General features: G+C 64.5%; 56 protein-coding genes and 2 pseudogenes (2 of these 58 running past the window's edge). 34 read left to right on the top strand and 24 right to left on the bottom strand.

Annotated elements, in window-relative coordinates; translation table 11 throughout:
* Both G6P88_RS13205 and thiE read left to right on the top strand, forming a co-directional pair.
* On the top strand, window positions 1–314 hold the 3' end of the coding sequence (locus tag G6P88_RS13205; protein ID WP_165323578.1) for a fructose bisphosphate aldolase. It extends 583 nt beyond the left edge of the window; only the last 314 of its 897 coding nucleotides appear in the window; its start codon lies beyond the left edge, outside the window; it ends in the stop codon at window positions 312–314.
* Window positions 315–474: 160 nt separating this feature from the next.
* Complete coding sequence (gene thiE, locus G6P88_RS13200) at window positions 475–1188, top strand: thiamine phosphate synthase (RefSeq protein ID WP_165323577.1); 714 nt, start codon at window positions 475–477, stop codon at window positions 1186–1188.
* Between the two features lie 21 nt (window positions 1189–1209).
* Here thiE and G6P88_RS13195 read toward each other — a convergent pair whose 3' ends face one another.
* Together G6P88_RS13195 and purD are read right to left on the bottom strand one after the other, a co-directional pair.
* Window positions 1210–1743: a hypothetical protein gene (locus G6P88_RS13195; protein ID WP_165323576.1), complete on the bottom strand. Its 534-nt coding sequence runs from the start codon at window positions 1741–1743 to the stop codon at window positions 1210–1212.
* A 49-nt stretch (window positions 1744–1792) separates the two neighbouring features.
* Window positions 1793–3073 (bottom strand): phosphoribosylamine--glycine ligase, encoded by a 1281-nt coding sequence (gene purD / locus G6P88_RS13190; RefSeq protein WP_165323575.1) that lies wholly within the window; start codon window positions 3071–3073, stop codon window positions 1793–1795.
* Between purD and xseA the strand changes: the two genes are divergently transcribed.
* From xseA to G6P88_RS13175, 3 genes are read left to right on the top strand one after another with little or no spacing between them, the layout of a single operon-like run.
* Window positions 3072–4550 (top strand): exodeoxyribonuclease VII large subunit, encoded by a 1479-nt coding sequence (xseA, locus tag G6P88_RS13185; protein ID WP_165323574.1) that lies wholly within the window; start codon window positions 3072–3074, stop codon window positions 4548–4550. The genes purD and xseA overlap by 2 nt on opposite strands.
* Window positions 4551–4593: 43 nt before the next feature.
* Window positions 4594–4791 carry a DUF2093 domain-containing protein gene (locus tag G6P88_RS13180; protein WP_165323573.1) on the top strand — a complete coding sequence of 66 codons (198 nt, stop codon included), beginning with the start codon at window positions 4594–4596 and terminating at the stop codon, window positions 4789–4791.
* The gene (locus G6P88_RS13175; protein ID WP_226946556.1) at window positions 4788–5672 is read left to right on the top strand and encodes a M23 family metallopeptidase; all 885 of its coding nucleotides are present in this window, start codon (window positions 4788–4790) and stop codon (window positions 5670–5672) included. The genes G6P88_RS13180 and G6P88_RS13175 overlap by 4 nt, the downstream gene beginning before the upstream one ends.
* Before the next feature lie 39 nt (window positions 5673–5711).
* Here the strand turns inward: G6P88_RS13175 and G6P88_RS13170 are convergent, their stop codons facing one another.
* Window positions 5712–6251 (bottom strand): hypothetical protein, encoded by a 540-nt coding sequence (locus G6P88_RS13170; protein ID WP_165323572.1) that lies wholly within the window; start codon window positions 6249–6251, stop codon window positions 5712–5714.
* 264 nt (window positions 6252–6515) lie between these two features.
* Here G6P88_RS13170 and G6P88_RS13165 point away from each other — a divergent pair, with 264 nt between their 5' ends.
* The 5 genes and pseudogenes from G6P88_RS13165 (at window position 6516) to G6P88_RS13150 (ending at window position 14237) form a co-directional block, all read left to right on the top strand.
* Complete coding sequence (locus G6P88_RS13165) at window positions 6516–9524, top strand: TonB-dependent receptor domain-containing protein (RefSeq protein WP_165323571.1); 3009 nt, start codon at window positions 6516–6518, stop codon at window positions 9522–9524.
* A 143-nt stretch (window positions 9525–9667) separates the two neighbouring features.
* Complete coding sequence (locus G6P88_RS13160; protein WP_226946859.1) at window positions 9668–10468, top strand: hypothetical protein; 801 nt, start codon at window positions 9668–9670, stop codon at window positions 10466–10468.
* Window positions 10399–10781: pseudogene (locus G6P88_RS20550) on the top strand (aspartyl/asparaginyl beta-hydroxylase domain-containing protein). The gene G6P88_RS13160 and the pseudogene G6P88_RS20550 overlap by 70 nt, the downstream one beginning before the upstream one ends.
* Before the next feature lie 52 nt (window positions 10782–10833).
* The gene (locus G6P88_RS13155) at window positions 10834–12351 is read left to right on the top strand and encodes a 2OG-Fe(II) oxygenase family protein (RefSeq protein WP_165323570.1); all 1518 of its coding nucleotides are present in this window, start codon (window positions 10834–10836) and stop codon (window positions 12349–12351) included.
* A gap of 8 nt (window positions 12352–12359) precedes the next feature.
* A complete protein-coding gene (locus G6P88_RS13150; RefSeq protein ID WP_165323569.1) occupies window positions 12360–14237 on the top strand; it encodes a tetratricopeptide repeat-containing sulfotransferase family protein in 1878 nt (625 codons plus the stop codon).
* Between the two features lie 36 nt (window positions 14238–14273).
* On the opposite strand, the gene G6P88_RS13145 is transcribed toward G6P88_RS13150, so the two are convergent.
* Together G6P88_RS13145 and clpB are read right to left on the bottom strand one after the other, a co-directional pair.
* Window positions 14274–14522 carry a hypothetical protein gene (locus G6P88_RS13145; protein WP_165323568.1) on the bottom strand — a complete coding sequence of 83 codons (249 nt, stop codon included), beginning with the start codon at window positions 14520–14522 and terminating at the stop codon, window positions 14274–14276.
* A gap of 138 nt (window positions 14523–14660) precedes the next feature.
* Window positions 14661–17240, bottom strand: coding sequence for an ATP-dependent chaperone ClpB (gene clpB / locus G6P88_RS13140; protein WP_165323567.1), 2580 nt, complete (start codon window positions 17238–17240; stop codon window positions 14661–14663).
* 195 nt (window positions 17241–17435) lie between these two features.
* Between clpB and G6P88_RS13135 the strand changes: the two genes are divergently transcribed.
* The 3 genes from G6P88_RS13135 to G6P88_RS13125 all read left to right on the top strand — a co-directional run bounded on the left by G6P88_RS13135 (window position 17436) and on the right by G6P88_RS13125 (window position 21220).
* On the top strand, window positions 17436–20327 hold the full coding sequence (locus tag G6P88_RS13135) for a M16 family metallopeptidase (protein WP_165323566.1): 2892 nt from the start codon (window positions 17436–17438) through the stop codon (window positions 20325–20327).
* Entirely contained in the window at window positions 20324–20620 is a 297-nt protein-coding gene (locus G6P88_RS13130) for a hypothetical protein (protein ID WP_165323565.1), read from the top strand. Before G6P88_RS13135 ends, G6P88_RS13130 begins: the two co-directional genes overlap by 4 nt.
* Window positions 20621–20728: 108 nt before the next feature.
* A complete protein-coding gene (locus G6P88_RS13125) occupies window positions 20729–21220 on the top strand; it encodes a diguanylate cyclase family protein (RefSeq protein ID WP_165323564.1) in 492 nt (163 codons plus the stop codon).
* A gap of 31 nt (window positions 21221–21251) precedes the next feature.
* On the opposite strand, the gene G6P88_RS13120 is transcribed toward G6P88_RS13125, so the two are convergent.
* The 3 genes from G6P88_RS13120 to gpmA all read right to left on the bottom strand — a co-directional run bounded on the left by G6P88_RS13120 (window position 21252) and on the right by gpmA (window position 23633).
* On the bottom strand, window positions 21252–22322 hold the full coding sequence (locus tag G6P88_RS13120; RefSeq protein ID WP_165323563.1) for a 5-(carboxyamino)imidazole ribonucleotide synthase: 1071 nt from the start codon (window positions 22320–22322) through the stop codon (window positions 21252–21254).
* Window positions 22319–22807, bottom strand: a complete 489-nt coding sequence (purE, locus tag G6P88_RS13115; RefSeq protein ID WP_165323562.1) for a 5-(carboxyamino)imidazole ribonucleotide mutase — start codon at window positions 22805–22807, stop codon at window positions 22319–22321. The genes G6P88_RS13120 and purE overlap by 4 nt, the downstream gene beginning before the upstream one ends.
* Window positions 22808–22946: 139 nt before the next feature.
* The gene (gene gpmA / locus G6P88_RS13110; RefSeq protein WP_165323561.1) at window positions 22947–23633 is read right to left on the bottom strand and encodes a 2,3-diphosphoglycerate-dependent phosphoglycerate mutase; all 687 of its coding nucleotides are present in this window, start codon (window positions 23631–23633) and stop codon (window positions 22947–22949) included.
* 170 nt (window positions 23634–23803) lie between these two features.
* Between gpmA and G6P88_RS13105 the strand changes: the two genes are divergently transcribed.
* The 3 genes from G6P88_RS13105 to G6P88_RS13095 all read left to right on the top strand — a co-directional run bounded on the left by G6P88_RS13105 (window position 23804) and on the right by G6P88_RS13095 (window position 27708).
* Window positions 23804–24517: a dienelactone hydrolase family protein gene (locus G6P88_RS13105; RefSeq protein WP_165323560.1), complete on the top strand. Its 714-nt coding sequence runs from the start codon at window positions 23804–23806 to the stop codon at window positions 24515–24517.
* Window positions 24518–24581: 64 nt separating this feature from the next.
* Complete coding sequence (ppc, locus tag G6P88_RS13100; protein WP_165323559.1) at window positions 24582–27263, top strand: phosphoenolpyruvate carboxylase; 2682 nt, start codon at window positions 24582–24584, stop codon at window positions 27261–27263.
* Between the two features lie 4 nt (window positions 27264–27267).
* Window positions 27268–27708, top strand: coding sequence for a hypothetical protein (locus G6P88_RS13095; RefSeq protein ID WP_206335764.1), 441 nt, complete (start codon window positions 27268–27270; stop codon window positions 27706–27708).
* Here the strand turns inward: G6P88_RS13095 and G6P88_RS13090 are convergent, their stop codons facing one another.
* On the bottom strand, window positions 27709–28491 hold the full coding sequence (locus G6P88_RS13090; RefSeq protein WP_165323557.1) for a methyltransferase: 783 nt from the start codon (window positions 28489–28491) through the stop codon (window positions 27709–27711). It abuts the gene before it with no gap.
* 126 nt (window positions 28492–28617) lie between these two features.
* On the opposite strand from G6P88_RS13090, the gene G6P88_RS13085 reads away from it, so the two are divergent.
* On the top strand, window positions 28618–28788 hold the full coding sequence (locus tag G6P88_RS13085) for a (2Fe-2S)-binding protein (RefSeq protein ID WP_165323556.1): 171 nt from the start codon (window positions 28618–28620) through the stop codon (window positions 28786–28788).
* A 201-nt stretch (window positions 28789–28989) separates the two neighbouring features.
* A complete protein-coding gene (bfr, locus tag G6P88_RS13080; protein ID WP_165323555.1) occupies window positions 28990–29469 on the top strand; it encodes a bacterioferritin in 480 nt (159 codons plus the stop codon).
* 40 nt (window positions 29470–29509) lie between these two features.
* On the opposite strand, the gene G6P88_RS13075 is transcribed toward bfr, so the two are convergent.
* From G6P88_RS13075 to G6P88_RS13045, 7 genes are all read right to left on the bottom strand, one after another.
* A complete protein-coding gene (locus G6P88_RS13075; RefSeq protein ID WP_165323554.1) occupies window positions 29510–29953 on the bottom strand; it encodes an Hpt domain-containing protein in 444 nt (147 codons plus the stop codon).
* Between the two features lie 128 nt (window positions 29954–30081).
* Window positions 30082–30297, bottom strand: coding sequence for a sulfurtransferase TusA family protein (locus tag G6P88_RS13070; RefSeq protein ID WP_165323553.1), 216 nt, complete (start codon window positions 30295–30297; stop codon window positions 30082–30084).
* The gene (der, locus tag G6P88_RS13065; RefSeq protein ID WP_165323552.1) at window positions 30294–31673 is read right to left on the bottom strand and encodes a ribosome biogenesis GTPase Der; all 1380 of its coding nucleotides are present in this window, start codon (window positions 31671–31673) and stop codon (window positions 30294–30296) included. The genes G6P88_RS13070 and der overlap by 4 nt, the downstream gene beginning before the upstream one ends.
* Window positions 31674–31758: 85 nt before the next feature.
* Entirely contained in the window at window positions 31759–33093 is a 1335-nt protein-coding gene (locus G6P88_RS13060) for an outer membrane protein assembly factor BamB family protein (protein ID WP_165323551.1), read from the bottom strand.
* Between the two features lie 5 nt (window positions 33094–33098).
* Window positions 33099–33818, bottom strand: a complete 720-nt coding sequence (locus G6P88_RS13055; RefSeq protein WP_165323550.1) for a tetratricopeptide repeat protein — start codon at window positions 33816–33818, stop codon at window positions 33099–33101.
* A gap of 97 nt (window positions 33819–33915) precedes the next feature.
* Complete coding sequence (gene panB, locus G6P88_RS13050) at window positions 33916–34773, bottom strand: 3-methyl-2-oxobutanoate hydroxymethyltransferase (RefSeq protein WP_425594453.1); 858 nt, start codon at window positions 34771–34773, stop codon at window positions 33916–33918.
* A 483-nt stretch (window positions 34774–35256) separates the two neighbouring features.
* Complete coding sequence (locus G6P88_RS13045; protein WP_165323549.1) at window positions 35257–35520, bottom strand: DUF2312 domain-containing protein; 264 nt, start codon at window positions 35518–35520, stop codon at window positions 35257–35259.
* 212 nt (window positions 35521–35732) lie between these two features.
* On the opposite strand from G6P88_RS13045, the pseudogene pyk reads away from it, so the two are divergent.
* From pyk to G6P88_RS13020, 5 genes and pseudogenes are all read left to right on the top strand, one after another.
* Window positions 35733–37189: pseudogene (gene pyk / locus G6P88_RS13040) on the top strand (pyruvate kinase).
* A gap of 169 nt (window positions 37190–37358) precedes the next feature.
* The gene (locus tag G6P88_RS20545; protein ID WP_165323548.1) at window positions 37359–37859 is read left to right on the top strand and encodes a Panacea domain-containing protein; all 501 of its coding nucleotides are present in this window, start codon (window positions 37359–37361) and stop codon (window positions 37857–37859) included.
* A gap of 204 nt (window positions 37860–38063) precedes the next feature.
* The gene (locus tag G6P88_RS13030; RefSeq protein ID WP_165323547.1) at window positions 38064–38615 is read left to right on the top strand and encodes a hypothetical protein; all 552 of its coding nucleotides are present in this window, start codon (window positions 38064–38066) and stop codon (window positions 38613–38615) included.
* Between the two features lie 33 nt (window positions 38616–38648).
* Complete coding sequence (locus G6P88_RS13025) at window positions 38649–39227, top strand: hypothetical protein (protein ID WP_165323546.1); 579 nt, start codon at window positions 38649–38651, stop codon at window positions 39225–39227.
* A gap of 9 nt (window positions 39228–39236) precedes the next feature.
* Window positions 39237–40157 carry a Kiwa anti-phage protein KwaB-like domain-containing protein gene (locus G6P88_RS13020; RefSeq protein WP_165323545.1) on the top strand — a complete coding sequence of 307 codons (921 nt, stop codon included), beginning with the start codon at window positions 39237–39239 and terminating at the stop codon, window positions 40155–40157.
* A 57-nt stretch (window positions 40158–40214) separates the two neighbouring features.
* Here the strand turns inward: G6P88_RS13020 and G6P88_RS13015 are convergent, their stop codons facing one another.
* Window positions 40215–40430 carry a helix-turn-helix domain-containing protein gene (locus G6P88_RS13015; protein ID WP_165323544.1) on the bottom strand — a complete coding sequence of 72 codons (216 nt, stop codon included), beginning with the start codon at window positions 40428–40430 and terminating at the stop codon, window positions 40215–40217.
* Window positions 40431–40583: 153 nt separating this feature from the next.
* Between G6P88_RS13015 and G6P88_RS13010 the strand changes: the two genes are divergently transcribed.
* The 6 genes from G6P88_RS13010 to G6P88_RS12985 all read left to right on the top strand — a co-directional run bounded on the left by G6P88_RS13010 (window position 40584) and on the right by G6P88_RS12985 (window position 45974).
* Window positions 40584–41141, top strand: coding sequence for a DUF805 domain-containing protein (locus tag G6P88_RS13010; RefSeq protein ID WP_165323543.1), 558 nt, complete (start codon window positions 40584–40586; stop codon window positions 41139–41141).
* Window positions 41142–41221: 80 nt separating this feature from the next.
* Window positions 41222–41599, top strand: a complete 378-nt coding sequence (locus G6P88_RS13005; RefSeq protein WP_165323542.1) for a hypothetical protein — start codon at window positions 41222–41224, stop codon at window positions 41597–41599.
* A gap of 123 nt (window positions 41600–41722) precedes the next feature.
* A complete protein-coding gene (locus tag G6P88_RS13000) occupies window positions 41723–42103 on the top strand; it encodes a hypothetical protein (protein ID WP_165323541.1) in 381 nt (126 codons plus the stop codon).
* Window positions 42100–42354 (top strand): hypothetical protein, encoded by a 255-nt coding sequence (locus G6P88_RS12995; protein ID WP_165323540.1) that lies wholly within the window; start codon window positions 42100–42102, stop codon window positions 42352–42354. The genes G6P88_RS13000 and G6P88_RS12995 overlap by 4 nt, the downstream gene beginning before the upstream one ends.
* A gap of 191 nt (window positions 42355–42545) precedes the next feature.
* Entirely contained in the window at window positions 42546–44606 is a 2061-nt protein-coding gene (locus G6P88_RS12990) for a hypothetical protein (RefSeq protein WP_206335762.1), read from the top strand.
* A gap of 195 nt (window positions 44607–44801) precedes the next feature.
* Complete coding sequence (locus G6P88_RS12985; RefSeq protein WP_165323538.1) at window positions 44802–45974, top strand: tyrosine-type recombinase/integrase; 1173 nt, start codon at window positions 44802–44804, stop codon at window positions 45972–45974.
* A 197-nt stretch (window positions 45975–46171) separates the two neighbouring features.
* Here G6P88_RS12985 and G6P88_RS12980 read toward each other — a convergent pair whose 3' ends face one another.
* On the bottom strand, window positions 46172–46354 hold the full coding sequence (locus tag G6P88_RS12980; RefSeq protein WP_165323537.1) for a hypothetical protein: 183 nt from the start codon (window positions 46352–46354) through the stop codon (window positions 46172–46174).
* Between the two features lie 531 nt (window positions 46355–46885).
* Here G6P88_RS12980 and G6P88_RS12975 point away from each other — a divergent pair.
* A complete protein-coding gene (locus tag G6P88_RS12975; protein WP_165323536.1) occupies window positions 46886–47476 on the top strand; it encodes a hypothetical protein in 591 nt (196 codons plus the stop codon).
* 205 nt (window positions 47477–47681) lie between these two features.
* Window positions 47682–49274 carry a S10 family peptidase gene (locus tag G6P88_RS12970; RefSeq protein WP_165323535.1) on the top strand — a complete coding sequence of 531 codons (1593 nt, stop codon included), beginning with the start codon at window positions 47682–47684 and terminating at the stop codon, window positions 49272–49274.
* Between the two features lie 35 nt (window positions 49275–49309).
* Here the strand turns inward: G6P88_RS12970 and G6P88_RS12965 are convergent, their stop codons facing one another.
* From G6P88_RS12965 to ykgO, 4 genes are all read right to left on the bottom strand, one after another.
* Window positions 49310–49828, bottom strand: a complete 519-nt coding sequence (locus G6P88_RS12965; RefSeq protein WP_165323534.1) for a carboxymuconolactone decarboxylase family protein — start codon at window positions 49826–49828, stop codon at window positions 49310–49312.
* Window positions 49829–49924: 96 nt separating this feature from the next.
* Window positions 49925–51025 (bottom strand): endonuclease/exonuclease/phosphatase family protein, encoded by a 1101-nt coding sequence (locus tag G6P88_RS12960; protein WP_165325180.1) that lies wholly within the window; start codon window positions 51023–51025, stop codon window positions 49925–49927.
* Window positions 51026–51569: 544 nt separating this feature from the next.
* Complete coding sequence (locus tag G6P88_RS12955; RefSeq protein ID WP_345719207.1) at window positions 51570–52184, bottom strand: HAD family hydrolase; 615 nt, start codon at window positions 52182–52184, stop codon at window positions 51570–51572.
* Between the two features lie 8 nt (window positions 52185–52192).
* Window positions 52193–52318: a type B 50S ribosomal protein L36 gene (gene ykgO, locus G6P88_RS12950; RefSeq protein WP_003046794.1), complete on the bottom strand. Its 126-nt coding sequence runs from the start codon at window positions 52316–52318 to the stop codon at window positions 52193–52195.
* Window positions 52319–52568: 250 nt separating this feature from the next.
* Here ykgO and G6P88_RS12945 point away from each other — a divergent pair, with 250 nt between their 5' ends.
* Both G6P88_RS12945 and G6P88_RS12940 read left to right on the top strand, forming a co-directional pair.
* Window positions 52569–53183 carry a DUF4136 domain-containing protein gene (locus G6P88_RS12945; RefSeq protein WP_165323532.1) on the top strand — a complete coding sequence of 205 codons (615 nt, stop codon included), beginning with the start codon at window positions 52569–52571 and terminating at the stop codon, window positions 53181–53183.
* Window positions 53180–54322, top strand: coding sequence for a M14 family metallopeptidase (locus G6P88_RS12940; RefSeq protein WP_165323531.1), 1143 nt, complete (start codon window positions 53180–53182; stop codon window positions 54320–54322). Before G6P88_RS12945 ends, G6P88_RS12940 begins: the two co-directional genes overlap by 4 nt.
* An 18-nt stretch (window positions 54323–54340) precedes the next feature.
* Here G6P88_RS12940 and G6P88_RS12935 read toward each other — a convergent pair whose 3' ends face one another.
* Window positions 54341–54679 (bottom strand): PilZ domain-containing protein, encoded by a 339-nt coding sequence (locus G6P88_RS12935; RefSeq protein WP_165323530.1) that lies wholly within the window; start codon window positions 54677–54679, stop codon window positions 54341–54343.
* A gap of 119 nt (window positions 54680–54798) precedes the next feature.
* A complete protein-coding gene (locus tag G6P88_RS12930) occupies window positions 54799–55365 on the bottom strand; it encodes an HNH endonuclease (RefSeq protein ID WP_165325179.1) in 567 nt (188 codons plus the stop codon).
* A gap of 173 nt (window positions 55366–55538) precedes the next feature.
* Between G6P88_RS12930 and gluQRS the strand changes: the two genes are divergently transcribed.
* Window positions 55539–55967 carry the 5' portion of a tRNA glutamyl-Q(34) synthetase GluQRS gene (gene gluQRS, locus G6P88_RS12925; RefSeq protein WP_165323529.1) on the top strand. The gene runs 429 nt beyond the window's last position, so only the first 429 of its 858 coding nucleotides appear in the window; the start codon lies at window positions 55539–55541; its stop codon lies off the right edge, out of view.

Genomic DNA, 55967 nt, shown 5'->3' with positions numbered 1-55967 from the left:
ATGAACTGACCAAGGCGCTCGACGCGATGACCGGCGAAGACAAGGTCATGCTCAAGCTGTCGCTGCCGGCGAAGGCCGGCCTGTTCGACGCGCTGGTCGACCATCCCCGCGTGCTGCGCGTCGTCGCGCTGTCGGGTGGCTATAGCCGCCCGGACGCGTGCACCGAACTTGCGAAGAACCGCGGCGTCATCGCCAGCTTCAGCCGTGCGCTGCTCGAGGATCTGCGCGCGCAGATGACCGACGAGCAGTTCGACGCCTCTCTGGGTGCCGCGATCGACGAAATCTACACGGCGTCGACCAGCAAGACTGCCTGATTCCCTATGGAAGGGTGGGAGCAATCTCACCCTTCTTTCCGTCATTCCCGCGAAGGCGGGAATCCACCGGCGAACGAACTCCGGATCGCTAGAGGTTCGGCCGACCGACCCGGTGGATTCCCGCCTTCGCGGGAATGACGTTTGTGGCTAAGTGATAGGCATGACCACGACCGATATCGATGATTTCGACGAGGACGAGCTCCGGCTCGATCCCGCCTTTGCCGACCGGTTCGAGCGCGATGCAGCGCGGCCGCCCTGCAAACTCTACCTGATCTCGCCCGCATCGATCGACGAGCGCTTCGCCGAAACGCTGGCGGCAGCGCTGGATGCGGCGCCCGTCGTGGCCGCCTTCCAGCTGCGTCTGAAAGGCATCGACGAGCATCGCATCGCCGACCTTGCCCGCCCGTTGCAGGCGGTATGTGCGTCGCGCGAGGTCGCCTTCATCATCAATGATTCGATCGGCCTGGCGAAGCGCCTCGATGCCGATGGCGTGCATCTGGGCCAGGGCGATGGCGATCCGCGCGATGCCCGACAACAGCTCGGCCCCAAGGCGCAGATCGGCGTCACCTGTCATGACAGCCGCCATCTGGCGATGGAAGCGGGCGAGGCCGGGGCCGACTATGTCGCCTTCGGTGCTTTCTACCCGACCACCACCAAGGAGACCGAGCACCGGCCCGAGCCGTCGATCCTCGGCTGGTGGTCGACCCTGTTCGAACTGCCCTGCGTCGCGATCGGCGGGATAACGCCCGACAATTCAGCGCCGCTGATCGCCGCAGGCGCGGATTTCCTTGCTGTATCGGGCGCGGTCTGGAACGATCCAGAAGGTCCTGCGGCGGCCGTGAAAAAGTTCGCTGCGCTGGACGGCGTGGGCTGACGCCCACGCTGCCGGCTCGCTTCAGCCGAGTTTCCCGAATTCCTTCTCAAAACCGGCGATGTCGCCCTGCTCTAGATAGCGGGCCTGATCGATCCAGCGATCGCGAAAAATCCGTCCCTTGAACGCGCCGAGCCGGGCATCCACTTCGGCCGCCTGCGCCGGGTCGAGCGCCGCCAGCTGATCGAAACGGTGGATTCCGATTCCGTTGAGCACCGCCTTAGCCTTGGGCCCGAGCCCCTTGATCCGGGTAAGTTCGTCGGCGGGCAGGTCGGGATGCGCGTCGATACCAAGAACCGGCGTTGCCACGTCGAGCATGGCGGCCGCGGCGCTGTCCACCACACCCTTGCCTTCGTCGAGCGTCTCGACCGGCTTGATATCGGCCGGTGGCGTGGCGATGACGGCAGCGGCAAGCTCAGGCTCGGCGGCGCGCATGGACGCCGGCGCCGGCGTCTCGCTCAGCGACACGCGCTGCTTGGGCTTGCGTAGCAACAGGAAGAGCCCCGCAATCGCGATGATGGCGACAAGCGTGGCGATGATCAGCGTAGCGTTCGACATACCCCCGAAATCCCTCGTTACATTGACCTCTTGCGAACGCCCTTCGGCGTCAACCGTTCCGTTGCCGTGCCAGTTCCCGCCAGCCTATGTCGCGACGGCAGAAACCGCTCGCAAAGTCGAGCGCGTCGACCGCGGCATAGGCTGTGTCGCGCGCTTCGGCGATATCCTTGCCGAGCGCTGTGACATTCAGCACGCGTCCGCCATTGGCGACCAGCTCACCGTCCTTGAGCGCCGTGCCGGCGTGAAAGATCTTCGTGCCCTTGGCTTCCGCCGCCTCGATGTTTCGGATGGCCCCGCCCTTCGCAGGCGTGCCGGGATAGCCTTTGGCCGCCATCACCACGGTGAGCGCGCTGTTGGGTGACAGGCTCGGGCGCGCGATCTCGTGAAGCCGCCCTTCGGCAACCGCGAGCATCAGCGTCACCAGATCATCCTCGAGCCGGAGCATGAGCACCTGGCATTCGGGATCGCCGAAGCGAGCATTATACTCGATCAGCTTGGGGCCGTCGGCGGTCAGCATCAGGCCCGCATAGAGCACGCCCGAATAGGGGATGCCGGCCGCCGCCATGGCGCGCACCGTCGGCTCGACGATCTCGCGCATGGCCTGCGCTTCCAGCTCGGGGGTCAGCACCGGCGCCGGGCTATAGGCCCCCATCCCACCCGTGTTGGGGCCTGTGTCGCCGTCCCCGACGCGCTTGTGATCCTGCGCCGACCCGAAGGGGACGACCGTCGTCCCGTCGGTCAGCGCGAAGAAGCTCGCCTCCTCACCGGTCAGGAATTCCTCGATCACGACCTCGGCACCGGCGCTGCCGAAGCTGCCGCCGAACATGTCGTCGATCGCATTTTCCGCCTCGGCGCGGCTCTCGGCGATGACCACGCCCTTGCCGGCCGCCAGGCCGTCGGCCTTGATCACGACCGGAATCCCGAAGCTGTCGAGCGCCGCCTTGGCGGAGGACGCGTCGGAGAAGCGACCATAGGCTGCCGTGGGAATATTCTCGCGCCGGCAGAGATCCTTGGTGAAGCCTTTGGAGCCTTCGAGCTGGGCCGCCTCGCGGTTCGGGCCGAAGGTGAGGACGCCGTTGGCGCGCAGCAGATCGCCCATGCCGGCGACCAGCGGCGCCTCGGGCCCGATCACCACCAGCCCGACATTCTCCTCCCGAGCGAAGGCCAGGACGGATTCGGGATGGGTCGGATCGAGATCGACGCATTCGGCATATTGGGCTATGCCGGGATTGCCCGGCGCGGCGAACAATTTGGTGAGCCGGTCCGATTGCGCGAGCTTCCAGGCCAGCGCATCTTCGCGGCCCCCCGATCCCAACAGCAGGACGATCATGAACGATTTTCTCCCAGGCGTGCCCCCAAGCGACAGGCCCCGCCTGTTAGCCGAGGAGCAGCCGGGCGACAACGCACCCGCGCTGTCGGTGTCGGAATTATCCGGCGCGCTGAAAAGGACGGTCGAGGATGCCTTCGGATTCGTGCGCGTGCGCGGCGAGATTTCGGGTTTCAAGCGCCACAGCTCGGGCCATTGCTATCTGAGCCTCAAGGACGAGCGCGCCTGCATCGACGGGGTGGTGTGGAAAGGGCAGGCCTCCGCTATGCGCTTCCGCCCCGAGGACGGGATCGAAGTCATCGCGACCGGCAAGCTGACCACCTTCCCAGGCCGGTCCAAATATCAGATCGTGATCGATCGCATGGAGCTGGCGGGGCAGGGCGCGCTGATGGCGCTGCTCGACCAGCGCCGTCGCCAGCTCGCCGCCGAAGGCCTATTCGACGAGGAACGCAAGCGCCCCCTGCCTTTTCTGCCGCGCGTGATCGGCGTGGTGACGTCGCCGACCGGCGCGGTCATCCGCGACATTCTCCACCGCCTCGCCGATCGCTGCCCGAGCCATGTCATCCTGTGGCCGGTCGCGGTGCAGGGCGACGCCGCCGCGCCGCAGGTCGCCCGCGCGGTGCGCGGCTTCGGCGCCCTCTCGCCGGACGGACCGGTCCCGCGCCCCGACCTGCTGATCGTGGGGCGCGGCGGCGGCTCGATCGAGGATCTCTGGGCGTTCAACGAGGAAGAGGTCGTCCGCGCCATAGCCGAATCGCCGATCCCGGTGATCTCCGCGGTGGGCCACGAGACCGATACGACCCTGGCCGACTTCGCCGCCGACCGCCGCGCGCCGACGCCGACCGCTGCGGCGGAGATGGCGGTGCCAGTGCGCGCCGATCTCGCCCATCATGTGCGCGAGCTCGGGGGCCGCGCGGAACGGCTGGCACTGCGCTACCGCGAACGGGCGGCAGAGCGGTTCGAGGCCGTGGCCGATCGCCTGCCGACCCTCGACGGCCTCTTCGCGGGGCAGCAGCAGAGGCTCGACGACTTGGCAGACCGCCTTCCGCGTGCGCTGGGGCAGCGGCTCGCCCATGCGCGGAGCGACCTTGCCCAGGCCGCCGGCGCGCTCCGCCCCGCATTGCTCGACCGGAAATATGAGCGCGCCGCCGAGCGGCTTGCGTCGGTCCGGCTGAGCGACCGTCCGATCCGCTCCAAGATCGACCAGAACCGCGCGGCGCTCGACCAGCTGTGGCGCCTGGCCGAGCAGCTGCATCCCGATCGCCCGCTGCAGCGCGGCTATGTTCGCGTCGAACGCCGCGACGGAGGCGTGCTCAGCAACGCCCAGACGGCGCGGGAAGCGGGTCTGCTCACGCTTCATTTCGCCGATGGCGCGGTCGATGCGCGCGTCGATGGGGACGACATGCGCGCGTCGACAAGGCCGCCAGCCAGGGCGAAAGCCGCGCCCGACGAGGCCGCGCGCCAGCAAAAGCTCTTTTAGTCGCGCGGCGCAGGGCCCATATGCCGCCTTCGGAGGATAGACCATGTTGATGAATGCGGGCCGGGAGGCCCGGCTCCATTATCTCGCCAACGGCTTCCGCGTGCTGACGGGCGGCGACCATGTCGTCTGCGCGGTTTCGGGCGTCGCGATTCCGCTCGACGAGCTGCGCTATTGGAGCGTGGCGCGCCAGCAGCCTTATGCCAGCGCGGTCGAAGCGACCCAGGCGGAGCAGACGGCTTGAGGCCAGCGCGCCGGGCGCTCGCGCTCCTGCCGGTTCTGCTTGCCATCGCGGGCTGCACCACCGCGCCCGTTTCTCCACCGACGATCACGCCACCCACTGCCCCCGCCGCACGCGTGGTCGACAATGCCGACTTTCACCTGTCCGGTCGCATCGAGCAGGGTGGGCTGGCTTTCGGGATGCTGCCCGGCGGAGCAGCGCAGCTCATGCTCGGTGGCAAGCCCGTCCCGGTCGCTCCGGATGGCCGCTTTCTGGTCGGGTTCGATCGCGACGCCGGCCCCGGCGCCTTGCTTGAAGCCGTGCTTGCCGATGGCACGATATGGCGCCGCGCCCTCGTCGTCGCGCCGCGCGCCTGGCAGATCGAATCGCTCCCGACACTGCCCAGGGGCACCACGCCGACCCCCGAGTTCCTCGCACGGCGCAAGATTGAGCTGGAACGGATCGCAGCCGCCCGCGCGCAGGACAGCGGCAGTGTCGGCTGGCGGCAACGCTTTACCTGGCCGGTCACGGGCCGGATCAGCGGGGTGTTCGGATCGCAGCGCATCTACGCCGGCGAGCCGGGCAGCTTCCATTCGGGCGTCGACGTCGCCCGCCCGACCGGGACCCCGGTCGCGGCACCGGCCGACGGGGTCGTCATATTGGCAGCATCCGCCCCTTTCTCGCTCGAAGGCAATTTGCTCATGATCGATCATGGCATGGGGCTGAATTCGGCCTTCCTGCACCTGTCGCGGATCGACGTGGTGGTCGGACAGGCGGTGCGCCAGGGCGATATCGTCGGCGCCGTGGGCATGACCGGGCGAGCGACCGGGCCCCATCTCCACTGGTCGATGAAGTGGCGCGACGCCCGGGTCGATCCGGCCCCGATCGCCGGCCCCATGCCCTGACGACCGAAGACCGGGCCCCGGACCCGCACGATCGCTCCCCTATTCGACGCGGCGGAAGCGGATGCCCCGGCTGATGCCTACCGAGCCCAGATAGCTGCCGAGCGACGCCTTCCTGATCTTGACCTTGTCGCCGACGCGGGGCGGCACCGTCAGCGCGCCCCCCGTCTCCCAGGTCCCGGCGTCGTTCGCGAGCCGCAGCGCCCAGTCGCCCCCCTTGGACGGACGGACGCTGACCACAGTGCTCTCGATCTCCTGCACCTCGTCGGCCTTTTCTTCCTTCTCGTCGCCGTCGCCGAACAGCGAGAGTTTGGGCAGGGAGAAGCCGAACAACGATTTTTTGGTCTCGCGGATCTCCTTGCGGTCGACGACCACCAGATCCTTCTTCTTCTCGGCGTCCTCCATCGCGCCGACCGACCGGTCGTAGCAGGCGAGACGCTGGCCATTGTCGGCGATGCCGCGGCAGTCGAGCAGGTTGCGGAACAGCTCGGGGCGATCTCGGACCTTTTCAGCCGCGTTGGCGCCCGACATGGCGGCCATCGCGGATAGCCCTACAAGCGCTGAAAAATGCCGCTTTTTCATCCCATTCCTCCTGCCTTTGAAACAATATAACCATGCATGCCTTGATCCGCGCAATGCCGTTTCGCCACTGTTGCATAAATACGACAACAGCGGCCCAACATGCCTCTCCGGATTAACCTCCGCTTTACAGCTTGATCAGATTTCTTGCACATCAACGGGATGCCCGAGTGAGGGGTGTATGGTGTGCCAGCGCCTGCACCTTTTTGCGAGGGTTGAGCACGGGCCGACGATTCGGCCCGCTCACTCCAGAAAAGGGACTGGAAAGTGACCACTAAAATCAACAAGGTCAGCCGTTTCGGGCTGGGCTGCAGCGCTGTCGCGCTGAGCATCGCCGCGTTCGCGAGCGCGCCCGCGTTCGCGCAGGCCGCAGCGGATGGGGACGAAGAAGGCGCGGTCATCATCGTCACCGGTTCGCGCATTCCGCAGCCGAACCTGACCGGCGTCAGCCCGGTCACCGTGGTCGGCTCGCAGGAGTTCAAGCTCCAGGGCACGACCCGCACCGAAGACCTGATCAACAGCCTGCCGCAGACCTTCGCCGGCCAGGGCGGTAACCTCGCCAATGGCGCGACCGGTACCGCGACCGTCGACCTTCGCGGTCTGGGCGCCGAGCGTACGCTCGTCCTGATCAACGGTCGCCGCCTGATGCCGGGCGATCCCGACTCCTCCGCGGCCGATCTCAACATGGTGCCCGCCGCCATCGTCAAGCGCGTCGACGTGCTGACCGGCGGTGCATCGTCCACCTATGGTTCGGACGCGGTCGCCGGCGTCGTCAACTTCATCATGGACACCGACTTCGAAGGTTTCCGGATCGACGGCCAGTACAGCCTCTACCAGCACAACAACAGCAACGACACGCTGAAGGCCGCCCACGCTCGCCGTGGCTTCCCCTTCCCGTCGGGCAACACCGTCAATGGCGGCACCGTCGACGTCACCGTCTCCTTCGGTGGCAAGTTCGGCGACGACGACCAGGGCCACTTCATGGCCTATGCCGGCTACCGCAAGCTGAAGGCGGTCACGCAGAGCAAGTATGACTATTCGTCGTGCGCCTCGCAGGTCACGGCCGCCGGCGTCGTCAACTGCGGTGGCTCGGCCACCTCGGCGAACGGCACCTTCTTCGACTGGAACTCGAACACGCTCCAGATCGGTCCGAACCGCACCTTCCTTCCGGGCTTCACGCCGTACAACTTCGCGCCGCTGAACTATTTCCAGCGTCCCGACGAGCGCTACACGGCCGGCGTCTTCGCCGACTATGAAGTCAGCCCGGCCTTCCACCCCTATATGGAAGCCATGTTCATGGACGACCGCACGGTCGCCCAGATCGCCGAGTCGGGCAACTTCGGCAACACGCTCAGCGTCAACTGCGACAACCCGCTCCTGTCGGCCTCGCAGCGGGCCCAGATCTGCGTCCCCGGCAACCTGGTCACGCGCTTCACCGAAACCGGCTTCCCGCTGGTCGACGCTGGCGCGACGCCGATCACCTTCCGCGATCCGCTGACCGGCGCGCCCTATCAGCGCGCCTTCCTGCAGGCTCTGCGTCGTAACGTCGAAGGCGGCCCGCGCCGCAGCGATCTCCAGCACACCGCCTTCCGCATCGTCGGCGGCGCCAAGGGCGAACTCAGCCCGGTCTGGTCGTACGACGCTTATTACCTGTTCGGTCGCACCAACTATTCGCAGACCTACTTCAACGAGTTCTCGGCCTCGCGCCTGACCAATGCGATCGACGTCGTCACCGACCCGCGCACCGGCCAGCCCGCCTGCCGCGTCTTCGTTCTGGGTACCGACACGAACTGCCGTCCTTACGACATGTTCTCGCTCGGTGGCGTGACCCCCGAAGCACTAAACTACGTGCAGATCCCGGGCTTCCAGCGTGGCAACACGCAGGAGCGCGTCATCAGCGGCACCATCACCCGTCTGCTCGGCGAATATGGCTTGAAGTCGCCCTGGGCGAACGACGGTCTGGGCGTCGTGTTCGGTGCGGAATATCGCAAGGAGTCGCTGGAACTCGACACCGACGTCGCGTTCAGCACGGGCGACCTGACCGGCCAGGGTGCGGCTACGCTCCCGACCTCGGGTTCGTTCGACGTCAAGGAACTGTTCGGCGAGTTCCGTCTGCCGATCGTCGAGGAGCAGGGCATCCACGCTCTGACCCTGGAAGGCGCCTATCGCTATTCCGACTATAGCAGCGGCTTCACCACCGACACGTTCAAGATCGCGGTCGACTTCGCTCCGGTGCGGGACATCCGCTTCCGCGCGAGCTTCAACCGTGCGGTTCGCGCTCCGAACGTGCAGGATCTGTTTGCGCCGATCCGCGTCGCACTCAACGGCAACAGCGACCCCTGCGCGGATGGCTCGGCGACGGCGGCCCAATGCGCCCTCACCGGTCTGAATCCGGCCAATTATCCGGTCGCGGGCAATCCTGCCGGCCAGTATAACGGCCTGATCGGCGGCAATCCGAACCTCCAGCCGGAAAAGTCGGACACGAAGACGATCGGTATCGTGTTCCAGCCGACCTTCCTGCCGGGCTTCAACGCGACGGTCGACTGGTTCGACATCAAGGTGAAGAACCTGATCCAGGAATATGGTCAGGACGTGATCATCAACCAGTGCGTTACCACTGGCGATCCGACCTTCTGCTCGCTGATCCAGCGCGACGCGACCGGGTCGCTGTGGCGTTCGGCCAACGGCTTCGTCCGTGACCTTCCGCTCAACATCGGTGGTCTGAAGACCCGCGGTGTCGACGTGTCGGCCGGTTACACGACCCGCATCGGTGCCAACTCGCTGTCGTTCAGCATCATCGGCACCTGGCTCGACAAGATCGAGACCGACAACGGTGTGTCGGCTCCCTATGACTGCGCCGGTCTCTACGGCCTCGTCTGCGGCATCCCGAATCCGGAATGGCGCCACAAGGCCCGCGTGACCTTCGACATGGAGAACGGCCTCGGCCTGTCGCTCGCATGGCGTTACTTCGGCAAGGTCAAGATCGATCGCAGCAGCTCGAACCCGACGCTGACCGGCGCCTTCTCGCCGTTCAACGAGAAGATCCCGGCCCAGCATTACTTCGACCTGGCCGCGACCTATGCGATCAACGACCAGTACACCTTCCGTATGGGCGTTCAGAACCTGCTCGACAACGATCCGCCGATCATCGGCGCGAACGGTGCATCGGCAGTCAACAACGCCTGCACCGCGGTGTTCTGCTCGGGCAACACCTTCCCGGGCGTCTACGACGCCATGGGTCGTTACATCTACGCAGGCGTGACCCTCAACTTCTAATAGTCGAGGCGAAGCCGGAGGAGGCGGTGGGGGCAACCCTGCCGCCTCTTTCTTTTGGCAGTCGTGGCAAGCGCATCGACGCCCGTGATCGCGCCGCGTCGCGGACCGCTTCCCCCGCTGATGAACAGCACCTAAGGTAGCGCATGGCTTCCACCACAACGCCCGCCGACCTGGAACGCGCGGCCGATGCCGCTGCCGCTAAGGGCGCCTTTTCCGAAGCGCTTGCGCTGCTAGCACGTTCAGTTGCTCTCGCTCCGGGTTTCGAACTCCACCTCAAGCGTGCCGCGCTCTATCGAGCGTCGAACAACCCTGCGGCAGCGCTCGACGCGGTGACCGCCGCGCTCGCCTTCTCTCCGCTCGACTTCATGGCGCTGATGCTTCGCGCCGGACTCAAGGAGCAGCTCGGCCATGCCGATGCCGGCGAGGCCTATGAGCAGGCTCTCGCCCGGAAGCCCGACATGATCGCCAACCCGCAGCTCGCCACAGCCGTAGCGCGCGGCGAAGCTCTGCGAGACCGCTGGCGCAGCGACAAGGAGGACCGCCTTCGCCGCGCGATGGCCGATGCCGAATCCGCTGCCGATCCGGAAAGCGCTGAACGCATTGCCCGCTTCCGCAGCAACGCCTTGCGGAAGACACGCGTTTGGCACAGCGATCCGACCCATTTCCATTTTCCCGGCCTGATCGAGCGCGAATATCATGATCGCAGCCTGTTCCCATGGTTGGAGGAACTCGAGGCGGCAACCGACCTGATCCAGACCGAGTTCGAGGCGGTGCCGCCGCCGAACGCGCCGAACTCACCCCCTATATTCAATATCCCGACGGCGCGCCGCTCGCGCAATGGGCGCCGCTCAACCACAACCGCGACTGGACCGCGATCCATCTGTGGCAATATGGCCGGCGCATTGCGGCCAATGCCCGGCATTGCCCGGGCACGATGGCGCTGATCGAGCGCTTTCCCCAGCCACGCATCGGCGGTTGTTCACCCAATGCCATGTTCTCGCTGCTGGCCCGAACACGCGCATTCCGCCGCACCATGGCGTCGCCAACACGCGGCTCGTCTGCCACCTGCCCTTGATCGTACCCGAAGGCTGCTGGTTCCGCGTCGGCGCCGAAACCCGCCTCTGGGAGCGCGGCAGGGCCTGGGTCTTCGACGACACGATCGAGCATGAGGCCCTGAACCCCAGCAGCGCGCTGCGCGTGATCCTCATCATAGACATCTGGCATCCGGGCCTCACCCCCAGGAGCAGGCTGCCGTGACGGCCCTGCTCGAAGCGGAGAGCGGCACGGTGGTACAGGGACTGTGACGAACATGATCGACGACCTGATCGCACGAATGACGCTGCGCCCGTCCGATGCCACGACGGCAGAGACATTGGCCTCCAAGGCGCTCGAACTCCAGAGGGAGGAGGAGGCTCTCCCCTTCGTTGCTCTGGCGGCGGAACGGAACGGCAGCAACGCCCGCCTGTGGCAGTGGACCGGCCTGCTCCACCGCGCCGTCGACCAGCATGATCAGGCCCTGCCCGCGCTCAACGCCGCCGCAACGATCGAGCCACAAGACGCCCGCGTTGCGCAAGCGAGAGCGCAGGTCGCGCTGGAAGCCGGACTCGATGCGCTGCCCCTGTTCGAGACGGCCCTCAGGCTCGAACCCAATAATGGCGATCTTCTGCTGAGCCGCGCCGCCGCCCGCATGGCACAGGGCGACGCCGCAACAGCAATCGCCGAGATCGCGGCACTGCTGGCGCTTCATCCGGGCTGGTATCCGGGCCATGATCGGCTGATCAAATTGCGTTGGATGATGGGCGACAGCCTGCGCTCGACCGAGGCGATTGAACGAGCCTTGGCGGCCAACGCCGGCGACCTCAACCTGTGGCGCATTCTCATCCTCGCGCTGATCGACGCTCGCCAGTTCGAGGCCGCACTGGATGCCGTCGTGCGGGGTAGGGCGGTGCTGGGCCCGCAACTGACCTTCACTGCGAACGAAGCGGCGGCGCGTTCCGAACTCGGCGACGTCAGCGGCGCCGATGCCCTGTTCGCGGTCATGGCGAAGGTCGACGATCTGTCGGTCGCGATCCGCCATGTCCGGCATCTGCTGCGCACCGGCCGCGTCGAGCAGGCCTTGCCGCTGATCGAGCGATGGGCGCGACCGCAGGGCGCCAACCGCGCGATGTGGCCCTATGCTGCCATCGCCTGGCGGCTTGCGGGCGATGCGCGCGCCGACTGGCTCAACGACCCGGCCTTTGTGCGTGTCATCGATCTCGCAGACCGTATCGACGACCTGCCTGCGCTCGCCCGGCGCCTGCGCTCGCTGCACCGGTCCAGCGCGCCGCATCTCGACCAGTCGGTGCGCGGCGGCACCCAGACCGATGGACCGCTGTTCAGCCGGGTCGATCCAGAAATCCAAGCCCTGCGCGCCCTCGTCGTCGAAGCGGCACGGGATCATCTCGCCAGCTTGCCAGCACCCGACCCACGCCATCCGCTGCTCGCTTATGGGCGCCCGGCGCGGCCGCGCTTTGCGGGGTCGTGGTCGGTGCGACTGACCGGCGAGGGCGGCGGTCACCACGCCAACCATGTCCACCCGGCCGGACTGATCAGCTCGGCCTTCTATGTCACCGTCCCCCGCGAGGCTGCCACCGGCACACAGGCGGGCTGGCTGACGCTGGGCAGTCCCCAGGCCGAACTGGGCCTCGACATTCCGCCTGTCCGGACGATCGAGCCAAAGCCCGGTCGGCTCGTGCTGTTCCCCTCGACGATGTGGCACGGTACGCTGCCCTATAGTTTCGGCGAGCGCATGACGGTCGCCTTCGACATCGCTCCCCCTCTGGCCTGAGATTCATCATGACCCTGCCGCCCCCGCATCTGTCGCCCGTCTTCGCCCGGATCAAGATCGGCGACCTACCCGGCGCGCTGAACGCTGCGCAGAACATCCTGCGCAGCACGCCGCGCGATCAGCCGCTCCTGTCGCTGGCCGGCATGCTGGCGTGCAGAACCGGCGATTTCGCCACTGGCGTCACGCTCTTGAAGCAGGCCCGCGCGCTCGATCCCAAAGACCAGGCGACGCTCAACAACCTCGTCCGCGCCATGATCGAGACCGGTGACCTGGACGCCGCCACCGCGCTGGCCGCCGATGGGGGCGACGACCCGAAGCTCTTGCGGCTTTCGGCGCACGTCCACCATCTGCAGGGCCGCCCCGAACGGGCGATCGCCGATTATCGCAAGGTCGTCGCCGCGATGCCCGACGACTTCGAAAGCTGGAACAATCTGGGCAACATCCACGCCTCGGTCGACGAGGTCGAGGAGGCCATCGCAGGCCTGCAGAAGGCCATCGAACTGCGCCCCGATATCAGCCTTCCCTATTGCAACCTGTCGCAGCTGTTCGCGAAGCTGCGACGCTTCTCCGAACGGCAGGCGCTGATGCGCGAGGCCCAGCGCCGCGACCCGTCGAATGCAGAGGTGCAACTGGAAACGGGCCTCGCCGAAGCGTCCATGCGCGATTATCCGGCGGCCGAAGCCGCCCTGCGCGAGGCGATCCGCCTCGATGGCCGTTCGGTCGCCGCCTATCTAGAACTGGCAGTCCTGCTCGAAAACCTCAACCGCACCGACGAGCTGGCCGGCCTGGCGGAACAGGCGCGCGCCGCCGGACTGCCCGAGGCCGAGACGCGCTTCATCGATGCCTGGGCGCTTCGACGCCAGAACCGGTTCGAGGAGGCGCTACCCCTCGCGCAGGCCGTTCCGGAGACGATCGACACGGTGCGGCGCTGCCAATTGCTGGGCGAGGTTGCTGACCGTGTCGGCGAAGCCGACATCGCCTTCTCCGCCTTCCGGCAGATGAACGCAGCATCGCTCGAACTGATGCCGATCGTCCTGCGCGACGCCGACGTCTATCTGGATGAGGTGCGCGCCAATACCGACCAGCTGTCGGCGGAGGCGACGAACCGCTGGACGAGGACGAGCGCACCGTCGGAGCCCCCCTCGCCGATCTTCCTGGTCGGTTTCCCGCGGTCGGGCACGACCCTGCTCGACACCTTGCTCATGAACCTTCCGCAGCTGCACGTGCTCGAGGAGATGCCGGTCGTGCGGCAGGTCGAGAATGCTCTCGGTGCCCCCTCCGAAATCGCCTCGCTAGACGATGAGCGCGTCGCCGAGCTACGCCGTCTGTATTTCGAAACGCTCGACCAGATCGCGCCGCCCGCCGCCGGCCAGCGCGTCGTCGACAAATTCCCGCTGCACATGACGCGCATGGGAATCATCCATCGCCTCTTCCCCGACGCGAAGGTGATCTTTGCCGAGCGCCATCCCTGCGACTGTGTGCTCAGCGCATTCATGTCCAATTTCGAACTGAACCGGGCCATGCTCAGTTTCACGACTCTCGACGGCGCTGCGCGTCTTTATGACCTGGCACAGACTGCCTGGACCCTCGCGGAGGCGAACCTACCGATCGACGTGCACCGGATCCGTTACGAGAGGATGGTCGAGAACCCCGAAGCGGAGATGCGGGCCCTGCTCGCCTTTCTGGACGTCCCTTGGGACGAACGCGTGCTCGACAATCGAGGGAGCGCGGCCAAGCGCGACCATATCCGCACCGCCAGCTATTCGCAGGTCACCGAACCGATCTACCGTCGCTCGGCTGGCCGGTGGGAGCGTTATCGCTCGCATCTTGAGCCGGTCCTGCCCATCCTGGCCCCCTGGGCCGAGTCTATGGGCTACGCGATTTGATGCAATCGGGCGCGCCGGGCTCCGGCGCGCACCCGATCAGTTGTTCTTGTAGTTGTTCGCCTGCGCGCGATCGATCAGCGTGCGCTGGGCGCGACGCTCTTCGTCCCACTGGGCGGCCGTGAGGCAGCGCTTATTCTTGGCAAGACGCGATCCCAGCACGTCTTCGGACCGGCAGATGAGGCGATCCGGATCCTTCTTGTCCTTCTTCGTGCTGCTTTCGGCGGCGAACGCCGCAGAGGACAGTGAAAAGGACGCGATCAGGGCAACGGAAAGGAGCGACTTCATGACGATGATCCCCGGTGATTTTTCCTGTGCGTAATACCGAGATAACACGGCCGCGGCGCAACTGTCATCCACCTGTTTAACCGCCTTATTCTCCAGAATGGAGCAGAAGGGCGAGACCCAGCCTCGCCCTTCCTGCCATCACGCCACCTCGATCGCCAGACGCCCGTCGCCCTCGTCGATCCGCACGGTCGATCCGTCGGGGACCTCTCCGCGCAGCAGCGCTTCGGCCAGCGGGTCCTGCAGATATTTCTGCACCGCGCGCTTGAGCGGGCGCGCGCCATAGACCGGGTCGTAGCCGACCCGCCCCAGCCAGGCCCGCGCGCCCTCTGTCAGCTCCAGCCGGATCTTGCGATCCTTGAGCAGTTTGCCGACGCGGCCGACCTGGATGTCGACGATCGGACCCATATGCTCCTGACCCAGACGGTGGAACAGGATGATCTCGTCCAGACGGTTGAGGAATTCCGGACGGAAATGGGCACGCACCACGTCCATCACCTGATCGTGGACGGTCTCGACCGCCTGACCTTCGCCGAGATTGGCGAGATATTGGCTGCCGAGATTCGAGGTCAGGATGATCAGCGTGTTCGAGAAGTCGACCGTACGGCCCTGGCCATCGGTCAGCCGCCCGTCGTCGAGCACCTGCAGCAGCACATTGAACACGTCGCCATGCGCCTTCTCGACTTCGTCGAACAGCACGACCTGATAGGGCCGCCGGCGGACCGCCTCGGTCAGCACGCCACCCTCCTCATAGCCGACATAGCCGGGAGGCGCGCCGATCAGCCGGGCGACCGAGTGCTTCTCCATGAACTCGGACATGTCGATGCGAACCATCGCCGAACTGTCGTCGAACAGGAAATCGGCCAGCGCCTTGGTCAGCTCGGTCTTGCCGACGCCGGTCGGACCCAGGAACAGGAAGCTGCCAAGCGGACGGTTGGGATCCTGCAGTCCCGCGCGGCTGCGGCGAACCGCGCGTGAGACAGCCTCGATCGCATCCTTCTGCCCGATCACGCGGCGGCCGAGCTCTTCCTCCATCGCCAGCAGCTTCTCGCGCTCGCCCTCTAGCATCTTGTCGACGGGAATGCCGGTCCAGCGGCTGACGACCGAAGCGATGTCCTCGCTCGTCACCTCCTCGCGCAGCATTGCTCCGGCCGACGCCGACTGCGCCTCCGCCAGTTCACGCTCGAGACCCGGGATCACGCCATAGCTGATCTCGCCCGCCCGGCCGAGATCGCCCCGACGCTGGGCCTGGTCGAGTTCGATCCGCGCCGCGTCGAGCTGCTCCTTGAGCTTCGCCTCGGCGTTGATCTTCTCCTTCTCGCCCTGCCAGCGCTGGGTCAGCTCGGCCGACTGCTCCTCCAGTTCGACCAGTTCGGCTTCGAGCGCGTCCAGACGGTCCTTCGATGCGGCGTCGGTCTCGCGCTTCAGCGCCTCGCGTTCGATCTTGAGCTGGATGATCCGACGGTCGAGATTTTCGATCTCCTCGGGCTTCGACTCGACCTCCATGCGCAGGCGGGAGGCAGCCTCGTCCATCAGGTCGATCGCCTTGTCGGGCAGGAAGCGGTCGGTGATGTAGCGGTTGCTCAAGGTCGCCGCCGAGACGATCGCCCCGTCGGTGATCCGCACGCCGTGGTGCAGCTCATATTTCTCCTTGAGTCCCCGCAGGATCGATATCGTGTCCTCGACGGTCGGCTCGCCGACGAACACCGGCTGGAAACGCCGCTGCAGCGCCGGGTCCTTCTCGACATATTTGCGATATTCGTCGAGCGTCGTCGCGCCGATGCAGTGCAGCTCGCCGCGCGCCAGGGCCGGCTTGAGCAGATTGCCCGCATCCATCGCGCCCTCGGACTTGCCGGCTCCGATCAGCGTATGCATCTCGTCGATGAACAGGATGATCTGTCCCTCGGCGCCCTTGACCTCGTCGAGCACGCCCTTGAGACGTTCCTCGAACTCGCCGCGATATTTGGCGCCGGCGATCAGCGAGCCCATGTCGAGCGCCATCACCTTGCGGTCCTTGAGACCGTCGGGCACGTCACCATTGGCGATGCGCAAGGCCAGGCCCTCGGCGATCGCGGTCTTGCCGACGCCAGGTTCGCCGATCAGCACCGGGTTGTTCTTCGTCCGCCGGGCGAGAACCTGGATCGTGCGCCGGATTTCCTCGTCACGGCCGATCACCGGGTCGAGCTTGCCCTCTCGCGCAGCGGCGGTCAGGTCGCGGGCGAATTTCTTGAGCGCATCGTAGCGATCCTCGGCGCTTGCCGTGTCGGCGCTCCGCCCGCCGCGTAGCTGGTTGATCGCGCCGTTCAGCGCTTCGGCACGAACCCCGGCCTCGGCCAGCGCCTTGCCGGCGGCGGTCGCGGGCGAAAGCACCAGCGCGAGCAGCATCCGCTCGACCGTGACATAGGAGTCGCCCGCCTTCAGCGCGACCTGCTCGGCCTGGTCGAGAACGCGGGCCAGATCATTGTCGAGCCCCGGCGTCTGCTGCGCGCCGCTGCCGCTGACCGATGGTACGCGGGCGAGCGCGGCATCGGTCGCCTTCAGCGCGATCGCCGGGTCGCCGCCGGACGCCTTGATGAGGCCCGTCGCCATGCCCTGCTCATCTTCGAGCAGCGCCTTGAGCAGATGTTCGGGAGAAATGCGCTGGTGGTTCATCCGGATCGCGACGGTCTGCGCGGACTGGAGAAAGCCTTTCGAGCGGTCGGTGAATTTTTCGAGGTTCATGCCTGATCCCTGCCTTCCATGACCGGCGATATGGTGTGGCTTTTCTGCAACACAAGTGGCTCCCGCGCTAACATGCCTCGCATCCGGATCGGTGAACCATAGGCTTCCTTCGACCGGCGTATTGCATGGATATTGCACCCTTGGCGGCAAAGGCTAGATTGGCTGGCAATCTTCCCCCATCCGGAAAGTTCCCGAATGCGCCGCAGCCTGTTCCGTCCCGTCGCCGCCCTGTTGCTCGCGACGGCCCTCTGCACGCCGTCCCTCGCCGCCGCCCCCAAGGCGCCGGTTCCTGTCACCGAACTCGTGAAGCAGGTCGACATTCCCTATCAGAGCTTCACGCTGGACAACGGCCTGCGCGTCATCGTCCACACCGACCGCAAGGCGCCCGTGGTCGCCGTTTCGGTCTGGTATCATATCGGGTCGAAGGACGAGCCCGCGGGCAAGACCGGCTTCGCGCATCTGTTCGAGCATCTGATGTTCAACGGGTCCGAGAACGCCAATGAGGATTTCTTCAAGCCGCTCGAGTCGGTCGGCGCGACCGACGTGAACGGCACGACCTGGTTCGATCGCACCAACTATTTCGAGACAGTGCCGACCGGCGCGCTCGATCTGGCACTGTTCCTCGAATCCGATCGCATGGGTCATCTAGTCGGGGCGATCGACAAGGCGAAGCTCGATAACCAGCGCGGCGTCGTCCAGAACGAGAAGCGCCAGGGGGACAACGAACCCTATGGGCTGGTCGAATATGCGCAGCTCGCCGCACTCTTCCCCGAAGGCCACCCCTATCGCCATTCGACGATCGGTTCGATGAGCGACCTCGACGCGGCCAGCCTCGACGACGTCAAGACCTGGTTTCGCTCGCACTACGGCCCGAACAACGCGGTGCTCGTGCTGGCCGGCGATATCGACGTGGCGACCGCAAAGGCGAAGGTAGCGAAGTGGTTCGGCGACATTCCGCGCGGGCCGGAGACGCCCCGCACTGCCGTCACCATCCCGACGCTGAAGGCGCCGGTCGACCAGGTGATGAAGGACCGCGTCGCCCAGACCCGCATCTATCGCAACTGGGTGGTGCCGGGCCTCAACGATCCCGACCTGATTCCGCTCGACCTGGGTATGGACATCCTCGGCGGGCTTGCCTCTTCGCGGCTCGACAATGCGCTGGTCCGCAAGGACAAGACCGCCGTGTCGGTGACGGCAGGGGTGCAGCAGTTCGAGAAGATGTCGCTGGTCGAGGTCACCGCCGATGTCAAACCGGGCGTCGACGCAGCCAAGGTCGCGGCTGAACTCGACCGGCTGATCGCGGACTATATCCGCACCGGCCCCACCGCCGACGAGGTGCAGCGCGCCGCGACGCGCCAGGTGGCGGGCGAGATTTCCGGGCTGGAGACGGTCGGCGGCTTCAGCGGCAAGGCCGTCACGCTGGCCGAGGGCGCGGTCTATTCGGACGATCCCGAGAAGTACAAAAAGGACCTTGCCGCGGCTGCGGCTGCCACCCCGCAGACGATCAAGGCCGCGCTGCAGAAATGGCTCATGCGGCCGGCCTTCCGCCTGGTGGTTGAGCCGGGCGAACGCACCGAACAGGACATGGCGATCGCGGGCGGTGCGGCCAAAGGCTCGCCCGAGGGCGGTGCGATGGCCCCGCGCTATTATCGCAGCCCCCGCTTCGAGGGCGGCGCTGCGGCCCCTGCCATCTCGATGACCCGCCGCCCGACCGCGGCGGTAGACCGGTCCTCGCCCCCGCCGGTCGAGGCGATCAACGACCTCACCTTTCCCGCGATCGAGCGCACGACCCTGTCCAACGGCATACCGGTCGTCTTCGCCCGCCGCACGACGGTCCCGACCGTCCGCCTCTCGGTCAGCTTCGACGCCGGCCATGCCGCCGATCCGAAGGACAAACTGGGCACGCAGGGCCTGACCCTCGCGCTGCTCGACGAGGGCGCCGGCAAGCGCGATTCGATTGCGCTCGCGGAAGCCCAGGAACGGCTCGGCGCGCAGATCGCCAGCTCGGCGACGATGGACCGCACCAATGTGTCGATGTTCGCGCTCAAGGCCAATCTTGCGCCCTCGCTCGACCTGCTCGCTGACGTGATCCAGCGGCCGACCTTCGTGCCTGCCGAAATCGAGAGGCTGCGCAACCAGGTGCTGGCGGGCATCGCGGCCGAGAACGCCCAGCCGCGCGGTATCGCCCGGCGGATCATGCCGAGCCTGCTCTATGGCAAGCTGCACCCTTATGGCGTCCCGATGTCGGGCAGCGGCACCGAGGAGGGCGTCAAGGCGGTCACCCGTGCCGACCTGCTGGCCTTCCACGACCGCTGGCTGCGGCCCGACAACGCGCGGATCTTCGTGACCGGCGACACGACGCTCGCCGAGCTGAAGCCTCTGCTTGAGGCGCGCTTCGGCAGCTGGGCGAAGCCCGCCGCCCCGAAGGGCGAGAAGCAGTTCCGCATGGACCGCATGGCGCGCCCGGCGCGCATCGTGGTGATCGACCGGCCGCAGAGCCCGCAAAGCTATATTCTCGCCGGCGAACTGCTGCCGACGCGCGGGGTGGACGATCCGCTCGATCTGGTCACCGCCAATGAAGTCGTCGGCGGCAGCTTCCTGTCGCGTCTCAACATGGACCTGCGCGAGGACAAGGGCTGGGCCTATGGCGCTTTCACCCAGGCACAGATGCTGCGCGAGACGATGCCGCTGTACGTGATCGCGCCGGTCCAGACCGACAAGACCGGCGCCTCGATCGCCGCCGCCATTGCCGACATGAAGGCGTTTCTGACGACGAAGGGCGTGACGGAGGAAGAACGGGATCGGACGATCAACAACCAGATCCGCTCGCTGCCCGGCTCGTTCGAGACCTCGGGCGACCTGCTCGGCGCGCTGATCTCGCTCGACACGCTCGGACGTCCCGACGACTATTATGAGAAGCTGCCGGCACGTTATCGCGCGATGAAGGCCGCCGATCTCGACGCTGCCGCCCGCAAGGCAATCCGCCCCGACGATCTGATCTGGATCGTGGTCGGCGACGCCGCGAAGGTCGAGCCGCAGCTGAAGGACCTGGGCCTGCCGGTCGAGAAGATGCAGGTCGGCCAGTGAGCACCGAAGTCTGGGACTGCGTGACCAAGGCGCCGTTCGGCGAACAGGCATCGGTTTTCACCATCGTCCGCGACGGTGATCGCTTCACGGGCAGCAACGTCGCCGATGTCGGCGAACTGCCCGTGATCGACGGCCGCATCGAGGGCGATCGGCTGATCTGGAAGATGCCGACGGACAAGCCGATGCGCATGACGCTGGTGGGAAAGGCGGTCGTCGAGGGCGACCGCCTGTCCGGCACGGTGACGATGGGCGCCTTCGGCAAAGCCGAGATGACCGGGGTCCGTCGCAGCTGAAGCCGTCCCGCAACGGGACAGCCCTAAGGCCGGCTCGACCATTCGACAGTCACGAACTGTTAGGATTTTCGCGCATAATCCCCGCTCCGATCGACGGGAGACTCTGCTTTGGGTTCATCGCTCGACCCTTCGCCACTGACACACAGCTGGCCGCTGTTCGAGCGCGCGCAGCGTTTCGACCTCGGCTGCGTGTTCAGCTGGTCCGGAAAGCAGGCGATCGTCCCGGCGCTCGATCGTCCGCTCCTGACCCGCAAGGGGATCGGCCTTTGGGATTGCGATCTGGCCGATGGCAGCCTCAGCTGGTCCGAGGGCGTGTACGATCTGTTCGGTCTGCCGCGCGGGGAACCGGTTGTGCGGTCGGATGCCCTGCACTTTTATGCCGAACCATCGAGAGCTGCGATGGAGAAGCTGCGCGATTATGCGCTGCGCCATCGACGTGGCTTCACCCTCGATGTCGAACTGCGCCCCGCCGGAGGGGGCATCCGCTGGATGCGCATCGTGGGAGCACCGCTTTGCGCCGGGTCGAGGCCGATCCGCCTGCAGGGCTTCAAACGCGACGTCAGCGCCGAATATGGGATCGACAGGAAAGTCTGGGTCTGACGCATGAGCGCCCGGTCGCCAGCCCCTGACCTCAGTCGAAAAACAGTTTCGTCACATGGCCCATCTTTCGGCCCGGCCGTGCCTGTCCCTTGCCGTAAAGATGCAGATGGGCCGCCGGATCGGACAGGATCAGGTCCCAATGCGAGGCCTGCTCTCCGATCAGGTTGCGCATCTCGACGCGCGGCGCGGCGCGTGCGGTCGATCCGAGCGGGAGACCGCAGATCGCGCGGATGTGGTTCTCGAACTGCGAGGTCACCGCGCCTTCGATCGTCCAGTGGCCGCTATTGTGAACGCGCGGCGCCATTTCGTTGAACACGGGACCGGCCTCGGTATCGAAGAACTCGATCGCCAGCACGCCGACATAGTCGAGCTCGGTCACGATCTTGCCGGCCAGCGCCTTCGCAGCTTCGACGGTCGCATCGGACAGGCCTGCGGGAACCGTGGACAGTGCCAATATCCCGTCTTCATGGACATTGAGCACGGGATCCCAGGTTGCGATCGTACCGTCGCGACCGCGCACGACCAGGATCGAAAATTCGCGCTCGAACTCGACGAAGCCTTCGAGCACCGCCGGCTCCCAGGCAAGCGATGCCCAGGCCTCGTCCGCGTCGGCAGCGGCCTTGAGGCGGGCCTGGCCTTTGCCGTCATAGCCGAAGCGGCGGGTCTTGAGGATCGCGGGGGCACCGATCAGCTTGACGGCGGCGTCCAGATCCTCGCGGCTGCTCACCACGGCCCAAGGTGCCGGCCGTCCGCCGATCGCCTTGACGAAGGCCTTTTCGGTCGCGCGATCCTGCGCGGTCGCGAGCGCGCGCGGGTGCGGGGCGAGCGGCACGCGCAGCGCTTCGAGCGGACCGACCGGGATATTCTCGAACTCGTAGGTGATCAGGTCGACGCTCTGCGCAAAGGCCTGGAGCGCATCGAGATCGTCATAATTGCCCTGCACCCAGCGCGCCGACACGTCGGCCGCGGGGCCGCTCGGTTCCGGGGCGAAGATCGCGCAGCGATAGCCCAATTGTGCAGCGGCCATGCTGAGCATGCGGCCGAGCTGGCCGCCGCCGACGATTCCGATCGTCGTGCCGGGGGGGATCAGGGCGGTGCTCAATCGAACGGTTCCTCGGCAACGTCGGCGGTCTGGCGGGCGCGCCACGCATCCAGCCGGGCGGCAAGCGCATCGTCGCTGGTTGCCAGGATCGCGGCGCCCAGCAGCGCCGCGTTGATCGCGCCGGGCTTTCCGATCGCCAATGTGCCGACCGGGATGCCGCCGGGCATCTGGACGATCGACAAGAGGCTGTCCATGCCCTTCAACGCCTTCGATTCGACCGGCACACCCAGTACCGGCAAACGCGTCATCGAGGCGGCCATGCCCGGAAGATGCGCCGCGCCGCCGGCTCCGGCGATGATGACCTTGAGGCCACGCCCGGCTGCCGAGGTGGCATAGTCGTAGAGGCGATGCGGCGTGCGGTGGGCCGAGACGACCTTCGTCTCATAATCCACGCCCAGCGCGTCCAGGGTGGCGGCGGCGTGCGACATGGTCTCCCAGTCGGACCGGCTCCCCATGATGATTCCGATCAGCGGTACGTCTGCCATCGTCACTCCCAATCTTCCTCCCCGGGTCGGGGAGGGGGACCGCCGCAGGCGGTGGAGGGGAATGCGCAACGGTGGATCGCCCCTCCACCACCCTTATGGGTGGTCCCCCTCCCCTGCAAAGGCAGGGGAGGATTTATACTCAGCGCTCGGACAGATAATAGCGGTCGCGTGCGTTCAGCGCGTCGTCGAGTTCATAGACGATCGGCTGCCCGGTCGGGATCTCCAGTTCGGTGATCTCGTCGTCGGGAATGTGCGACAGATGCTTGACCAGTGCGCGCAGCGAATTGCCATGCGCCGAGATCACCACGCGCTTGCCAGCCTTCAGGTCGGGGGCGATGCGCTGCTCCCAATAGGGCAGAACGCGGGCGATCGTGTCCTTCAGGCTCTCGGTGTTCGGGATGGCGATGCCGGCATAGCGGCGGTCCTTCGACAGATCGAACTCGCCGCCGGCCTCCAGCACGGGCGGCGGAATGTCGAAGCTGCGGCGCCAGATCTTGACCTGGTCGTCACCATGCTTGGCGGCGGTCTCCGCCTTGTTGAGGCCGGTCAGGCCGCCATAATGACGCTCGTTGAGGCGCCAGTCCTTCTCGACCGGCAGCCACAGCCGCCCCATCGCCTCAAGGGCGAGGTTCAGCGTCTTGATCGCGCGGGTCTGGAAGCTGGTGTAGCACTGGTCGAAGTCGAGCCCCTTGGCCGCCATCAGTTCGCCGGCTGCCTTCGCCTCGGCGATGCCCTGCTCGGTCAGGTTGACGTCCCACCAGCCGGTGAAGCGGTTTTCGAGATTCCAGGCGGACTGACCATGGCGGATAAGGACGAGCGTCGGCATCACTTCCCCTTCTTGGCGGCGAGAGCAGGATGCGAAGGACTGCCCGGACGCCGCAGCATCGACCGTTAGAGACGGAACGGGCCTCTTAGTGGCCCACCGCCCGCCTGTCACCCTTGCAAATCGGTGCTTCATCGCGCGAATAAGCGGCAATCCATGACATCGGAGCACATATGGCCATCGCGAACAGGACGATCCGTTACGAGCATCAGGGGGTAACGTTCGAGGCCTATGCCGCCTGGGACGATGGCAGCGATGCCGCCCGGCCGATCGTGATCGTCGCCGGTACCTTCATGGGACGCACCGGCTTCGAGGAAGCCAAGGCCCGGTCGCTCGCCGAACTAGGCTTTGTCGGCGTGGCGATCGACCTCTATGGCCTCGGCAACTGGCCGTCCAATTTCGACGAGGCCCTTGCCCGCATGGGAGAGATGGACGCGGATCGTGGGCTGCTCAGGGGTCGCCTCCTCGCCTCGCTCCGCATGGCCTGCGAGGCGGAACTGCCCGGCGACGCTGCCCGCGTCGCGGCGATCGGCTTCTGCTTCGGCGGAAAGTGCGTTCTCGACCTTGCCCGCTGCGGCGCCGACGTCGCCGGCGTCGTCAGCTTCCACGGCGTCTATGATCCGCCGCCCTTTCCCAATGGCGACGTGAAGGCAAAGCTGCTGGTGCTGCATGGCTGGGACGATCCGCTCGACCCGCCGGAAACGGTCCTCGCCCTGTCGAAGGAACTGACCGAGGCCGGCGCCGACTGGCAGCTGCACAGCTATGGCCACACCGTCCACGCCTTCACCAATCCGGGGCGGGAAGAGATGTACAGCCCACGCGCGGACCGCCGCAGCTGGCAGGCCATGCGCAACTTCCTCGATGAGATTTTTGCAGCCGGCGGATAAAGGCGGCGGCAGCGCGGACCGGAGCGGTATTGACGGCGCTTTTATTGCGGCGCAGCATAAACCCATGTCCAGCGCACCGCCCATCACCCAGAATCCGGATATCCGCTTCCTCGGACGCCTGCTCGGCGACGTCATCAAGGCCTATGGCGGAGAGACGCTGTTCCGCCGGATCGAATATATCCGGTCGGCTTCGGTCGATCGCGCGCGCGGGATCGTGGGCTCGCACGAGATCGATACCGGCCTCGATGCGCTGACGCTCGACGACACGCTCGCCTTCGTGCGGGGCTTCATGCTCTTCTCGATGCTCGCGAATCTCGCCGAGGATCGTCAGGGGGTCGCATCCGAACCGGGCGCCGACGTCGCCTCTGCGCTCGACCGGCTCGAACAGGAGGGTATCTCCCGCTCGAAGGTCGTCGAAATGCTCGAACAGGCGCTGATCGCGCCGGTGCTCACCGCTCACCCGACCGAGGTGCGACGGAAAAGCATGATCGATCATCGCAACAAGATCGCCGAGCTGATGACGCTCAAGGACATCGGGCGTACCGAGACGGCCGATGGCGACCTGATCGACCAGGCCATCTACCGCCAGATCGCGCTGCTCTGGCAAACCCGTCCGCTCCGCCGCGAGCGGCTCTACGTCGCCGACGAGGTGGAGACGGCTCTCGCCTATCTGCGCGACATCTTCCTGCCGACGCTGCCCGCCCTCTATTCGCGCTGGCAGCGCGCGCTCGGGCATCGCCCCGCCAGCTTCCTGCGTCCGGGCAGCTGGATCGGCGGCGACCGTGACGGCAACCCCTTCGTCACGGCGGACTCTCTGCGTTTCGCCCTATCGCGCGCGGCCGAGACCGTGCTTGGCTATTATCTGCGCGAACTTCACCTGCTGGGCGCCGAGCTGTCGATCTCGACCGAGCTGGCCGAGGTGACCTGGGAGGTCGAGAAACTCGCCGAGGCGTCGGGCGACAAGAGCTCGGCCCGCAGCGACGAACCCTATCGGCGCGCGATTACCGGCATCTATTCTCGTCTGTCGAAGACCTACCAGATGCTGACCGGCCGCCTGCCGGGGCGCCTGCCCGCGACCGATGCGGAAAAGGGCCCCTATCTCACCCCCGCCGAGCTGCGCGCCGATCTGGTCGAGATCGCCCATGCGTTGAACCGTACCGGGGCGGGCTCGCTGTCGGGCAGCGGCGCACTGGGACGTCTGATCCGGGCTGTCGAGACATTCGGCTTTCACCTGGCGACCCTCGACATGCGCCAGAATGCCGACGTCCACGAACGCGTCGTGGCGGACCTGCTGAAGGTCGCCGGGGTGGAAGCGGACTATCTCTCGCTCGACGAAGAGGCGCGTGTCGCGCTGCTCCGCACCGAACTGGCGTCGAAGCGTCTGCTGCGGACGCCATTCGGCGATTATGCCGAGGAGACGCTGTCGGAGCTCGCGATCGCCGAGGCAGCGGCCGAGGCGCATCGGCTCTACGGCCGCGAGGCGATCACCACCTATCTGATCTCGAAGGCCGAGAGCGTGTCGGACATGCTCGAGGTCAACATCCTGCTCAAGGAGGCGGGCCTCTACGTGCCGGGGGACCCGCCGACAGCCGCGATCATGGCGGTCCCCCTGTTCGAGACCATCGGCGATCTCCAGCGCGCGCCTGACGTGATGACCCGCTGGTTCGGTCTGCCTGAGGTCGCCGCGATCACCGCCGCGCGCGGCCATCAGGAGGTGATGGTCGGCTATTCGGATTCGAACAAGGACGGCGGCTACCTGACCTCGGTGTGGAGCCTGCACGAGGCATCGAGCGCGCTGAAACCCGTCTTCGCCAAAGCCGGCAGCGCGATCCAGCTGTTCCACGGTCGCGGTGGCGCGGTCGGGCGCGGTGGCGGGTCGAGCTTCGCCGCGATCCTCGCCCAGCCGCACGGGACAGTGCAGGGCCGCATCCGCATCACCGAGCAGGGCGAGGTGATCGCTGCCAAATATGGCACCCGGGAGAGCGCCTCGGCCAATCTGGAGGCGATGGCTTCGGCGACGCTGCTCGCTTCGCTGGAGAAGGAGGCGCTCGCGCCGAAGGACGCCAAGCGCTTCTTCGCAGCAATGGACGAGATTTCCGGCAACGCCTTCAAGGCCTATCGCGGCCTCGTCTATGAAACGGAGGGCTTTCGCCAGTTCTTCCGGCAGATGACCCCCATCGCCGAGATCGCCGACCTCAAGATCGGCTCCCGCCCCGCCAGCCGAACGAAGAGCGACCGGATCGAGGACCTGCGCGCGATTCCCTGGGTGTTCAGCTGGGCGCAGGCCCGCGTGATGCTGCCCGGCTGGTTCGGCGTCGGGCACGGGCTGAAGGGGCACAAGGATATCGGCCTCTTGCGCGAGATGCTGGAGGCCTGGCCCTTCTTCCAGTCGACGCTCGCCAATCTCGAGATGGTCCTCGCCAAGTCGGACATGGACATCGCCGAACATTATGTCGCGCTGGTCGAAGACCAGGCGATGGGCAAGTCGATCTTCGGCCAGATCCGCGATGGCTGGCAGATGACACAGGACGCCCTTCTGTCGATCACCCGCCAGACCCGGCTGTTGCAGAAAAATCCGTCGCTCGACCAGTCGATCCGCCTGCGCCTGCCCTATATCGAGCCGCTGAACCTTCTGCAGATCGAGTTGCTCAAGCGCCACCGGTCGGGCGAGGACGACCCACGCGTCCGCGAGGGCATCCAGCTGTCGATCAATGCGATCGCGACCGCCCTGCGCAACAGCGGCTGAGGCCATGGCATTTCTGGTGTCACGGCGCGTCCGGCACGGTCGGCGCCTGCCGTTGCTTGTCGGCCTGATGTTGGCGTCATCGCTCTCGGGCGAGGTCCCGCTCGATGTCGGGCAGACCGCAACCATCCGGTCGAGCCCCCAGCGCGAACTGGTCTATCCGGTCGCGCCACCCCTCACCCAGGCCCCCGCCAATCGCGGCGCCCTGCTCGCCGTCGATATCGATGAGCCGGGCCGATATCGGCTTTCCCTCGATGCCGATGCCTGGATCGATGTCCTGCTCGACGGACGGGCGCTCCCGGTGGCGGCGCATGACGCGCCCCGAGCCGGCAGCAACGAGCGCAAGGCGTTGCTCTTCGACCTCGCACCCGGCCCGCACGGGATCGCCCTGTCGGGGCTGTCGGTCCCGGCCGTCGATGTCCGGATCGAGCGCGTGACCACGCCTTAGTCAGGCCCGGGGTACGGACAGCAGGCAGAAGGCGATGGCATAGGTGATGCTGCGCGGGCCGGCGTCGAAACGGATCATCGCCTCGCGCAGCAATGCCGGGGGCAGCGGCCGGTAGCCGGCGGCCGGGGTGCCGGCGCCGATCGCCTTGAGGTCGCGCAGGAAGGATCGCGCATCCTGCTGCGGATCGACGAAATCGACCCGGTCGATCGCTGCGACGCAATCGCCGGGCACCATCGCCTCAAGCTGCGCGACTGTCGGATAGGCCGGCGTCGCCGGCGGCCGGCCCAGCGCGCCCAGAACCGACGTCCATTCGCGAAAGCTGCCATCGGCCATGGTCGCGAAGGCGAGCAGCCCGCCCGGGGCGAGCATGGCACTGAGCCGCCCTATGGCGGCCGGCAGGTCCTCGAACCATTGAAAGGCCATGCTCGACACGATCAGGTCGAAAGGGCCCAGTGCGGGATCGAGCCGTTCGCCGTCGAGCGGCAACCAGCGCGCCGTTCCGATGCGCGGCCCGAGGCTGGTCCTGGCGCGCTCGACCATCTGCGGCGACAGGTCGCTGATCGTCCACTCGGCGCTGGTGAGATGCGGCAGCAGGGCTTCGGTCAGGAAGCCCGTGCCGCAGCCGAGCTCCAGGACCCGCAGCCGCGCTGGCCGCGTGGCGCCCCCGATGCGGTCCGCCAATGTGGCGGCGATCCGGCGCTGCACGCGTGCGGCGCACGCATAAGCGGGCGCGCGTCCGAACGCGGTAGCGACCCTCTCGCTGCGGTCCATCCTGTCGGTCATAGGGCGCGCCTATCCGCTCGCCGCGACGGGGGGAAGCGGGAAGATACGGCGAGCCGTGCAGGCGTCGTATAAAAACTATTGATAGTCAGTCGCAATAGCCGTAAATCTCGATTCGAGAGGTGCCGAATGCTCGTTTGTATCTGCAACGCGATTCGTGAATCCGATGTTCGGGACGCTGCCCGCAAGGGCGCGAGCTGTCCGCGCAGTGCCTATCAGACGCTGGGTCGCCGCCCGCGCTGCGGCCAGTGCCTCCCCTTCGCCAGAAGCATCATCGAAGAAGAGTCGGTCGGCGCCTGACCCGCTCGCAGCGACGCTTTCCATGAGGCCGCCCCCGGGCGGCCTTTTTCTTGTCTGCGAATGACTTTCGCTTTCGGTGCGAATGAATGTCAGGTGCAAGTCTTTGAATAGGTTTACGTATTTGTCTAAGTAATCGACCAGAACCCTTTCCAACGCAGCGCGTTTCGTCTATCGGACAACGTCACTGCATTGGAGGACTTTATGAAGGGTGACGCAAAGGTCATCGAATTTCTCAACGAGACGCTCAAGAACGAGCTGACCGCGATCAACCAATATTTCCTGCATTATCGAATGCTCGAACATTGGGGCGTCGCCCGGCTCGCCAAGTGCGAATATGAGGAATCGATCGACGAGATGAAGCATGCCGACCGGCTTGCGGAGCGCATCCTGTTCCTCGACGGCCTGCCGAACTTCCAGATGCTCGGCCGGCTCCGCATCGGCGAGACGGTGGAGGAGGTCCTCAAAGCCGACCTCGCCCTGGAGAACGACGCGATCCCGCAGCTGAAGGAAGCGATCGTCTATTGCGAACAGGTTCGCGACTTCGGCACGCGCGATCTGTTGCAGTCGATCCTCGATTCGGAAGAAGAGCATGTCGACATGCTCGAAAAGCAGTTCGAGATGATCGAGCGGATGGGCATCCAGAACTATATCCAGCTTCAGTCGAAGCCCGCGCACGACTGACGCGCTGTCGGCCGGCCCGTTCGCGGGCCGGCCCCATAGCTCAGGCTTGCTTGCGGCCAAATCCCGCGGCGACGGCGGGACGGCGGAAAGGCCCAGTGGCCACCACCGGCGCGGCCGAACGGCTGATCTCCCGCTCGAAATGGGCGAGCGTCTCGATCAGCAGCGGCCGCAACTGCAGTATTTCATCGTCCAACTTTTCCGGCGGAGCCTGCATTTCGACGCTGTTTCGAGCGCTCTGCTCGATACGCTCGGCCAGCGCCCCCAGCGCCTCCCCGCCGAACTGAAGCGAATCGCCCTTGAGCGTATGGGCCGGACGCACCATCGCGACAGCGTCGCGGATCCGGTATGCCTGCTCCACGGCCACCACATATTTGGCGGCATCCTCGCGATAATAGCCGAGGATTCTCGGAAAATCGCTGCCGATCAGATCGCGGGTCTCACCGAACGTCGTCCAGTTCACCACACGCATGCCGCTATGAGCCATGTCTCGTCCCTGTTCGCACCCTGCCAGGTTCGACTCACCCTAGGTGTGGGGCGTAAACGAGCGGTTACTCTAAGACTATCGTATTACACCGTATTTCCGCTGCGTCGGCGGAGGACGAAAAGCGTCGCTCAGCCCGCCGGGACCGATATGTGCCAGCCATGATCTTCCTCGGCGGGCTGCACGGTCCATCCGCGCGCAGCCGCAAGCGCGGCGATCTCCCCGGGCGCGATCGGATCGTCGGCAAGAATCAGCACCTCGGACGCGCCATCGCGCACCGCCTTGGCCAGGCGGACGACGGGCCACGGACACCGCATGCCGCGCGCGTCGATGCGCGTCGCAGTCACGTATCGAAGGGATTGCGCGGTGCGCGGACGGTGAGCCGCACCGGCACGGCGCCAAAACCGAGTTCGCGTCTTATGCCGTTGACGAGATAGCGGCGATAGCTCTCCGGAAGCTGGTCGACCCGCGTCCCGAACAGGATGAAACTCGGCGGCCGCGTGCGCGCCTGCGTGAGATAGCGAAGCTTGATCCGCTTGCCGCCCGGTGCAGGCGGCGGGTTGGCCTCGATCGCCTTTTCGAACCAGCGGTTGAGCCGGCCGGTTGAGACGCGCATCGACCAGGCCTCGCGCGTTTCATGCGCCACCTGCAGCAGCTGATCGACGCCGCGGCCCGTCGCGCCCGACACCGTGAGCAGCGGCAGGCCCTTGACCTGCGCCAGCCCCTCGTCGAGCGCCGCGCGCACCCCCTGGAACAGCGACGGCGGGTCGACCGCGACGTCCCATTTGCTGAGCGCGATGATCAGCGCCCGGCCCTCCTGCAACACCTTGTCGGCAATGCGCAGATCCTGCGCCTCGAGCCCAAGGGTCGCGTCGAGGAGAAGGACCACGACCTCGGCGAAGTCGACCGCGCGCAGGCCATCGGCCACCGACAGCTTCTCGAGCTTGTCCTGCACCTTGGCACGCTTGCGCATGCCGGCGGTGTCGATCAGGCGGATCTTGCGGACCTCGCCGTCGGGCGCATGCCAGTCCCAGTCGATCGCGATCGAATCGCGCGTGATGCCCGCCTCGGGGCCGGTGATCATCCGCTGCTCGCCGAGGATCTGGTTGATCAGCGTCGACTTGCCGGCATTGGGGCGCCCGACGATCGCGAGCTTCAGCGGCCCGCGTGCCTCCTCGTCTTCGGACTCCTCCTCCTCGACGCCGAATTCGTCATTGTCCTCACGCTCGACATGCGGGCGCAACGCATCGAACAGGTCGACGATACCCTCGCCATGCTCGGCCGACAGCGGCACCGGCTCACCCAGGCCGAGGCCGAAGGCTTCATAGATGCCATGTTCGGCGGCCTTGCCCTCGGCCTTGTTGGCGATGACGATCACCGGCGTGTCGGAAACGCGCAGCCAGTTGGCGATCTGCTCGTCGAGCGGGGTCAGGCCGGCGCGGGCGTCGATCATGAACAGCGCGACATCGGCTTCGTCGACCGCCGCCTGGGTCTGTGCCCGCATCCGGCCCGGCAGCGTCTCGGGATCGTCGGTTTCGAAGCCGGCGGTGTCGACGATCTTGAATTCCATGCCGAGCAGCGACGCGTCGCCCTCGCGACGGTCGCGCGTCACGCCCGGGCGATCATCGACCAGGGCGAGCTTCTTGCCGACAAGACGATTGAACAGCGTCGACTTGCCGACGTTCGGGCGGCCGACGATGGCAACGGTGGGGATATGTTTCATGGAGGCCCCTTACAGGGACCGGAGCCTTTTGTTTAGCCCGAGTCTTCGTGCCCCGGCGCCAAGCCGGCGGGAGGCACGCCCGGGATCAGCGATAGGCGACGAGCCGGCCCTTGTCGGTGAGGACGAGAAGCATGTTGTCGGCCACCACGGGTGCTGCATAGATGGTGTCGCCGAGCTTGATCGTCCGGCCCACCGCGCCGTCGGCCACGCCAACCTCGACCAGCTGGCCGAGCGTGTTGGTGAGAAGCAGACGACCACCTGCGAGCACCGGCCCCGACCAGCTGACCGACTGCTTCTTTTTCTTCTCGTTCTTCCAGCGCGGCAGCTGGGTCTGCCAACGGACGCGGCCACCGGTGCGGGTGATGCACAGCAGGCGCGCATCGTCGGTCACGAGGAAGATCCACTCGCCCGCGACGACCGGCGTCTCAAGACCGCCGACATTGACCTCCCACAGCCGCTGGCCGGTAAGGATGTCCATCGCGATCATGCGGCCGCCGGCGCCGATCGCATAAGCGCGGCCCTGGTCGATCACAGGCGAGGCGTCGATATCGACCAGGCTCGCGACCGAGGTGTTAATGCTCGTGCGCGACAGCGAATCCTGCCACACGACACGGCCATTCTCATAGCGATAGGCGGTCAGCTCGCCCGACGAGAAGCCGGCGATGACGGTGCCCTGACCGATCGCGGGCGCACCCGCGCCGAACACGCCGGCATTCTCCAGGCTGCCGCTGGCCGACCACAGCGTCTCGCCATTGGCTTCCTTCAGCGCATAGAGCTGGTTGTCCTGGCTCATCACATAGACGGAGTCGTTGCCGATCGACGGCGCGCCGCGCAGCGGCCCGCCCAGGTGGACCTTCCACAGCTGGCTGCCGGTCCCCGCGTCGAAAGCCCCGGTGTCGCCGACGCCGTTGGTCGCATAGACCTTGCCGTTGCTGTAGCTGACGCCGCCGCCGAACAGCGACGCCTTGTTGCCGTTCTTGTCCGACAGGACCGCTTCCCACACCGCAGCCCCCGTCTTCAGGTCGAAGGCATGGATGCGTGCGTCCACGTCGATCACATAGACGCGGCCGCCGCCGACCACCGGACCCGCCGCAAGGCGCGCCTTGCTCGTCGAACCGGCGATCTTGCGGCTCCAGGCCACCGAGAGCTGCTGGCCCAGCGAAACATGGCCGATCGCCTTGGCGGCGTTGCCGCCCGGCTGCGGCCATTCGGGGTTGAGCTGCTCGCCCGGCACGGTGACCGGCACCACGCCCAGCGTCGGATCGGCCTCGATGTCGGTGTCCGAGCTCAGGACCGCGATGCGCTGGCCCACGACCGGGGTCTTGGGCTTCTTGCGCTCGCCGCCCCCGAAGATGCCGCAACCGCCGAGGGTCGTCATGATCGCCAGCCCCGCGGCGGCGGCGAAAAGCTTCCGGTTCATTCCGATCAATCCTTGTCAGCGGGGGCGGTCGCCGTCGCCCGTGCGGCGGCCTCGTCGACGTTCACGCCCAGGCTGGTGGCGAGGCGTGCGGCGCGGACGCGCAGCGTGTCGGGTGCTTCCTTGTCGCGCGCCACGGCGGCGAGCAGACGCCCTGCCTCCGCGGTGCGGTTGAGCTGGAGCATGGCGATGGCGGTCATCTCGCCCGCCGTCGCGAAAAAGGGGTGCCCCTCGATCGTCAGGGGCTTGAGCCGGTCGATGATCTGCTGCGGCGGCAGCGTGTCATATTCGAGGAGTGTCTGCCGGATCAGCGCGATGTCGCGATAAGGCTGGGCGGCATCCTCGTCGGCGGCGATGCCGGCAAAGATCGCGGCGGCGCCCTTGGTATCGCCCTTGTCGACCGCCAGCGCGGCCTTGGTCATCAGGCCCGACACGCGGTAGCCCGAGCCTCCCCCGGCGATCAGCTCGTCGGCCTTCTTGGCGGCATCGGTCTTGCGCGCGGCCTGCACGTCGGCGATCAGCGCGCCCATCGTCTCGCCCTGCTTTTCGGCGGCCTTCTGCTGCTCGCCGCGCCAGAAGAGGAACGCCGCCAGCCCGGCGAGAAACAGCGCGACCGCGATCAGCGCCAGCTTGCCATAATGTTTCCAGACCTTGAGGAGCTGCTCCTGGCGAAGCTCTTCGTCGACTTCACGGACGAATGCGTCCTCGGTGGGCGGCAATGAGGCCAAGAACAATCTCCACAACAGGCGGTGCCGGCCCTCTTAGCGGGCGACAGGGCCCCGTGCCAGAGCCAATAGATATGCGCGATGAACGGGTGCCGGGGCCTCAGGCCTTGGGCTGATAGGTCTGCTCGGCGGTCGGAAAGCGCCGCGCGCGCACATCCTCGGCATATTCGGCGACGGCCGCGTCGATCTGCGTCGCGAGCTGCGCATATTTCTTCACGAAGCGCGGCACGCGATCGAACATGCCCAGCATGTCGTCGATCACCAGTACCTGGCCGTCGCAGTCGGCCGATCCGCCGATGCCGATCGTGGGAATGTCGATCGCACGCGTCATCTCGACCGCCAGCGGTTCTACCACCCCCTCGACGACCAGCGCGAAGGCCCCCGCCTCGGACACCGCCTTCGCGTCGCCGATCAGCTTGGCATATTCTTCCTGGCTGCGCCCGCGGGCGCCATAACCGCCGAGCGCGTTGACCGCCTGCGGGGTGAGCCCGACATGGCCGATCACAGGAATACCGCGCGCCGAGAGGAAGGCGATCGTCTCGGCCATCGCCTCGCCGCCTTCGAGCTTGATCGCCGCCGCGCCCGTTTCCTTGAGGACCCGCGAGGCCGAGCGGAACGCCTGTTCGGGGCTTTCCTCATAGGAGCCGAACGGCATGTCGACGACGACCAGGCTGTGGTAGCTGCCGCGCACGACCGCCGCGCCATGCGCGATCATCATGTCGAGGCTGACCGGCAGGCTCGACGGCAGGCCGTAGAGCACCTGGCCCAGGCTGTCGCCGACCAGCAGCATGTCGCAATGCGGATCGAGGATCTGTGCCATGCGGATCGTGTAGGCGGTCAGCATCACCAGCGGCTGCTTGCCCTTGGCGGCGCGGATCGCGGGCACGGTGAGCCGCTTCATCGGCGCCGGCGTCGGGTTCGCGCGGCTGGTGGCGGTGTCGATCTGGAAGGTGGACATTATATTTCTGCCTCAAGCGCCGGCGGCCACATCCGTGGCCTTGGCTATCCTCGCATAAGCTCGGGCGCGCGGTCGCGCTTGCGGTGCCCTGCGGGCTCCGACGTTAAGCCCGGCGTCGGAACATGTACATGATTGGCAAAGCCGGGCCCTCAATTGCCGGCGGCCACATCCGTGGCCTTGGCTATCTTCGCATAAGTTCGGGCGGCCTTTGGCCTTGCGGAGCCCTTGCAGGCTCCGATGTTAGGCCCGGCGTCCGAACATGTACATGTTCCGCGAGACCGGGCCTCAAGCGTCGGCGGCCACATCCGTGGCCTTGGCTATCCTCGCATAAGCTCGGGCGCGCGGTCGCGCTTGCGGTGCCCTGCGGGCTCCGACGTTAAGCCCGGCGTCGGACCATGCACATGGTCCGCAAGGCCGAATGGCCGCACGAGCTTATGCGAGGAAGCCAAGCGGGGCGGAGGCCCCGCGCCCGGCGTCTGAGGGTTATAGCATCCCCAAGGCAGCCATGTAGGTTTCGAGGATCATCGCCTCTTCCTCATGCTCGCCCTTCTTCTTCTTGCGGATGGCGAGCAGCTTGCGGACGATCTTGGTGTCGTAGCCGCGGCTCTTCATCTCCGACATCACGTCCTTGATGTCGTCGGCGATGCCCTTCTTTTCCTCTTCGAGGCGCTCGACCCGCTCGACGAACAGACGCAGCTCCTGCGCCGCGATGCTGCCCTTGTCTTCGGTCGTGTCGGCTTCGGCCATGATTCGTCTATCCCTGCGTTCGGTGAAGGCGAGACGCTGTAGAGGCAGCCGCCCCGACGCTCAACGGCGAATAAGCGGACGGCCCGCGACCGGTCGCATCGGCAGCGGGTTTATGCAATCGATGGCATTACCGTGACGGAGGGGGTTGTCATCCGCGCCCGCCGGACTATCCCCTGTCGCATCCTCCCCCGATAGAGATCAGGAAAAGACACGTGGAGAGCCAGATTTCCCCCCGCCAGCGCAAGGTTCGCGTGCTGGCCACGCTCGGCCCGGCAAGCGCCTCGCCCGAGATGATCGCGCAGCTGTTCAAGGCGGGCGCCGACGCCTTCCGCATCAACATGAGTCATGGCACGCATGAGGACAAGGTGCCGCTGGTCCAGGCGATCCGCGCGATGGAGAAGGAACTCGGCCGCACCACCACGATCCTGTTCGACCTTCAGGGCCCCAAGCTGCGCGTCGGCAAGTTCGCCGAGGGCCGCGTCCTGCTCGAAACCGGGCAGCCCTTCCGCCTCGACCGCGATCCGACGCCCGGCGATGCGACCCGCGTCGAACTGCCCCACCGCGAGATTTTCGAAGCGCTGCGCCCCGGCACCCGCCTGCTGCTCGACGACGGCAAGCTCGTCCTGCGCGTGCGCAACGTCCACGCGGACTGGATCGACACGCTGATCGAGGTCGGCGGCCCGCTGTCCAATTCCAAGGGGCTCAACGTCCCCGACGTGATCGTGCCGATGGCCGCGCTGACCGAGAAGGACCGCCGCGACCTGACCTTCGCCTGCGAGCATGGCGCCGACTGGATCGCGCTCTCCTTCGTCCAACGGCCCGAGGACGTGGCCGAGGCGCGCCGCCTGATCGGCGGCAAGGCGGCGCTGCTCGCCAAGATCGAGAAGCCGGCGGCGGTCGAGCGGCTCGAAGAGATATTGGAGCTGGCTGACGCAGTGATGGTCGCGCGCGGCGACCTGGGCGTCGAGCTGCCGCCCGAGCGCGTGCCGCCGATGCAGAAGCGCATCGTCGAGACCGCACGCCGCATGGGCCGCCCGGTGGTCGTCGCGACGCAAATGCTCGAATCGATGATCGTGTCGCCTTCGCCCACCCGCGCCGAAGTGTCCGACGTGGCGACCGCCATCTATGACGGCGCCGACGCGGTGATGCTGTCGGCCGAATCGGCGAGCGGCCAATGGCCCGAAGAGGCCGTCTCGATGATGAACGCCATCGCCATGTCGGTCGAAAGCGACCCCGGCTATGCCGCGCGCCTGCATTTCACCGAGACGCTGCCCGACGCGACCACCGCCGACGCGCTGGCCGAGGCCGCCGCGAGCATCGCCGAGACCGTATCGGCGAGCGCGATCGTCTGCTTCACCTTGTCGGGCTCGACCGCGCGCCGCATCGCCCGCGAGCGCCCGATGGTGCCGCTGATGGTGCTGACCCCCAACTGGCGACCGCGCGCCGCCTGGGCCTCCTCTGGGGCGCCCACGCCGTCCGCACCCGCGATGTGGCCAGCTTCGAGGAGATGGTCGCCAAGACCAAGCGCATGGTCCTGCGCCACAAGCTGGCGAAGGCCGGCGACCGCATCGTGGTCGTCGCCGGCGTCCCCTTCGGCACGCCAGGCTCGACGAACATGATCCATGTCGTCCGGCTGACCGGCGACGAGCTGAAGGGTTATGGGGCGTAAAGCTTAGAGGCGTAGAGAGGTCTAGGTTGTGCGCTTTAAGCCATGAGATCCCATCAAAGCGCCTTTCACGCAAACCCCTGTGGCCTTCTGACTAGCCTTCGATGTTGCTCGCCTGTATGCGCCGCCTGATTCGTGCTAAAGCCCAAGGCAATCTAGGAGCGCATCACTGATGTATGATGCCCGAGCGGTCGCCAACTTCTTGCTGGATTGCGCTGACAATTGCCATAAACCGCTGACGAATATGGAGCTTCTTAAGCACATATATTATGCGCACGGTTGGCATCTCGCGTCGGAGGACAAGCCGCTTATTTCCAATAGGATCGAGGCTTGGGAACATGGCCCAGTCATCAGAGCCGTTTATGACGCGTTTAAAGTCTTTGGCAGCTCGCCGATCACTTCTCGGGCCAGGATTGTCGATTGGGCCACCGGAGAGGAACGGATAGCGGAGGGGATCTTCAGCAGAGAGACCGCCTCCCTACTCCAAGCTACCTTGACCTATTACGCCGGATATGGAGCTTTTGAACTATCCGCCCTTACCCATGAACCTGGGGGTCCATGGCATCGGGTCTGGCATCGGGCAGATGGCCGTGTTCGAATGAACATGGAGATCACCAATGAGCTGATTAAGGCTCACTTTCTGGCATCCTCCAAAACGGCTAATGTTCAATAGTGGATAGTCGTTGCAGGAGTCATATTTGAGGGGTTATCTTATAGCATGCCTCTCCCCATCCCTCCGCTGCAGGATGTCGTAAGACTTACCGGCAATGACGTCGCCAGCACGGTTGTAAATTACCGGAGGCATTTGGAGAGCCCCGGACCGATGTGGGGTTACGACCCTGCGAAGCGGCAAGCCAGAGCGGTCTTTAGCCTAGAGATGTCGCGTGAGGCCGCAATCAAAGCATGCGGGCAGCGAGGCCATGAAGCGGGCCGCGTTTTTAACGAGCAAGTCGGTGGCTTGATCTGGGATGTGGCCAACGAGCGCGGAAAGTTTATCTGCCATCCAATTACTCCACGCTTCCTAAACCTGCGCGCCGATATCGCGATCAAGGTTGATCCCCAGTTCCTGTTCGTCGACGGCGGAAGGCCGTTTTTTTTCTATCTTCAGCCCCGCAAAGGACATGTTCCGAACGGTTCAGGTCTCCAGGTTATTGCGTCTGCGATCCACTCACTCTTTGCAGTGGACGAGGCCGAGAATGCCGGACTCCTTTTGCTCGATCTCAGTCAGCCGGAGGGTTGTCAGGATAGAGCGGTAGCAGCTTACGATTTCGATGAATTGCCACCGTTACCGTCGTCCGAAATGGAGCGCTTTTTTCAGCGCTTCGTGGATGCCTATGACATTGTTTCTAAAGAAGGCGTGATAAGAAAAGCGCGCAGACCTCGCCCCGAGGCCGACAAGGGTGAAGATCTCTTCGGTCCTCTTGGTTGAATTATACTGAAGTTGGTTGGAGGCTGAGGTACCGTGCGACTTCGATTCTACGCCGCAATCATAGTTTTCCTCGGATCCTACCTCCCGCTTAGTGTAATTTTGCTCGTTCAGAATGTTAGGTTCGATCTCTGGGGCACACCATTCTGTGACAGGTTTAGCCTTTCCGGGTGCGAGATACCTCTCCGCGAGCCCGCGATCAGCCTAAGCTTTTTACTTGTTTGCCTGCTATGCTTCGCCTTCACACTTATCGTGGTTAGGGCGATCAGAGTCCAAAAGAAAATATCCGTTTCTGAAGTGAAACACATTCCCGCAGATCTTATGAACTATGTTCTGCCCTATGTGGTTTCATTTATGGGGATCGATTATAGTGATGTCGGAAAATTTGCAGGATTTATCGTATTTCTCATCTGGATATTTATCATAACCTACAGATCCGAAAGGATAGTTATGAATCCAGTTCTTGTAGTTTTTGGATGGAAGCTATTTGAGATCAAATACAGTAACCCGGGTGGACAAGTAGTTTCGACCGCAATGGCTTTATCTAACATTGAGCTGAACGTGGGAACTACTTATAAGACCAATGCTATCCAGGATGTGATTATTGTAAAATAGGGGGGCGAGATGGCCGCGCTGGATGATTTTAGGGCATTCGACGTCAACGGGGGGTCCCTCAGCTTATGGACGTTCCGTAAATCCGTAAGGCCCGGCGCCACGATACCCACATACACTGGTCACTGGGTTGCGATTACCGAGACGCTAGAGAGCGCCCTTAAAACGGCTATCATTACCGCTCGCGACCAAATAACGGAAACGATTGAGTACGACCTGCTGGCTCAAAATAACGAGTCCAGCGCCCTCACAATTACAACGATGGAAACCAACGCGGGCCTTATTGTTGATGCCGCCCAGGACGAGTTAGACACAAAGAGAGCCCGGTCTCTCAAGCACCTCCAAAACACAGACTTCTATAGCGCTAAGATATTCTCTAACGGGCAAACGCTTCACGCCGTGGCCAAGACGAATAACTCGTGGCGAACAAAAAAGGTGTCGGGACTTATACCGGTCGTTTTTTCGGATGACGAGTTGGAAGTTGAGCCTGACCCCGCCTTTTCTTTGTCGAAGTATTTTGACTTCTTTGTCTTGGATTCTAATGTCTTGATATCTGACAAGGGTGATTTCGAGTCTGTCGTTAATTACAAGCAAGCCCATCTTGAAGAATTTACCGCCTTACAGGCTGAGGCGGATTTTTCAGGCATATTCACTGACACGGCCGAAATTGCGGCGTTCGTGGGCTCGAACAAGATACAACTGAGACGAGCATTCGCCATCCGTCAGAAGGGGCATTATAAAGATGCCAACTTCATGAACCTGTTGCGCACAAATTTTTCACAGGCAGGTTTAACCATTAATTATGACGCGGCGGGACGCATTATTCCCTGCGCCGCAACATGCCCAGACATTTTTCAGGCTTTGCTCGACCACCGCCTGATGTCCCGGTTTTCCGAGAAAAATTATGATGTTCAGAGCACTTCCGACGTTTAAAACGTCCTAATTCAACCTATTTCGCCAGAAGCGCGAGCCACAGCCGCTCGCCGCTTGTCATTCCTGATCGGCGTCTAACAACGTCCTCGGTTCTATCCCAAGTGCCTCTGCGAGCCGACCTAACGCCCGCACACTCGGATTGCGCCGGCCTCTCTCAAGGTCGCTGACATAGCTGCGCTCCATACCGCACTCGAGCGCCAACTGCTCCTGCGTCATGCCCCTTAGCTTCCGGTGATGCCGGACATTCAGGCCGAGAAGCTGCACCACATCCATAATCGGATGTGGCCGGTTCGGCTTCCCGACGTCTGTATACTAATCGTGTCATTTCTCTAGCTTTGGGCTCTGCTGTCGGTAAAACGATCGGTGGTGTGGGCCTGAACCGCGTCTCCACGAGGCGTTCTCTCAACCCACAAACAGGGGAAATCGATGATTACACCGTCGCAATTAGACCGCTTGGAAAAGCTCGCAGCCCTTCACCGGAACGGCGTCCTCAGCGATCAGGAATTTGAGCAGGAAAAGGCCAAGATTCTTGCCGAGAAGCCGAGCGCAATCAGAGCAGCTCTTGAACGAACCGCAGCACCAACAGCATCAACCAACGACGGCTTCTTCGATTGGGCGTTGCTGCCTCTGCACCGGTATGCCGATTTCGAAGGGCGCTCATGTCGGAAGGAGTTCTGGCTGTTCGCCTTGTGGACGGCGCTCATCTACATGCTCATGTTCTTCATGACGGCGATGAACGCGGGGCTCAATGATGGCCTTGGGTTCTTCGGCTGGCTAATACTGCTGGTTGCGCTGATCGCCGGCATCGGTCTTCTGATCCCCACTGTGGCAGTCCAGGTGCGTCGTTTCCACGATCAGAATAAGTCTGGCTGGTTCGCGTTATTGAACCTCATCCCCTACGTCGGCGGTATCGTGGTGCTCATCTTCATGTGCCTGCCCGGCACTCCCGGAGACAATCGCTTCGGCCCTGACCCGCTCAGATAGCATCAGTACGTCATCATCAAAATCATGGGCTCGGGGAGAAATCCCCGGGCCTTTTCTTTTGTCCAGAATGGAGCAATCCAATGATCGTCCTTCAATCATGGGCCGCCGTGGAGGCCGCTCTGAAAACACCCCTGGATGCTGGATTGAAAAGCATCCTGCGCGATCGTAACGCTCAGCTCTCTGGCTATGATGGCATTGCCACATTCGTCATCATCGAACCGGAGGATGATCCAGGCCAGATAGAGCCTCCACCGCTCATCAACCTCGTCGATGGATTCAGGTTTGGAGATTCCGGCTTCACGCCATCATGGGAGCATATCCAAGATCATGGCGGCTGGTTCGAACTGACCTACGTTCTGTCTGATGACGGCTTCGGCCATATCGTCCTGGTTCCTGACGCAGAGGGCATTGACGCGAACCTGCTGAAGCTCTGCCGGAATTACGTGGCGGAAGGCTGAAGCGAGCAGCCAGAGGGCCAGCAACACGCTGTCTCCCGCGAGCCCTCCTAAGCGATCCTACGATCAAGACCGTGCAGCGTCCTTCGGGGGCGCTTTTTTTTTCATGTCCAAAGGAAATCACCCATGCTGTCGCTTCATGACCGGCAGACGATGACGCACGCTCTAAGCCTGCCCATCGATCCCAAACTCCATGCCCTTCTTGCTGATCGCATCGCCCAGCTCACGCCTGAGTTGATTGGGATGACCCACTTCCTGATCGTCGAAGAGGGCGACACGAAAGCCGATCTTGTCCGAGAACTCGGCTTCTGCCCGCTCGATATCGTCGATGACGTACCTTCATGGGACTGGCTGCGCGACCGTGGCGGCTGGTTCGAGCTCATCATGACGGTGGGGGATAGCGGGTTTGCCTATCACCTGTTCGTTCAGGACGGGGACAGCCCCCTGCCAACCCTATGTCGGCGCAATGCGGAAGCGTTGCCATCATATATGATAGGCCCAGAATGAGAGCGATCGGCTATCTGGTCATCGCTGCTATCGCCATCGCTCTCCTGCAACGAGTGCTGGCGGTCCTCCTCATCGCTCTTTGCGCCTTGCTGCTGTGGGGCGTGTTCTTTCGCCCGGCTGAGACATTCGGCTTACTGTGCATAGGCCTTCTATCGAGCCTGCTGGAACGCAACCCTTGGGCAGGGGCCGCAATATTGGCGCTTCTTTGCCTGCTTGTGAAAATGCTTCCAGATCATGATTCAGCCGATTGACATCATTGGCTAGAGGAGTATCTGCGCCCTCGTTCTGTCGGACGCCGCTCATCATCCATGGGCCGCTACCGAAGCCCAGAGCACACGCCAGTGTCCCGGAATAAAACCGGACATGAACTAAACTCCGGCGTGTGCGGCATAATTCTATCTTCAAACCTCCACGCTGGAAGAAGCGAGGATTGGTTTGAGTTATGAGTTCTACCTTTCACATTCAGGTACCCAAGCCGACGCCATTCAATGGCCCGGTCCCTTCGACATTTTCTGCGCCGGACACCCCAAAAGGTGGGGAAGGAGGAAAGGAGGGAGGCCCGACCAGTGCGATCGAACCCGCGCCTGCGATCACACCTCCTTCACCCCCTTTGACCGTGCCCGTCGCGGAGATCGTCACCGCACCGCCTTCACCTCCTTCTGCCGAGGCGGTCACGGAGAATGTCATTCCGCTCGGCTTCCAGGGCGATGACATCTTCACGCCTGCCCCTGCGATCAATCCTGTGGTGGCTGCTGCGAAGGAACGCGATCTGTATCAAGGCAAGGTCGCACCTGGACAGCATCACATCACTTGTCCGCTGGCTTCGGAACATCAATCCGACGATGGCGCAGCAATCTATTTCGAGCCTTCAGAAAACCGGCCACTGGGACATTTTCATTGTCCACACAGACACAAGAACCCTTACGACATATCTGATCTGCTCAGGTGGCTTGACGTTCCGGTGCAGCAGGCTCGCTGCCAGCCGAAGATCTACATGGCGATCGGTGAACCGCATCGCGTGGTGAACGCTGCCGAAAAGGCACTGGCGGGCTCGGACAGATATTATCGTTCGGGCGAATCCATCGTCGAGGTCAAAACCGATCCCCGAACCGGAGATGTGGCGATCGAGGCGCTTTCCGATCAGGCGATGACGATGCGGCTTTCAGCTGCCGCCTACTGGGAGAAATATGACGGCAGGACAAAGAAGGTCGTTCGCTGCGAGCCTTCTGATCGGATCGTGAAGATGGTCCTCAAGGGCGATGGTCACTCCCTCTTGCGTCCGTTGAGCGGCCTCGCTCGGCAACCCTTCTTCCGCAGGTCCAGTCATGAACTCGTGACGACGCCGGGTTATGATCCCGCATCAATGATCTATGCCGCGTTCGCTCCCAAGGAGTTCGCGCTCCCGGAGCCAACGCGAGAGAATGCGATGGAAGCCCTCCGCATACTCAAGCAACTCGTACATGAGTTCCATTTCGACGACCCTGTCGATTGTTCTGCGGCGCTCTGTGCGATGTTGACTGCCGCGATCAGGCCGTCCTTGCCACTGGCTCCTGCATTCAACATTTCAGCCTCTATGCCGGGAAGCGGAAAGAGCTATCTGGGTTCGGTGATCGCGCCTTTCGCTGGTCCAGGATTGCCGCTGAATGTCAGCTATCCAACGACTGCCGAAGAAGCCACCAAATCGATCCAATCATTCCTGATCGGTCAGCCGCCGGTGATCATGTTTGACGACATGCAGACCAACTGGCTCCCGCATGGGGCGCTCAACCGAATGCTCACGAGCGAGACGATCACGGACCGGCTTTTGGGAACGAGCCGAAGCGTCACCGTCAGCACGGCTTCGTTCTTCATGGGCACAGGCAACAATGTCGAACCGATCCGGGATATGTGCCGTCGCGTCGTGACGATCTACCTCAATGCCAAGACCGACTCCCCGGTGACGCTCAGCTACAGGTTCCGACCGGCTGAAATGGTTCAGCAAAGTCGTGGCCATTATGTCAGCGCCGCATTGACTATCATCCGTGCATGGCTTGCGGCGGGTAGCCCGAAGGCGAATATTCCCAACATCACCAGCTACGAACGTTGGAGCGATCTTTGCCGTCAGCCGCTTGTCTGGTTGGGACAGGCCGATCCAGCAGGAAGTCTGATCCGACAGGTGGAATCCGATCCCGATGCCGAAACGCTCGGCGCGTTTCTCAGGGAATGGTACGAATGCCTGGGTGAAGATACTGTCACCGTTCGCAGGCTGGTCGATCAGGCTGAAAAGTTCGACGATCTCAAGGATGCTCTTTTCGAGCTGCCTGTCACCGAACGCGGCGAGATCAATCGCAGCAAGCTCGGCTGGTATCTCAGCAAGAACCTGAAGCGCACCGTGGGCGGACTCCAACTTCACAAGGCGGAGTTTTCCGAACGCACCGCCTGGAAGGTGGTGAAGGTGGGCGAAGTGGCCGAGCGTGTCAGACCATCAGGGCCTCCGAGCCAGAAGGCTTACGTCAGAATCTAATGGCGTGATCTCGACCGGGTGAGGGGCTCGCGGCGTATTGTTGTGGGCTCCCTCCGACCCGCAATGCCATCTCCTGGCCATTTTGACTGATCGCGCAGCGCCGTTCCGGGCGGTCCAATCCTGACCGTATCCGGGACGGTTCGGCGGCGATCCTCGATGTCTCAAATTATCTCACGTCCAGAAGGAAAAACCGTCATGCCCAACGTTAAGTTGGATTCCACGTTCGTTCAGACCGCGACCTGCCCAAAAGGCAAAAAGCGTGTCGATTTCTACGATGTCTCGGTCACGGGCCTTATCCTGACCGTCTATCCGAGCGGCAAGCGAACCTTCACTGTCCGTTACGACAACAAATATGGCGAGCTGAAGCAGTACAAGATCGGCAGCTATCCCGAAGTCTCGCTCGACCGTGCCAAGCGTAAGGCGCTGCAGATCAAGGGTCAGGCTGCTCTGGGTGAGGATCCTGCCGAGGATCGGCGCATCGTTCGCGCCATTCCGACCGTCAGCGAAGTGGCCGATCGCTTCATCGAGTATGTGCGCTCTTACAAATCCAGCCACTTCAACGATGAGCGTGCATTGCGGAACCACATCCTTCCGCGTTTCGGCAAACTGCGTCTCGATCAAGTGACACAGGAGGAAGTCGCTATCTTCCTCAAGGGCATGGTCAATCTCGGATATAAACCCGCGACGGCCAACTTCGTCCACGTGGTGTTCGGTCATCTGTTCCGCTGTGCAAAGCAGTGGGGCATTCCCGGCTCGGACGTGAATCCGGTCGATGGCATCAAGCATTTCGTCCTGAACAATGCCCGTGATCGCTATCTTTCAGCGGAAGAGGCCAAGCGGCTTCAACTGGCTGTGGAGTGCAGCGAGAATACCCAGCTGCAATATTTCATACCCCTTCTCCTCCTTACCGGAGTTCGGAAAAGCGAATTGATTCATGCCCGGTGGGAAGACTTCGATCTGGACAACCGGCGTTGGCGCGTCCCGAAATCCAAATCGGGATCGGCTCGTCACGTTCCGCTGTCCAGGGAGGCGGTCAAGATACTGAACAAGGTGCCGCGTTGGGATGACTGTCCCTATGTCCTTCCAAATCCACGCACCAAGAAGCCTTTCCGGTCCTTCTTTCTGGCATGGGACAATGCTCGCAAGAAGGCCGGTCTGCCCGAGGTTCGGCTTCACGATCTTCGCCATTCGGCTGCAAGCGCAATGGTCCAGGCAGGGCAGTCGCTCTACATCGTTGGGAAAGTGCTGGGACATGTCCGACCGACAACCACTCAGCGTTATGCCCATCTCGACGATCAGGCGTTGCTCGCGGCTGTCGATGCTGGCGCGAAAGTGATCGCTGGCGATCGGAGCCACGCGGTCGTCTGACCTTGCAATGGAGTTGCCGGGGTCGATCTCGGCAACTTCCAATCCGTTGACACAAAAAAGAGGGGGCCTGCAAAGCCCCCTCCGAGTTCGATTTCAATCTTAGGTGCCGGTCGATTTGAACGCATCCAGCCGCGAGTATCTTACGTGTCCGTTGGCTGGCCTTGTTAGGATCGGTTTCGGCCCGTGTATCCGTCGAGTTACTTGTTCTTGTGCTTCGTCAGGTCGACGGGGACGTAGCCCATGTTGGGCTTCGGCGTTGGCGGTAAGGGCTTTCCCTTCACACCAGTGATTTCGACTCCCTTGGGCGCTCCGCGCGCACCAACAAGACCGAATTGTGCCGAAACCGGGGCTTTCTGGCCGGGCTTGAACATCTTGCTCATGTAACTTCCTCCTTTCTACCATCACACCCCAGCAGTGGTGCCAAGACGAATCGGCAGGCACAGGATGTGGTATTTCCAACCGATTCGCAAGCCACATGTTTGTAGTTTGTTCCGCGCAACCAAAGTCTCTGATTTGACAGCACAAATCACGAACATCGTCGGCCTTGGGGGATTGATGGGCCAACTTTGGGCGCACTGTTGTCCCAACGCACGCTCTCCATTCCAGGGGAGCCACCCGTGATCACCTTGGGTTGGGACTTTGATGGGTTGGGCAAAAATCAGACGCGCGGAGCGTCAATTTCCCTTGCGCCACATAGGCCAGTCGCGACCTTTGGGTGATATGATCCATGTCGTGCGGCTGACGGGGGATGAGTTGAAGGGCTATGGGGGGTGAAATCACCGACCTGCCTGAAGGCACCTCAACCAGTTCCACGAGCAATCGCTTCGTCCGATCGGCGCCCATCCAAAAGGCGTGCATTGTAGGTTTGAATATGTTCTCCCTATGTTCTATACAAGAACAAGGAGAGTCGAATGGTCACAAGGTCAGGCTTCGATCGCTATAAGGGGATCGAATCGCTACCCAATCCGTGGGCGCCTCGACGGCGGCCGTTCCGGGTCGATGAGCACGGAAAGATCATCTATTTCGACGACGAAGACGAACTCGATGCCGCCCGTACCGCTGTCGAGGAGCCGCCAGTGCGATTGGCAGAACTCGGAAATCCAAGCTGGAATGGTTATGAGGCCATGCGTAAACAGGGGGAACGCCATGGCCGGGCCCTGCGGACAACAGCACAAGCCGCTAAAGATTTCTGGCACAACTATCGTGACATGCAGGCTGCCAATACCGATGGCGGCGACAAATACTTCCATTGCAAAGCCAATTGCGAAGCCTCTTCACTCGGCAACGCCGGAACATCTGTTGCTCAAACGATCAGCGACGGAAGGGAGTCGGTACAACTGCTGTTGAAGCCCCACCTTGCTGCGGACTCGCTCGCCGATCAGAAGGCAAATGCAGCCGGTCGAAAGGCGGGAAAGCGTCTTCGTGATGCTGGATCGGGGCCTGGACGATGCCGCGCAGCCTGCGAGCCATTTCGACCGAGATCTCTGGACGAGAGGTACTGACCATGCGGCGGCGAATAATCACCACGGCCGCGTTGCTCACGGCCCTCTACCTTGGCTGGTGGGCACGGGGCTTCGTCGATATCGACTCCTGTTTAGACGCGGGCGGGGCGTGGCATTATGGAGGAGACTACTGCCGGGGCATCGATTGAAAGCGAGCCCGGCTTCCGCCACACCTCTTCCACACACATCCTCCGGGGGAGCCGTCATGAAACCCGTCACCGCCCTTGCCGTCGCTGCCCTGCTGATGGGCGGAGCACCCCTCGGCGCCGCGCCGGAGGAGAAGGCGGACAAGGCGCCGGCTTCCACTACCCCCGCCCCCACGGAAGCATGGGCGCCCGAAGAGGTGCGCAGCAGTGGCAGCGTCACGGTCGGCGGTGCGCGCATTCCCTATCAGGCGATTGCGGGGACGCTGATCGTCCATCCGAAGGACCATGACGCGGACGAGGCGAAGGCGGGGGACAAGGACGCGCCTGAGGCGTCGATGTTCTACACCGCCTATGTCCGCACCGGTGTGCCGGCAGGGTCGCGGCCGGTCACCTTCCTGTTCAACGGCGGGCCGGGGTCGTCGACCGTGTGGCTGCACATGGGCGCCTTCGGGCCGCGCCGGGTGGTTACCGGGGATGCGGGGCAGGTCACCAGCGCGCCCTATCGCACCGTCGACAACGCCTTCTCGCTGCTCGATGCGTCGGACCTCGTCTTCGTCGACGCGCCCGGCACCGGGTTCAGCCGCACGCGCGGCAAGGACAAGGACAAGGCCTTTTACGGCGTCGACCAGGACGTCCACGCCTTTGCCGACTTCATCGTCCAGTTCCTCACCCGGCACGGGCGCTGGTCGTCGCCCAAATATCTGTTCGGCGAAAGCTATGGCACGATGCGCGCCGCCGGCCTCGCCAAAGCGTTGCAGGACGTCGACGTCGACCTGAATGGCGTCATCCTGCTGTCGGACATCCTCAACTGGGACCTGATCCCCGACGATCCGCAGACCAACCCCGGCGTCGACCTGCCTTATGTCGTGTCGCTGCCGACTTATGCCGCGACCGCCTGGTATCATCGCCGCGTCGCCGATCGCCCCGACGACCTGAAGGCCTTTCTGGCCGAGGTCGAGCGCTTCGCCACCACCGATTATGCGCTGGCGCTGATGCAGGGCAATGCGCTGCCCGAGGCGCAGCGGCAGGCGATCGCGGCGAAGCTGTCGGCCTATACCGGGCTGCCCACCGCCTATCTGCTGCGCACCAATCTCCGCATCGAATATGGCGCGATGCAGAAGGAGCTTCTGCTCGACCAGGGGCTGACCACGGGCACGCTCGACACGCGCTTCACCGGTTACACGATAGACCCGCTGTCGAAGGTCGCCGAGTACGACCCGCAGAGCGCGGCGGTGGGTGCGGCCTATGTCGCGGCGTTCAACGATTATGCGCGCGGCACGCTGCGCTATGGCGAGGGGCGGCCCTATCGCTCGGGCATCGATATCTATGGCAGTTGGGATTATAAGCATCAGCCGCCGGGCGCGGGCCAGCCGCTGATCGCGCTGCCCAATGTCCTGCCCGATCTGGCGGTGGCGATGAAGCGTAATCCGGCGATGAAGATCCTGGTGACAGGCGGCTATTATGATGTGTCGACGCCCTATTTCGCGGGCCGCTACGAGCTCAGCCACCTGCCCGTCCCGCCCGCGCTGCAGGCGAACATCGACTATAGTTATTATCCGTCAGGCCACATGGTCTATCTGCACGCGCCGTCGCTGCAGGCGATCCACGACGATGTGGCCGCCTTCATCCAGCGGAGTGCGAGCGGACGCTGATCCGCCTGCGCCCGCCCACGATCAGGCCATGACGTTCAGGCCGGCACGCGCTCCGCATGGCGCGGCGGGGCGATCCGGATCGGGCAGGCGACGGCGAGGTCGAGCACCGCATTGATCCGCCCGAGGCCGAGCCACTTCGCGCAGGAGGCGGTCAGGTCGGCGATCTCGGCCGCGCTGAAGGCGTCGCGCATCTCCTCCCAGAAAGCCTCGTCGAACGCCTGCTTGCCCGCGACGAAGCGCTCGGCGAAGCCGATCGCGAGCGCGATCCGCGGCGGATAGAGATGGCGCAGCGCCGGATCGTCGACGTCGCGATAGAAGGCCTCGTCGAGCCCGAAGGCCGCCATGTCGGCGACACGCGCTCCCGAACAGGGTTCGCAGCCGTTGAGATGCGCGATGCGGATGCGTGCCGCCTCATGCTCGGGCACCGACAATATCGTATCGGACTGGATCAGGTCGCTGAAGCGGTTCGCCGCCTCACCCGTGGCGGGCGGCAGCAGGCTCCACATCCGTTCCCATTCGCTCTCCGGCCCCTCGGGCAGGTCAATCCGTGCCATGCTCGCTCTCCTGTCTATGCCGACTCAGGTCGGTCGACAGCAGCCTCGCGCAGGGGGGCGCTACTTCCTAGCCCTCGTTAAGGTCAGGGTCACCGATCAGCGGCCGAGCGGCGGGCCGATCGCCGGACAGGTGCCGGCGCGGGTCATGTCCGATGGCCAGCGCAGTTCATAGGTGACGAGGAAGCCGTCATGGTCGGACAATTCCGGCCCGCTCGCGCCCCCGTCGAACATCGCCTCCACCCGGATCGGGCGGATCGCGACGCGGTCGCCCGGCTCGAAGAATTGCAGGTCCTGCGTGTCCATCCACGGCGCGTCTCCGTCCCAGGACAGGCGCACATCGCAGCCATGCGCTCCGCCGAGACACTGTTCGTGGACGAGGCCGAGCGACTGATAGCGTGAGAAATTCTCCCAGCGCTCCTCCGACTTGCGCATGTTGAAGTCGCCGCCGAAGACCAGCGGATGCGTCGGCTCATGGGTGCGCCGGATGAAGAAGGACGCCTCGAGCGCCTGCCGGTCATGCGCCGCGGCGTTGCGGACGTTCGACGCCTTGGACGCGCCGCGCGCGTTCATATGGGTGTTGTACAGGTCGACCGGCACCGGCACGCCCGGAATGCCGAGGCGCACCAGCATGATCCCCTTGTTCGCGAGGCAATCGATTCCCGCACAGGAACGGCGGCCATAGGCCTCTGCCCGGTGGTCGAGCAGCGGGTAGCGCGAGGCGATGGCCAGGCCGCTGCTGGTGAGCTTCAGCCCCAGTTCGCCGAGCAGCCAGCGGGTCCGGCCCGGCAGCTTTTCCCGCGTGGCGGGTCCCGCCGGCGTCATCCGGCGCGGGCCGCCGGCGATGGCCGGATAGCCGCTGTCCGCCAGCGCCTTCTTGGCCGGGCCGCTGAACATCTCCTGGAACAGGACGACGTCGGGCGCGCGCCCTTCCGCGCGCATCGCCGCGAGGCGCCGCCCGATCTCACGCAGCTGCGGCCCACGCCCCGACCGGGCGGGCCAGCTCAGCCCTTCGACATTATAGGTGAGCACCGACAATTCGGTCGTGGTGAAGCGCCCATCCGCCGACCGCATCAGGCGCGGCGCCTCCGCCTGCTGGCAGTTCAGCGCACGGCGCGGCAGCGGCGTCGCACAGGCGGCCAGAAGCGTGAGGAGGAGCAGCGCAGCCGTCGCGCGGCTCCGCCTGTTGTTCACCGTCATCCGATCGCGCACCCGGCCTCCTGTCCGTCCACCCCGCTCATGACGGGATCGGATGAAACTGCCAAGCCGCGAGGCGGCGGCGAGGGCTGATCAGCCCTCACGCGCGGATCGCCAGAGAGCGCTCTTCCGATGGCAGAGGAAGAACGGGAAACGGCCCGCCCTGCCGCCTACCGTCCCAAGGGTGCGCCGGGACGATCTGCGGAGGTGCGGGCCGAGCTGTCCGGCCTGGGCCGGACGGCCCCCCACGCCCGAGAGGGGTCGGGCGATTCTTACGGCGGCGTCCAGGAGGAGGGGATGTAGACGCCGCCGTTTCCGGCCAGGCCGAAAGGGGTCAATTCTTGCGGAAGGCGTCCTCGATGCTGACGACGCTCACCACAAGCATGAAGAGCGCGGCCGCCGCCACCGGCAGAAAGAGATAATGGTCACCGATGAAGCTGATCATGTCGCTGTCTCCTCGTTCGATGAGAGGAGTTTCGCGCGGCGCGGGTGATTCGCATTTGATCGAGGTCAAAGGATAAAAAAACTTGCGCAGCGTCGGGCTGCGTCAGAGCAGGCCACGCCGCTCCAGTTCGGCGTGCAGCGGTTCGGCCCCATGGAAATGATGGCCGGCGATGCCCAGCGCCTCGGCTGCGCGAACATTGTCTTCCCGATCGTCGACGAAGATCGCCTCGTGCGGAGCGAGGCCGAAGCGGTCGAGGGCGAGACGGTAGATGGCGGGATCGGGCTTCACCAGCCGCTCGGTGCCAGACACGACGACATCCTCGAACAGGTCGAAGATCGCAGCCTCGCGCGCCCGGAAGGGCGGCCAGAACTCATCGCTGAAATTGGTGATGGCGTAGAGCGGCACGCCCCGCGCATGCAGCGTGCTGACAATTTCGCCCATGCCCGGCAGCAGGCCGGTGACGGTGTCGGAAAAGCGGGGACCGAAGGCCGCTATCGCGCTTTCGAAGCGCGGCCATTGCGCGATCAGCTCGGCGCTCGTTTCGGCGAAAGGCCGGCCGGCATCATGCTGATTGTGCCAGTCGAGCGTGACGACGTCGCGCAGAAACAGTTCAAGCTCGTGCGTGGGCACGAGCTTCTGGAAGAACTGCCGGAGATTCCAGTCGTAGAGCACATTGCCGACATCGAAGATGACGGCGCGCGTGCGACCTTCGACCAGCGGATCGATCAGCCCTGACGCGCCTTGAAGCGGCGGTTGGTCTTGTTGATCACATAGGTGCGGCCACGGCGACGGATCACGCGGTTATCCCGATGGCGGTCCTTGAGGGACTTGAGCGAATTGCGGATCTTCATGGCGAACGCGCCTGCTTTCTAACCTGATATGTTGAAAAACGAGGCGTCCCCCTATGGTCTGGCGCGGGGCGAGTCAATGTCTGTTTTGCCCGAAAGGCCGTTCTGCTGCGGTCGATCGGGCGCGTTTCGACGATAATGAACGCTCTTTCATCCGCCGTCGCGGCGAATCGTTCATGGACAGTCCAGATTTCATGATGCACCCAAAACGACGCTCCGGCGTTGACCATGGAGCATCGGCCGGAGGTTGGAAATGAAGACGATTTTGTCCAAGGCGATCCTGCTGGGCTGCGCCGCCGCGTTGGCGGGCTGCGCCGCGCAGACCCCCGAGGTGCGCGTGACCCGTTTCCATCTCGGCCAGCCGATCGCATCGGGGGACATAGCGGTCACCTCGCGCGACCCGACCCTGGCCAAGGACCTCGAGTTCCAGACCTATGCCGGCATTGTCGCATCCGAACTGCGCCGGCTGAACTTCAGCGTCGCCCCCGATGTCGCCAAGTCGGAGCAGGTCGCGGTGATCGACGTCGAGCGCAATTGGCGCCCGACCGGTCAACGCAGCGGGTCTTCCATGTCGATCGGCCTGGGCGGCAGCAGCGGCGGCGGCTGGGGCGGTGGCACCGGGGTCGGCCTCGGCGGCTCCGTCAGCTTCCCGATCGGCAAATCGAAGGAGCGGATGGACGTCGCCACGCGCCTGTCGGTCCAGATCAAGCGCCGCTCGGAAGGCACGGTGATCTGGGAAGGTCGGGCGGAGACGATCTCCCGCGACGGTGCCCCCGAATCCGCGACCGAAGCGGCCGTCTCGCGCCTCGCCTCGGCCCTGTTCAGGGACTTCCCCGGCCGTTCCGGCGAGACTATCACGGTGAAATGACAGCATTTGACGGCATCGCCATTTCCAGCCGCTTCGACAGCGGCAACATCTCGGTCCTCGGTCGCGAGGGGAATCGCTTCGACCTCGCCATCGTCAAGGACCACCAGTCCGACTTCTACCAGTGGTTCCACTTCCGCCTGACGGGCGCGAAGGGCGTTCCGCTGGTACTGCGCATCGGCAATGCCGGCGGTGCCGCCTATCCGCAGGGCTGGACCGACTATCGCGCCTGCGCCTCGTCGGACCGCGAGACATGGCGGCGGGTGCCGACCCGTTATGCGGACGGCGTGCTGACGATCGAGCTGACCCCCGAGACCGACGCCGTGTGGCTCGCCTATTTCGCGCCCTATTCGATGGAGCGGCATCATGACCTGATTGCGCGAATGGCGGTCCGCCCCGGCGTACGCCACGAACGCATCGGCGAGACGCTCGACGGGCAGGACATCGACCTGCTGACCCTGGGCGAGGGGCCGAAGACCGTCTGGTTCTACGCCAGGCAGCATCCGGGCGAGACAATGGCCGAATGGTGGATGGAAGGCGCGCTCGAGCGGCTGACCGATCCGCATGATCCAGTCGCGCGCAGCCTGCGCCGCCGCGCCACCTTCCACATCGTCCCGAACATGAATCCCGACGGGTCGCGGCGCGGCCATCTGCGCACCAATGCGGCGGGCGTGAACCTCAACCGCGAATGGGCCTCACCGACCGCCGAGCGTAGCCCGGAAGTGCTCTGCGTCCTGCAGCGAATGGACCGGACCGGGGTCGACTTCGCGATGGACGTGCATGGCGACGAGGCCATTCCCCACGCCTTCATCGCCGGTTTCGAAGGCATCCCCAACTGGACCGAGGAGCAGGGCCGCCTTTACCACCTGTTCCGCGACACGCTGGCCCGCTGCACGCCCGATTTCCAGACGCGGCACGGCTATGGCATCGCGCCGAAGGGCAAGGCGAATCTGGCGATGTCGACCAACCAGCTCGCCCATCGCTTCGGCTGCGTGTCGACGACGCTGGAAATGCCGTTCAAGGAGAATGACGACCTGCCCGACCCCGAGCATGGCTGGTCGCCCGAGCGGTCGAAGCGTCTTGGCGCAGCCTGCCTCGACGCGCTTCACCAGATATTGGACGACCTGCCGGCGCGGGGCTGATCGCGCGGCCGGGCCGGTTCAGGCGCTGCCGGCGCCGCGCTCGGTCGCACTCGCCTGCAGCACTGCGACAGTCGCTTCGTCGAGCGGCCGATCGAAACGGCAGCCGGCCTCGCGCCCGTCGGCCCAGACGATGTGCGCGTCGACCAGTCCACGTCCCGGCAGAGAAAGGCCGATCGACGTTTCCGGCTCGAGATCCTGGTACAGCCGCAGGCGGGCGCCGCCCGACGAGATGTCGATGATCCGGCATGGCGCGCGGCTTGCCGTCCTCAGGCGGATCTGCGTCTCGAACGCGGCGGCGTGACGGGGCGTCGCCCTGCGGCATCGACCTTCGCGAACCACCACCTCCGAAGAAAACATAGACCTCCCCCGCCGCGCCGATCCGACGGCCCCCGCCGTCGGCTGCAATCGTTCGCGGTCAACTCCAGGGCTGTACTGGGGACGGAGGCGACGGGCAACGGGCAATATGGCCAGCGCTGTCAGGCGTCTAGCTCGGTGTCCCAGTAGAGCCAGTCGCGCCAGCTCTGGTGGAGATAATGGGGCGGGAAGCTGCGGCCATTTTCCTGCAGTTCCCAGCTGGTCGGCCGACGGGGCGCCTCGAACAGGCGCATGCCCGCCTGGCGCGGGGTGCGTCCGCCCTTGCGCAGATTGCACGGTGCGCAGGCCGTGGACACATTTTCCCAGGTCGTGCGGCCACCCTGTGCGCGGGGGATGACATGATCGAAGGTCAGATCGGTGGTGGCGCCGCAATATTGGCAGGAGAAGCGGTCGCGCAGGAACAGGTTGAAGCGGGTGAAAGCCGGGTTTTCGGACTGGCGCACATATTGGCGCAGGGCGATGACCGAGGGAAGCTTCATCGCGAAATTGGGGCTGCGGACCTCGCGGTCATAATGCGAGACGATGTCGACCCGTTCGAGGAAGACCGCCTTGATCGCCGTCTGCCAGTTCCACAAAGACAGCGGATAATAGCTGAGAGGGGTGTAGTCGGCATTGAGGACGAGCGCCGGGCAACTGTCCGGATGGCGCATGAGATCGGAGTGGTACATGGTCGAACCAGGCCTCCCGCAAAGTGGAGAACCGGTCGCTTCGCCCTCGACCTTCCGTTCGCACACCGGAACGCCTATGGCCGAACCGGCCGCGTCCTCTGTGGCCACTCTTTCGCCGGAAAGCGTGACATGGGCATGACAGCATTTCCGTTGACTCCTCGTCAAGAGTCCCTGTGCGCGAACCGCTGATTTCCCGGTTCGCTCCCAGCCCGACGGGCCGCCTGCATCTGGGTCACGCCTATTCGGCGATGCGCGCCCACGACCTCGCCCGCGCAGGTGGCGGACTCTTCCTGCTCAGGATCGAGGACATCGACCCGGGTCGCTGCCGGCCCGAACATGTCGCGGGCATAATCGAGGATCTTCATTGGCTGGGGCTCGACTGGGACGCCCCGCCCCTGTTCCAGTCGGCAAGGCTTCCGCTCTACGCCGCCGCGCTCGATCGGCTGAAGGCGATGGACCTCGTCTATCCCTGTTTCTGCACGCGATCACAGATCGCGGCGGAAGTCGCAGCGAGCGCCGGTGCGCCACATGGGCCAGATGGCCCGCTCTATCCCGGCACCTGCCGATTGCTCGAAGCGGGCAAACGGGACGAACGGATCGCG

Origin of the sequence: Rhizorhabdus phycosphaerae (genome assembly GCF_011044255.1) — a bacterium.
Taxonomy (GTDB): Bacteria; Pseudomonadota; Alphaproteobacteria; order Sphingomonadales; family Sphingomonadaceae; genus Rhizorhabdus; species Rhizorhabdus phycosphaerae.
Note: the sequence above shows the minus strand (reverse complement) of the source record. Positions and strands in the feature narration are given on the sequence as shown.

Bases quoted from the DNA above. Each gene is read 5' to 3' on its own strand.
- purE (WP_165323562.1), bottom strand. From the start codon at position 22,807: ATGGCAGACGTACCGCTGATCGGAATCATCATGGGGAGCCGGTCCGAC.
- G6P88_RS13010 (WP_165323543.1), top strand. From the start codon at position 40,584: ATGATTACACCGTCGCAATTAGACCGCTTGGAAAAGCTCGCAGCCCTT.
- bfr (WP_165323555.1), top strand. From the start codon at position 28,990: ATGAAGGGTGACGCAAAGGTCATCGAATTTCTCAACGAGACGCTCAAG.
- gpmA (WP_165323561.1), bottom strand. From the start codon at position 23,633: ATGCCGACGCTCGTCCTTATCCGCCATGGTCAGTCCGCCTGGAATCTC.
- G6P88_RS13170 (WP_165323572.1), bottom strand. From the start codon at position 6,251: ATGAAAAAGCGGCATTTTTCAGCGCTTGTAGGGCTATCCGCGATGGCC.
- G6P88_RS12980 (WP_165323537.1), bottom strand. From the start codon at position 46,354: ATGAGCAAGATGTTCAAGCCCGGCCAGAAAGCCCCGGTTTCGGCACAA.
- G6P88_RS12940 (WP_165323531.1), top strand. From the start codon at position 53,180: ATGACAGCATTTGACGGCATCGCCATTTCCAGCCGCTTCGACAGCGGC.
- G6P88_RS13030 (WP_165323547.1), top strand. From the start codon at position 38,064: ATGTCGCGTGAGGCCGCAATCAAAGCATGCGGGCAGCGAGGCCATGAA.
- G6P88_RS13020 (WP_165323545.1), top strand. From the start codon at position 39,237: ATGGCCGCGCTGGATGATTTTAGGGCATTCGACGTCAACGGGGGGTCC.
- G6P88_RS13060 (WP_165323551.1), bottom strand. From the start codon at position 33,093: ATGAACCGGAAGCTTTTCGCCGCCGCCGCGGGGCTGGCGATCATGACG.
- G6P88_RS13015 (WP_165323544.1), bottom strand. From the start codon at position 40,430: ATGGATGTGGTGCAGCTTCTCGGCCTGAATGTCCGGCATCACCGGAAG.
- G6P88_RS13000 (WP_165323541.1), top strand. From the start codon at position 41,723: ATGCTGTCGCTTCATGACCGGCAGACGATGACGCACGCTCTAAGCCTG.
- G6P88_RS12960 (WP_165325180.1), bottom strand. From the start codon at position 51,025: ATGACGGTGAACAACAGGCGGAGCCGCGCGACGGCTGCGCTGCTCCTC.
- G6P88_RS13105 (WP_165323560.1), top strand. From the start codon at position 23,804: ATGGCCATCGCGAACAGGACGATCCGTTACGAGCATCAGGGGGTAACG.
- G6P88_RS12970 (WP_165323535.1), top strand. From the start codon at position 47,682: ATGAAACCCGTCACCGCCCTTGCCGTCGCTGCCCTGCTGATGGGCGGA.
- clpB (WP_165323567.1), bottom strand. From the start codon at position 17,240: ATGAACCTCGAAAAATTCACCGACCGCTCGAAAGGCTTTCTCCAGTCC.
- ykgO (WP_003046794.1), bottom strand. From the start codon at position 52,318: ATGAAGATCCGCAATTCGCTCAAGTCCCTCAAGGACCGCCATCGGGAT.
- G6P88_RS13145 (WP_165323568.1), bottom strand. From the start codon at position 14,522: ATGAAGTCGCTCCTTTCCGTTGCCCTGATCGCGTCCTTTTCACTGTCC.
- G6P88_RS13180 (WP_165323573.1), top strand. From the start codon at position 4,594: ATGTTGATGAATGCGGGCCGGGAGGCCCGGCTCCATTATCTCGCCAAC.
- xseA (WP_165323574.1), top strand. From the start codon at position 3,072: ATGAACGATTTTCTCCCAGGCGTGCCCCCAAGCGACAGGCCCCGCCTG.
- panB (WP_425594453.1), bottom strand. From the start codon at position 34,773: ATGTCCACCTTCCAGATCGACACCGCCACCAGCCGCGCGAACCCGACG.
- G6P88_RS12945 (WP_165323532.1), top strand. From the start codon at position 52,569: ATGAAGACGATTTTGTCCAAGGCGATCCTGCTGGGCTGCGCCGCCGCG.
- G6P88_RS13135 (WP_165323566.1), top strand. From the start codon at position 17,436: ATGCGCCGCAGCCTGTTCCGTCCCGTCGCCGCCCTGTTGCTCGCGACG.
- G6P88_RS12930 (WP_165325179.1), bottom strand. From the start codon at position 55,365: ATGTACCACTCCGATCTCATGCGCCATCCGGACAGTTGCCCGGCGCTC.
- G6P88_RS13095 (WP_206335764.1), top strand. From the start codon at position 27,268: ATGGCATTTCTGGTGTCACGGCGCGTCCGGCACGGTCGGCGCCTGCCG.
- G6P88_RS12935 (WP_165323530.1), bottom strand. From the start codon at position 54,679: ATGTTTTCTTCGGAGGTGGTGGTTCGCGAAGGTCGATGCCGCAGGGCG.
- G6P88_RS12985 (WP_165323538.1), top strand. From the start codon at position 44,802: ATGCCCAACGTTAAGTTGGATTCCACGTTCGTTCAGACCGCGACCTGC.
- G6P88_RS13195 (WP_165323576.1), bottom strand. From the start codon at position 1,743: ATGTCGAACGCTACGCTGATCATCGCCACGCTTGTCGCCATCATCGCG.
- G6P88_RS12990 (WP_206335762.1), top strand. From the start codon at position 42,546: ATGAGTTCTACCTTTCACATTCAGGTACCCAAGCCGACGCCATTCAAT.
- purD (WP_165323575.1), bottom strand. From the start codon at position 3,073: ATGATCGTCCTGCTGTTGGGATCGGGGGGCCGCGAAGATGCGCTGGCC.
- G6P88_RS13075 (WP_165323554.1), bottom strand. From the start codon at position 29,953: ATGGCTCATAGCGGCATGCGTGTGGTGAACTGGACGACGTTCGGTGAG.
- G6P88_RS13155 (WP_165323570.1), top strand. From the start codon at position 10,834: ATGATCGACGACCTGATCGCACGAATGACGCTGCGCCCGTCCGATGCC.
- der (WP_165323552.1), bottom strand. From the start codon at position 31,673: ATGAAACATATCCCCACCGTTGCCATCGTCGGCCGCCCGAACGTCGGC.
- G6P88_RS12965 (WP_165323534.1), bottom strand. From the start codon at position 49,828: ATGGCACGGATTGACCTGCCCGAGGGGCCGGAGAGCGAATGGGAACGG.
- G6P88_RS13150 (WP_165323569.1), top strand. From the start codon at position 12,360: ATGACCCTGCCGCCCCCGCATCTGTCGCCCGTCTTCGCCCGGATCAAG.
- G6P88_RS13045 (WP_165323549.1), bottom strand. From the start codon at position 35,520: ATGGCCGAAGCCGACACGACCGAAGACAAGGGCAGCATCGCGGCGCAG.
- G6P88_RS12975 (WP_165323536.1), top strand. From the start codon at position 46,886: ATGGTCACAAGGTCAGGCTTCGATCGCTATAAGGGGATCGAATCGCTA.
- G6P88_RS12995 (WP_165323540.1), top strand. From the start codon at position 42,100: ATGAGAGCGATCGGCTATCTGGTCATCGCTGCTATCGCCATCGCTCTC.
- ppc (WP_165323559.1), top strand. From the start codon at position 24,582: ATGTCCAGCGCACCGCCCATCACCCAGAATCCGGATATCCGCTTCCTC.
- thiE (WP_165323577.1), top strand. From the start codon at position 475: ATGACCACGACCGATATCGATGATTTCGACGAGGACGAGCTCCGGCTC.
- G6P88_RS13005 (WP_165323542.1), top strand. From the start codon at position 41,222: ATGATCGTCCTTCAATCATGGGCCGCCGTGGAGGCCGCTCTGAAAACA.
- G6P88_RS20545 (WP_165323548.1), top strand. From the start codon at position 37,359: ATGTATGATGCCCGAGCGGTCGCCAACTTCTTGCTGGATTGCGCTGAC.
- G6P88_RS13160 (WP_226946859.1), top strand. From the start codon at position 9,668: ATGGCTTCCACCACAACGCCCGCCGACCTGGAACGCGCGGCCGATGCC.
- G6P88_RS13085 (WP_165323556.1), top strand. From the start codon at position 28,618: ATGCTCGTTTGTATCTGCAACGCGATTCGTGAATCCGATGTTCGGGAC.
- G6P88_RS13090 (WP_165323557.1), bottom strand. From the start codon at position 28,491: ATGACCGACAGGATGGACCGCAGCGAGAGGGTCGCTACCGCGTTCGGA.